The organism is Enterobacter sp. UNJFSC 003, assembly GCF_036903355.1.
Lineage (GTDB): Bacteria > Pseudomonadota > Gammaproteobacteria > Enterobacterales > Enterobacteriaceae > Enterobacter.
Window position 1 is genome coordinate 57672 of record NZ_JBAKHK010000013.1, and the last position, 45044, is coordinate 102715.

A 45044-nucleotide genomic window follows, 5' to 3' on the forward strand; every position below is an offset into this window, starting at 1 on the left:
GAGATAGTGATCGGGAATATTGGTCATCATCATTGAGATGCAGAGCAGGCCAAACAGCATGCTGATGGGGAAGCCCAGCGAGAAAAGATTCAGCGTGGGGGAGACGCGGTTTAACAGCCCAAAGCCGCCCTGCACGATCAGCATCACAAAGGTGGTCGGGAGGGCGATAAGCGTTGCCGAAGACATAATCCAGCCCAGACTTTGTGCAATGAGCAGCAGGGTGGGTTTATTGATTGCCTGCCCAATGGGCCACCAGACAAAGCCCTTGTAGAGGATGGTCACTATCAGCAGATGCCCGTCCATGACAAAAAACAGCAATCCGCAGAAGGTGTAGATCATTTGCGAAATAACGGTTGTCGAACTGCCGTTCACGGGGTCGTTCATCATTGCCATGCCCAGCCCCATATTCATCGAAAGAATGTGTCCGGCGGTTTGCAGCGCCACAAAGACCAGCTGCATCGCCATACCAAACAGCATTCCCCACAGCAGTTGTTCACCCGTGAGCATCAGGGTACGGAGGGAGAACAGTTCGCTTGGCAGCACATTGTCTGGCAGCATCGGCGTGATGATGACCGCCAGCGTCAGGGCCAGCACGGTTTTAATCCGTCGGCTAAAGGCGCGGTTATCCAGTACCGGACAAAAGTGCAGAAAGGCCAGAATGCGAAAAAAGGGGAAGACTAACGCCAGCAGGGGGTTAATCAGCGCATGAATATCAATACCCATAGCCCGCTAGCCCACCAGTGCCGCAGCCTGCTGAAAAATATTGACGGTAAAATCCACCAGTTGGGTGAGCATCCATTTGCCGCCAATAATTAACACTGCCAGCGTCACCAGAAGGCGGGGCAGGAAACTCAGCGTTTGCTCATTAATTTGTGTTGTCGCCTGAAAGATACTGACGCACAGGCCGACGACCAGGCTGGGTACAATTGCGACGGCGGAAATAATCAGAACCAGCTTAATGCCGGTGGCCATGATGTCCCCGGCGATATCCATCGTGACCATCGCTATATTCCCTGCACGCTGGAGGTCAAGGTACCCACGATCAATGTCCAGCCGTCACACAACACAAACAGCATCAGTTTGAACGGCAGCGAGACAATCAGAGGTGAGAGCATCATCATCCCCATAGCCATCAAAATGCTGGCGACAATCAGGTCGATAACCAGGAAGGGGATGTAAATCATAAAGCCAATCTGGAAGGCCGTTTTTAACTCACTCAGCAGATAGGCTGGTGTTACGACCGTTAAGTCCTGATCTTTTGGATCGCCGGTCACGCCGCCAATCGTCATCATCTGCGACATGGCTTTATTGCTGGTCTGTGCCAGCATAAAGTGCTTCAGCGGCACTTCTGCCTTACCAAACGCCTGCTTCAGGGTGATTTCGTCACTCTGAAACGGCACGATAGCGTCGTGATAAATGATGGTCCACACCGGGCGCATCACTAAAAGCGTGAGCGCCAGGGCAATCCCGGTCAGGATTTTGTTGGGCGGACTTTGTTGCAGGCCCAGCGCCTGGCGCAAAATGGCCAGCACGATAATGAATCGCGTAAAGCAGGTCATCATCATCAGCATCACCGGCAGCAGGCCCAGGAGCGTCATGAGGATCAGGATTTCAATTTTAACGTTGTAATCCTGACCGCCCTCGGTCGTGGCCGAGTTGAAGAGCGTGATGTCGCCATTGGCAGCCAGCAGCTGCGGAGAAAAGAGCAAACCGCCCAGCAGCAGCCAGGGCAGAGCAGGGCGAAGGCGGGCAATCATGGCGTCAGCTCGCCCAGCTCATTGCTGTTGAACTCCAGAATACGTAGCCCGTATTTATCGTTCAGCACGACGGCTTCGGCTTTGCCAAACAAAATGCCGTTTACCTTGATGTCCAGGGGCTCACCGGCCATTTTATCGAGCTCAATGACCGAGTCGTGGCCAACGGTGAGCAGATCGGCCAGGGTGACGTCAACCGAGGCGACTTCCAGCGTCAGCGTGACCGGAATACGGCTAAACAGCGCCATTTTACGCAGATCGTCAATACCGGAAGTCGATTCAGGTTCCGCCTGTAAATCCAGACGAATATTGCCCTCAACGGTCTCTTCTCGTGGCATCTCTCCGAGATTCAGGTCGCCAAAATCCAGGGACTGGCTCAGGTCTTGTTGCTGGTCACTCATAATGCTTCTCAATGGTTCTGTCATTAAATTCACAGAGTAATAACTTGCCGCGATCTTCAGCGATTTTGGCGTCAAAAATCTGTTCTTTACCGATATAGACCGGAATATTTTCGTTAATATTGGCCGGAATAATGTCGCCAGGTTTAATTTTTGCGAGCTGGGCAACGGTCAAATTCAGGCTAGTAACATGGCCACTGAACTTCAGGGGCATGCTGTAAAACAGACGTTCAATCTGCGACTGCGTGGGCGATGTTTGCCGACGGGTGTGTGGGTCATGGGCTGGCGAGCGCAGCGTTGCCAGCATCTGATCCACATGAGCATTATCAAAGAGCAGCGTAAAACTGCCTTCTTCATACCCTTCCAGCATGAAGGTGACGCACCATGACCATTGATTAATGACCGTGGTGTTATCACTTTTTATTTCAATGTCCTGGCCGAACATCGTCTCATCGATAAGAAGCCGGGTCAGATCCAAACCAATTTTATTTTTTAGTCGGTCTTCTGTTTTCGTCACAGGCTGATCAATGTCGAGCGATTTATGACGACTCTCTTTCCCCAGACCGTAATAATCGTGGAGGATCTGTAATAACAATGCCCGTTCAATACTGAATGCGATGGATCCGAAGGATGTCGAAAAGAGTTGTGTGTTTTTATAGTGCTGATCGATAGCAAAGCTCATTGATTTTAATGCAACGTTCACGCGCAATTTTTTAAGAAAATAAATGCTTAACCGTGAATCGAGTATATCGAAACTGTCATTCATTAACTTAGGAAGCTTATGCCATGGGCGTCCAAGTTTGCTCACGTCGAGCTTTACCATATCGGGGAGTGCCTGACGCTGGTAGATTTTTATTCTCTGTGGAGCTGCTGACATAGGGTCTTCCGCATAACAATTGCCATAATGAAATTTTGTATACAAGAAATTTGCTTATTGGCAGGAAATATTTAAGTTCTGTTTCACCGTGTCGCTTTAGTCAGTGAGTTAGTTACCGACTCATAAAGTCCTTTCCTGTGTGGGCTTTATAAGGGATATGAATTAGACGCTGTTTAAAGACGGTAATCAAGACGCTAAAGATTATTAATTAGTTATTTCAGGATGATTAATCGACATTAATTTCTTTACTAACCATATGAAAAATAAAGATTAAAGTTTTAATACCCAATAAAAACAAGACAATTCCTAACGCACCGTTATAATGCGCGAAAGTGATGAGTTTCCGTATTGAAAAGACATGCGGCTAATTCAATTAATCCATATCGAATACTTGCCTTGTTATGTACGTCAGAAACGGCGTATCGGGCCGTATACGCTTCAGCTAACAATTAGCTTAAATGTTGGTGAATTGTTATGAGTATTGTTGTTGAACATGAAGTCCGTAATGAAAATGGATTCGTTGCGAGTGCGCCTGAAAGTATAAATGTATTTTCATTAGCACGCCGCGTAGCAAAATATAATGTATCGGTACTTATTACTGGTGAGACGGGTACAGGCAAAGAGTGTGTGTCACGCTATATCCACGATAATGCTTTGGGCGCCGATGCGCCGTACGTGGGAGTAAACTGCGCAGCCATTCCAGAAAGTATGCTGGAGGCCATTTTATTTGGTTATGAAAAAGGTGCATTCACGGGAGCAGTAACGGGCGTCGCCGGTAAATTTGAGCAGGCTAATGGCGGAACGCTGTTATTGGATGAAATTGGTGATATGCCGTTGGCGCTACAGGCGAAATTACTGCGCGTGTTGCAGGAGCAGGAGGTTGAACGCCTGGGGAGCCATAAAAAAATCCCTCTGGATATTCGCCTGGTGGCCTCGACCAATAAAGATTTGCAGCAAGAAATTGCCGAAGGGCGTTTTCGTCAGGATCTTTTTTACCGTATTTCCGTTGTCCCTATTCATATTACCCCATTAAGAGAACGTCGCCCGGATATTATTCCACTGGCAATGCGGTTTATTGCAAAATATAAAGCCTTCCACAAAGGCAATATCCGCTTAAGCGATGACGCCCGCCATGCGCTGTTGGCCTATAACTGGCCGGGAAACGTGCGCGAGTTGGAGAATGTTATCCAGCGCGGCATGATCCTGAGCAACGGGGAAGAGATCGCCGCGAAAGACTTTGGCTTGCCTGTGCTCACCCCTGCGCCCTCCGTTTCGGCGGTCGATTTGATGCCTGCCTACCGAGAGCAGCAGCCAGCTTCCACTGCGCGGGGTAACGTCAAACTCCATGGCCGGATGGCGGAATATCAGTACATTATTGAATTACTGAAACGGCATAACGGCAATAAGTCCAAAACCGCTGCTTTTCTGGGTATTACACCGCGTGCTTTACGTTACCGACTCGCGTCGATGCGCGAAGAAGGTATCGATATCGAATCCTACTCATAATGCACGCCTGAGAATAACGCTATGGACAAAATTACCGCTATCGGTATGCCCGCCAGCCAGCAAGCATTGCTGGAAAGAATGCATCACACGGCTGCCATTGCCTCTTCGGGCGCGCTGAGCAATCCCACACGTATTGCGCCAGGTGATTCTTCTTCCGCCGTGGTGGGGACGGCTCAACCCTCTTTTTCGCAGGTTCTGAATAACGCTATCGACAATGTCGATGCGTTGCAGCATGCCGCTGGTGCGAGACAAAAAGCCATCGAACTGGGCCAGAGTGACGACCTTGCCGGGGCGATGATCGAATCGCAAAAAGCCAGCGTGGCGTTTTCCGCCATGATGCAGGTGCGTAACAAACTCACCACTGCGCTCGACGAAGTGATGAATACTCCGCTGTAAGGTTTCCCTCGTGCTAACAAAGTTAAAAGATAAGTTTTCCGCATTATCCCTGTCGGAAAGCCGCATTAAACCGCAATGGCTCATTGCGGCAGGCGCGGTGCTGCTGACGGGGGCGATCGTGTTTTCGCTCTGGCGCAGTAATCAGGGGTACGTTGCGCTATATGGTAGCCAGGAGAAACTGCCTGTGGCGCAGGTTGTTGAGGTATTGGGAGCCGAGTCGATCGCCTACCGTATCAATCCTGATAATGGTCAGATCCTGATCCCGGAAGATAAATTGCCGCGAGCGCGAATGGCGCTCGCGGCAAAAGGCATCACGGCCGTGATGCCGGATGGCTACGAGCTGATGGATAAAGACGAGATGCTCGGCAGTAGCCAGTTTGTCCAGAATGTTCGTTATAAGCGCAGCCTGGAGGGCGAGCTTGCCCGCAGCATTATGGCGCTGGATCCGGTTGAAAACGCGCGAATTCATCTTGGCTTAAGTGAATCCAGCTCTTTCGTTATGACGAACAAGCCGCAAAGCAGCGCCTCAGTGATGCTTCAGCTGCACTACGGCAAGCAGCTGGATGAGCAACAGGTTGCCGCTATTGTCCAGCTGGTGGCGGGAAGTGTACCGGGCATGCAGGCTGCCAGCGTGCGCGTTGTGGATCAGGCGGGGAATTTGCTGTCAGAAAACGGCGTGCAGAACGGAAGCAATATGGCGAGTATTCGCCAGGGCCGCGATGTTATCGAACGAATCAAAAATGAAACGATCAACAATATTGCTGGCTTGCTCACCCCGCTGTTTGGTAGCGATAACTTCCGCATCAGCGTGACGCCCAGCGTCGACATGAGCAGCGTCGAGGAGACGCAGGAGCGCCTGGGCAAAGAGCCGCAAATCAGTGATGAAAACATCTCGCGAGAAAACACCACCAATGAACTGGCCATCGGGATCCCCGGTTCACTGAGCAACCGCCCTGTTAATCAACCTGCATCGCCGGTAACACCGCCGACAGCAGCAAATCAGCAGACCGCGCAGACGCAAGCCAGCACTCCGTCCTCCCTCTCCAGCCGTAGCCAGGAACAGCGCAAGTACGCCTTCGATCGTGATATTCGCCATATCCGCCATCCGGGATACAAGCTAGAAAAGCTGCGCGTGGCGGTGGCTCTCAATCAGGCGGCAGCGCCGCTGAGCAGTATGACCCCTGAACAGCTTACCGCGCTGACCAGGCTCGTGGAGGATGCCGCCGGGATCGAAAAATCGCGCGGCGATTCATTGACGCTGGACAGGCTCACCTTCGTGGAGCGAACGGTTGACGGCTTGCCGGAGCTGAAATGGTGGCAAGATCCGAACATTCAGTACTGGGGGCAAAACGGTGGGATCGGCATGCTGATTCTGCTCACGCTGCTGTTTGGTCTGCGCCCGCTCATGCAGCGCTACGGCCGTCGTGAACAAAACGAACGTGTCGCCATTGAAGGTTCTGACACGATTGAGAACGATCTGGTGACCACTGAGGCGGGTCTGGCAGGGCTGCCGGGACCTGCATTCAACCAGGATACGGAATTGCCACCGCAAAGCTCTGGCCTGGAAACCAAGGTCGAATACCTGCAAATGCTGGCCGAAAACGAAACTGAACGTATGGCCGAAGTACTGAAACAATGGATCAACAGCAATGAGCGAACTGACAGCAAGTAATAGCAGTAAAGGTGGCGCAAAAACGGGGCGCAGCCGGCTGGAACAGGCGGCTATTCTGTTGCTCAGCGTCGGGGAAGAAGCCGCGGCCAAAGTGATGCAGAAAATGAACCGCGATGAGGTGATCCTGCTGAGCGATACCATGGCGCGTTTGCACGGCGTTAAGGTTGATCACGTCCGTTACGCAATGAATAACTTTTTCGACGATTATCGCGAACAGAGCGGAATCAACGGCGCGTCACGCAGCTATCTGCGCGGTATTCTCGAGAAAGCGCTGGGCGGGGAAATTGCTGGCAGCGTCATTAACGGTATCTACGGTGATGAAATTCGCCACCGTATGGCGCGGCTGCAGTGGGTTGATGTTCCGCAGCTGGCGGCCCTGATCGAGCAGGAGCATCTTCAGCTCCAGGCTGTTTTCCTGGCCTTCCTGCCACCGGAGGTGGCCGCAGGGGTGCTCAGCGCGTTATCGCCGGAACGGCAGGACGAAATCGTCTGGCGCATCGCGCGTCTGGATGACGTCAACCGCGACGTGATTGACGAACTGGACAGGCTGGTTGAACGGGGCGTGGCGGTACTTTCCGAACATGGCTCGAAAGTGGTCGGTATTAAGCATGCCGCGAACATTGTTAACCGTATTCCCGGCAATCAACAGCAGTTGCTTGAACAGCTGCGCGAGCGTGATGCCGACGTGGTGGATGAGCTTGAGCAAGAGATGTACGAGTTCTTCATTCTCAGTCGTCAGACGCCTGCCACCCTGCAGCGTCTGATGGACGAAATCTCTATTGAAGAGTGGGCAATAGCGCTGAAAGGCACCGAGCCGGTGTTGCGTCAGGCCATTTTCAACGTCATGCCAAAACGCCAGGTGACCTTGCTGCAATCTACCACGACGCGTCTGGGGCCTGTCCCGGTTAGCCGGGTTGATCATGTGCGTAAAGCGATCATGGCTACGGTGCGCCAGCTGGCCGAAGAGGGCGAAATTCAGGTACAGCTCTTTGCCGAGCAAACCATGGAGTAACCCATGTATAAAAAACAGAGCATACCCTTAAGTGCGTTGACCTCTAGCCGACAGGCGGTGATTAAGCCCCGTCTGCATAAGTTTCCGCCACTGCGTAAGCGCCGCACGGTACAGAGTCGGCCTGACGACGCGCAGGGCGTTATGGACGATGCCGCCCTTCAGACTCAGCTTCAGCAAGGCTTTCAGGATGGACTGAACAGCGGTTTTGCCCAAGGTCTGGAAGAGGGTAAAAGCGAAGGCTATCAGGAAGGGCTGCGGCTCGGATTTGACGAGGGCGTTCGCAAAGGACGCTCTGAGGGCAAAGTGCAGGCGCGTCAGCAATTTCTGGACGCAGCTCACCCGCTCGACAGCATTATTGCATCGATGGAAGCGTTCATAGCGAACTACGAACAGCGCCGCCGGGAAGAGCTTTTGCAATTGGTGGAAAAGGTCACCCGTCAGGTGATTCGCTGCGAGCTGTCCCTTCATCCAACCCAAATTCTCACTCTGGTGGAAGAGGCGCTGAGCGCGTTACCGCAACAGCCAGAGCAGGTCAAAGTGCTGTTGAACAGCGACGAGCATCGCCGCATCAGCGAAGCGGAGCCTGACAAGGTGGCGCAGTGGGGGCTGACGGCGGATCCCGATCTCCCTCCAGGCGAGTGTCGCGTCGTAACCAATACCACCGAAATGGACGTTGGATGTCAGCATCGCCTCGACCAGTGTATGGATGCCCTTAAAGCCAATCTGCTGCCGGAAGCGCATGATGAGTGATACCGATTTCGAACAGGTTTTACGATCGCTGGAAAACATTAACCTTGCGCGCGTGGCGGGCAGGCTGGTGCGCGTGACGGGGATCCTCCTTGAATGCGTAGGCTGTCGCCTGGCCGTTGGGCAGCTTTGTCAGATTGAAGGGGATGAAGGTGAGTTTATTGAGGCACAGGTGGTGGGCTTTGATCGCGATGTCACTTTTTTGATGCCCTTTAAGCAGCCAGCCGGACTTATGGCCGGCGCGCGCGTCTATCCGCTGGACAAGCAAGGCGGCGTGCTGATTGGCGATCAATGGCTGGGACGGGTGGTTAACGGCCTGGGCGAGCCGATTGACGAACGGGGCAAGCTGACCGGTGACACCATGCTGCCGCAGCAGTTGCCTCAGGTACATCCCCTGAAGCGACGGCCGGTAGAGGCACCGCTGGACGTAGGCGTCAGGGCGATTAATGGCTTGCTAACCATTGGCAAAGGGCAGCGCGTGGGGCTGATGGCGGGCAGCGGCGTGGGGAAAAGCGTGCTGCTCGGCATGATTACCCGCTACACCCAGGCAGACGTGGTGGTGGTGGGGTTGATCGGCGAGCGCGGGCGCGAGGTGAAAGAGTTTATCGACCATTCGCTGGGCGAGGCCGGACGTCAGAAATCGGTCATCGTCGCCGCGCCTGCGGATGAATCGCCGCTGATGCGCATTAAGGCGACTGAACTTTGCCACACCATCGCCAGCTATTACCGGGACAAAGGCAAAGACGTGCTGCTGCTGGTTGATTCCCTCACCCGCTATGCGATGGCGCAGCGCGAAATCGCGCTCTCGCTGGGGGAGCCGCCTGCGACGAAAGGCTATCCGCCCTCGGCATTCGGTTTGATCCCAAGGCTGGTTGAAAGCGCGGGAAATAGTGAAAGCAGCGGTTCAATGACCGCCATTTATACGGTGCTTGCAGAAGGTGATGACCAGCAGGATCCGATCGTGGACTGCGCGCGCGCGGTGCTGGACGGGCACATCGTGCTGTCGCGCCATCTGGCGGAAGCCGGACACTACCCGGCTATCGATATCGGGCAGTCTATCAGCCGCTGTATGAGCCAGGTAACGCAGCGCGATCATCAACGTTCCGCCCGTACACTTAAGCAGCTTTATGCTGAATATCAAAGTATTAAACCTCTTATCCCGCTGGGGGGCTATGTGGCGGGAGCCGACCCCATGGCGGATAAAGCGGTCAATCTCTCTCCGGCAATAACCCGTTTTCTGCAGCAGGAAGTGCAGGATGCGGCGCCGATCGACAAAACCATTGCCGACCTGAATGTACTGGCTCAGGCAGGATAATGAACGATGAAAAAAATCATTAACACGCTTGAACAGCTGCACCTGATGCGTAACCGCTCGGTGCAGGACCTCAGCGCGAAACTGGCGACCCAGCAGCAATTATGTCAGCGGCTGGACAAAAATATTCATGCGCTGACGACTCTGGTGACCAGCCAGGCGGAGGCATTATCCGGTGGGGCGACCATGCTCTGCAATCAGTCGGTGTACAAGCGCCATATTCAACGCGTGATCGACTGGCAAAAGCAGGAGCAAGCCCTGGCGAACGTGGAGGCTCAGAAACTGCAGAGCAACCTGCTGGCCGAATCTCGCAAGGAGAAAAGCCTGGAGTGGGTGCTGGCAGAGCGCCGCAGCGCGCAGCGCCTGGCGAATGAGCGTCGCGATCAAAAAACAACGGATGCGCTGTCGGCCCAGTGCTGGCTTCGGCGTCAGCAGGCGCAGCGGCAGCGATAACATGACAACCAACCTGATGCAGACGCTGCTCAAACGCCAGCAGCAAAAAAAAACGCACGCGACGCCGTTCGTCAGCGTGGTGTGCCCCACCTGGAATCGCCGGGCGTTTCTGCCTTATTTGCTCTACATCTTTCAGTATCAGGACTATCCGGCCGACAAACGCGAGCTGGTGATCCTCGATGACTCAGAACACAGTAACGAAGATCTGATCGCCATGATGGTCGACCCTGCGCTCTGCACGGTGCGCTATGTTCACAGTCCCGAGCGGCTCGATCTGGGTAAAAAGCGCAACATGCTTAACGAGATGGCGAAGGGCGATTACATCATTTGTTTCGATGACGATGATTACTATCCGCCGAATAAACTCAGCGCGCAGGTCGCGGCGATGCAGGAAAATAACGCCCTTTTTTCCGGTAGCGACACGATTTATATCTGGTACAGCCATCTGGATAAAATCTACCAGACGCATGCATTTGGTGAGCGTCATGCGCTCAACGGGACATTCGGCTATCACCGCAACTTCCTGAAAAATCATCGCTATGAAGACAACGCCGTGCTTGCGGAAGAACAGGCGTTTCTGAACAACTTTACGGCTCCCGTTCAGCAGATCGATCCGCGCCAGGCGATCCTTTGCATTTCACACAGCGCAAATACCTACGATAAAGATTTCGTTCTGGGCTCTTCAAAGCCTGTTGACCTGACGCTGGAAGATTTCGTTAGCGACCGGAACTTGCTGAACCACTATCGGCGGTTAAGTCAGGCTCCGCTGAGTGCGTCCGTTGAGTGGCGGGCCTTTGACAAGGTGGCGGTGATGTACGATCCGCAACATACCGAGGTGCTTGCCGCTCAGATGCAGGCGCTGGTCGCGCTGGGGCTGAAGGGCGACCAGCTGGTGCCCTGTGCGACTGACCCGCAACATGGCGAGCTTGAAACACACTGCAAGGTGCTTGAGCAGGCGCAGCGCGAGCAGTGGCGTAGCGTGCTTCTGCTGGATGCGTCGGTGAAGTTTGTACGTAAAGAGATGTCCCTGAAAACGGTCAACCAGCTGTTGACCCGCTTGCCGCACATCGACTGGCAGGTGGTCTTGCTGGGCGCTCGCTATCATCGCATTTCGCCGCTCAAGGCGCTGCCCGGCGTCGTGCGCGTGCTGGAGGGCGGTTGTGGCTGCGCCTATGCGGTAAACGGAAATTATATCCCCACGCTTCTAGACCACTATCGGCAGTCGAACAGCCTTGATGACTGCTGGCCTGCGCAAATGCAGTCGCACTGCTGGCTGGGGGTGCAGCCGAGTTTCGCATTTTTACCTGAGATAAACGATCCCGCGGGTGGGGGCGTTATCGACTGCACTCACTGGTTTTTCCGTAAGAATTTTCAATGACAAACGCCGCCATTGCCGCGGCTGGAGCTGTCCAAATGGAATTAATTGAACATTATCAACCTGAATTTGTTGTCCGTTTCCGGACTCGTGAAGAAGCTTGTCAGTGCCCTGCCTGCCGGACTGCAGCAGGAAACTGGCCGTACGTGAGCATGACGGTGGGCAAACAGCAGCGCGACAGCCTTAACGCGGCATGCGAAAGCGCCGCGCGCGCGATATTGCTCAATCCGGACGCCTTTATGCTCCACAGCGGCGAGATCGAGTCCGCAGATGAAAGCGATCTTAACCTGTGGGAAGAAACCTTAAACCAGCAGTGTATTAACATGGCGGTGCAACCGGCGCTGACGCTGGAAAGCAGTCTGTATGCCATAGGCGTGCTGCTGAGCAAAGCGCAACGCTATGTGGATGAAAAGCAATGTGATCCACAGCAGCTGGTGACGATGGGCGAACAGCTTTCCCAACTGGCTGAAGGCGGCATCCTTAACGATCAGCTTGCAATGCTGCCGCCCATTGAGGTGAACCGCATTGAGGCGCTGGGTGAAATGGGGGCGATGCGCCTCAACCTGAATCTCCCGCCGATGCAAAAAATGATGATGATGCTGAAGCTCAGCGAGCTTGCGGTGATGGAGCCTGCAAGACTGCAGGATCGTCTGCGTGAGCTGGACGCGACGCCAGTCACGCTGCTGGAGGAAAAATCATACATCCTGCGTAACCTGCTGATTTATAAGCTGTATGGTGAGTTCTTCCCGGGTCCGGACGCCACCAATTACGGTGAGTCCCTGATGTCGCTTACGCGTCAGTTCTTCCAGATTAAGATGCTGTGCGCGATGTGGATGGAAGATAATGACCAGATGACAGAGGATGAGTTTATTGCGCTTTTCAGCGCATGGTATGCCTGGCAAAAGCAGGCGATGCAGGGGGAGGATGTGGTGAATACGGCCGATTATACCTTGCTGTGTGGATTATCGTTGATATAACTCAAGGCGGCCTGTGCCGCCTTAATTCTGCTTGATCGTTTCGATAATTGACGTTGTGGATATCGTGGGGGTTCGCGTCAGATAAACAACGTCACATAGCGGGGAAAAGTGATCAAATCTCCCTCTCCAGTCATCTCCCATCACCAGCGCTTGTGCGTTGAAGCGCCTGATATAATCTGCTTTTAACTCAAGTGACTCCTCAAGGAAAACCTCATCGACACACTTTAACTCCTCAATAATGCGTATTCGCTGATCCTGAAGATAGACCGGAAGGCGTGCCTTTTTATGCAGATTAAGCGCGTCTGAGGACACGCCGACAACCAGCCGGTCTCCCAGCGCTCTGGCACGTCGCAAGATGTTGAGATGGCCGATATGGAAGACATCAAAAGTACCGAATGTAATAATCGTTTTCATGATTGTTTTCCGTAATCAGGATCGACAGGATTACGCTGAAGTCGCCTCATCAATAATTTCCGCCGCGCGTAAACCTGCGTTTCCATCATTAAAGGCATCGCAGTATTCCGTTCTGATGAAATTCAGGTCGGAGGCATTTTCATGCCAAGGATAGTCTTCAGAGAGGAAGTTTCGGAGATCGGCCATGTCACGAGCGTCAGGAAGGAGTTTTCGAATCTGTTGCTCGGGGCTTTCGCTCGTGCTGAAAGATTTATTTTTTGTCAGCAAGTCGCCCATTTTATCCCAGCTCAACAAAATCACCCGCTTTTCCGCATTTATAGCATCAAAAATAAAACCACTGTTGTCGCTGATGACATAGTCTGCGCAGTCAAGTAGTGCAAAAGTCGACGTATTATCCGTGACAATATTCTTTAAGAAGCGTCTGGCGGCTTTAAGGTTTTGTTGTTCTTCTTTTCTGTACAGCGTACCGTGGTGTAGCTTGCAGATAATGGTGTATTCGCTGCTCAGTCGACCTAATTTTTCTACCCAATGAGGTAAAGAACTTAATTCTCCATAAGTTGGGGCATAAAGCAATGTAGGTTTTTTGGGCGTTAACGAGATGTGAGAAGGTAACTCCTGCGAATATTTTTTGTTATGCCAGGCATCAAAGCGAGGGTTTCCAACTACTTTAACTTGAGCTGCAAGGTTCAGCGCTCTTGCCGTGTAGTGGCTGTAACATAAAATATAATCATATTTTGCATTCCACGCCGCATGATTCCATTCATTTTTAGCCAAGCCATAAACCGTACGGACATGTATCCGGGAAATTTTCTCAGCATAGGGAAGGTAATAAGGCGTAACAAGGCAACTGTAGACTTTTTGATGTTTTAATACTGAAGACAAAAGCATGAAGCGAAGACCCGGAACATTAACTGTTCCCAGGAAATTCACCATATTATTAACATATTCAGCTTCTATGATGTCGTTAATAATAATGTCACATAAAACACCTTTATTTATAAGGGCAGTGATAATATTGATATAGACGTCGTAGTGAAAAGAGGTCTCCATTAAAAAACCGACGCAGCGCGTTTTATTGCTAATTTTTAAAGGCATATTTCTTATTTCCCTCAATAGCACACCTACTCAACTTTGCTCGTAAAGCCAGTTTTCCGGCTCGCTAATATTCAGCAAGTTTTGCAGGATCTCCTGCTGCATCGACAGCACGGCAATATTACTGTCGTTGAGCGCGTTGCACTCCGCTGCCACCTTTTCAAGTGAATCCCAGAGCGTGTTGAGCTGCTTCTGATGATGGGCAGGAAGGCGGGAGAAAAGCGTGCGCAGGCCGGGCGTGCCGACAGGGATACCGAGCTGGGTGAGCAGCTGATAGCGCTGCTTGCTGTTGCGCGACAACGTCTCATAGTGTGAGATGAGCTGCGGGTTTAGCTCGTCCAGCTTTGCTGCATCGCGTGCGATTAGCCACTGACGCTGGTCGGCAAGGAGCGTCTTAAGGCTAGTGTAGGTTTCACGATCCTCTACCATACCCTGAACCAGCTGTTTTACGCACTGTGCGGCGTTACTCATTGTTACCTCTGATAATATTTCTCAATCGCGATGGCCAGCGAGTCGACATCAACGCTGATTTTGCCGTTCGCAATCGCTTCTTTCATACTGGCAACGCGCGCCATATCAACCTCTGGCAACGCTGCCAGCTGGGTCTGGGCATCGCCAAGAACGGGGTCGATGGCTGCGGTTCGTGTGGTTTTCATCTCTTCAGTGCCTGCGGTGCGCGTCGGGGTCGTGGAGCTGGCCTGATTGACTGCGCTTGTCATTGCGTACTGGGTAGAGGTCACTTTCATCGCGGTACTCCATCTTCGGAATTTTTATTGGTCGTTTTCGCCTGGGGATGTCAAACGGAAAAAAGCTTTCCTGGCGCCTTGTCAGGATAAAGCGACGCATCAGCGCAAAAACTTAAACAGGGCGTCATTTTTTTATCGACCGGATGTAAAGCCGGTTCTGACGATGCCCATATCCACCACCATGGCGGTGACTTCACGCTCGCTGCTTTCATTTTTCACTTTAATCATCTCGCCTTTTCGCCCCTTTTTACTGGCGATCCCCATCGTGCGGGCTTCGACGCCATCCTGGATGGCGACCATCATCACCCGCTGGCCGCGCTCCACCATTACCGGTGAATCAAGCTGGCTCTGACTTATGGGTTGCAGCTCTCGGACCCGGCGCTTCAGGGTCAAGCCCACCGCGTCGTCCGGGCGAGTGAGGTAGCCGCTACGCAGGTTGCTGATATTGAATTTTCGGCGTGTGAGATCGGAAGCGGAAAGCACATGGCCGCGCTCCAGCGTCTCTTTTGCCATCAATACCTTGAGATAAATATCCGGCTTAACCGTCACCGCTACTTCCCAGCCGTTTCCGGCCTCGCAGCGCACCTCAAAACGCAGTCGGCGTAAATCAAGATGTTCACCGCCCGGCATGCTCAGGCTCAGCGGCGCGGGACATGGGGCGTACTGCGAAATCTCAGAAGGAATAAACAGGTTCAGTTTTGCCTGGTAGTCCTCCCAGCGATGTCGTTCCGCTTCCTGTCGGATGGCGTCAGCAGCCTGCTGCTGAACGCGGACATAAACCTGTTTGCGCGCGGTAGAAGGCTCTGGCTGGGCGTGTGCCGGTAGAGCAAGCACAGCGATGAATATCGCTGAAACCTTCAGGCGGAAAAGCCCTTTCCTTTTCAGGATGGGTTTTGATGAAAATCTTATTAAATTCATGGTGTTGTAAACCTGGCACGATAGTTGCTTTGAATGCTGTAGCAACACGGACTATCGCAGGTGTCCATCATCAGAAAGGAGTGAGTGGTGAGTATTACTTTTGATAAGGCATTGGGCGTTCATCCGCAGGCTGTAGCACTTCGACTTTCCAGGGCGGAACTGCTTTCAGCAAATCTGGCTAACGTCGATACCCCCAATTTCCAGGCTAAAGATATTGATTTTGCCGCGGAGATGCAACGTTCGCAGCGGGATTTCTTTCCCGGGTCTACGCCGCAGGAGATGTATCGCGTGCCTTACCAACCCTCCTCGGACGGCAACACCGTTGCGCTGGATGTGGAGCAGGCTGAGTTCTCAAAAAACGTGCAGGACTACCAGATGAGCCTGGCGTTTTTGAATATGAAATTCACCGGGCTGAAAAAAGCAATTGAAGGTAAGTAATTGAATCAGGTGATTAAAAATGGCATTTAGCGATATTTACCGCGTCTCGGGTTCGGCAATGACGGCGCAAACTGTCCGGCTGAATACCATCGCCAGTAACCTCGCCAACGCCGAAACCCCGGCGGTGGATGAGGGAAATGTGTACAAAGCACGCCGCCCGGTTTTTGCCGCCGTTTATCAAAACGACTCGCTGATGAGCGACAAAGCGCTGACCGGCGCGCGCGTACAGGTGCTGGATGTGGTCTCGTCGGGCAATGCAGTGCAGCGCTATGAACCCCATCACCCAATGGCAAATGCGGACGGTTACGTCTGGTATCCGGACGTCAACGTGGTGGAAGAGATGGCAGACATGATGTCAGCGTCGCGTAACTTCGAAACCAACGTCGACGTTCTTAACAATGTAAAAAGCATGCAGCAGAGCCTGCTGCGTCTTGGCGAGGCGTAATTGATGAGCGTGCAGGGAGTATCCACTCAATCCGGTAACACCACCTACGACAGCGGTGTGACGGCGAATGACAACACCGCGGCGGGCATGAACAACCTGTTTATGCAGCTGCTGGTGGCGCAGATCCAAAACCAGGATCCCTTAAATCCAACAGACGGTACGGAGTATGTCGGCCAGCTCGCACAGCTGACCCAGGTGCAGTCCATGGAGACGATGTCGAAGCTGATGGCGAATAACGCGGTGTTGATGGACAACCTCCAGACCCTTTCAACAGGCAATCTGGTGGGGCAAAAAGTGATGGTTCAGACCGACACGGTTGAAACGGATGGCAGCACCAACATTGATGGCCGCCTGACGCTGGAGCACGCCGCCAACACCGTGACCGTGATTGTGAAAGATGAAAGCGGCAACGAAACCAAAATCGAGCTGGGCAAGCAGGAAAAAGGGACGGTGGATTTCACTATTGACCCTGAGAAGCTGGGCTTGAAAGAGGGGAAATACACTCTGTCCGTGGTAACGGACACCGAGGAAACCACGGTACCGGTTGAGGTCGGCGGGGTGGTGAATAACGTGCGCATTCCGCTCGACGGCAGCCCGACGGTGCTGAATATCACCGGCGTTGGTGAAGTGGCTTACAACAATATTACGCAATTTGGGCAGTCGAGTGACAAAAACCCAAAAGGATTAATGAGTTAATCAGGAATAACTATGAGCTTTGATATTGCAATCTCGGGCTTGAATGCCATTAACCAACAGCTGGGGGCGATCTCCAACAACATCGCCAACTCTGGCACCGTAGGCTTTAAGTCAGGTCGCGCGGAATTTGCCTCGCTGTATGCGGAAGGTCAGCCATTGGGCGTCGGCGTGACCGGTGTTGCCCAGAGCATTTCCAAAAGCGGAAGCATTTTTTCCTCTGCCAGCAGCCTCGATCTGGCGATCAATGGCGATGGTTTTTTCGTGATGCGCGACAGTGCGGGCACCACGGCGTATTCCCGTGCGGGCTATATGCAGACCGACAGCCTCGGCAATCTGATCAACAACCAGGGCATGTACCTGCAAGGGTATCCTGTTGACGCTAACGGTACGATCCAGACCGGTACGGTAGGCAATCTGACCATCAGCAGCGGCTCGATTCCCGCAAAAGCCACCAGCACGCTCGACTTCACGGCTAACCTCAACGCTAACGAAAAGCTGCCGGAAACCACCACCTTTGATCCGACCGACGAAACCTCTTATAACCACACCTACGCCACCCAGGTGTACGACTCGCTGGGGCGTGAACATACCCTCAAGCAGTACTTCGTCAAAACCAGCGATAACGAATGGGAAGTGCACTACTACATGGATGACCAGGATATGGGCACCACGCAGAAGATGACCTTCACCGAGCAGGGCGTGCTGGAAACACCGAACGGTGCGGTCAACATTACGGCGGACATTCCGGGAGCAGAAGGTATCGAGCTGGCGCTCAGCTACAACGGCACCACGCAGTTTGGCTCTGATTTCTCCGTCAGCAAAAACAACGGGAATGGCTATGCTTCCGGCGAACGTACCGGGCAAACCATTGATAAAGATGGCAGCGTCTACGCCACCTTCTCGAACGGTGAGCGTCTGCTGCAGGGACAGGTGATCCTGGCGACCTTCTCAAACCCGAACGGTTTGTCGTCGCAAAATGGTACGACCTGGACGCAAACCGCCAGCTCCGGGGCGCCGCTGACCGGCACGCCGGGTACTGGTCTGCTGGGCGCGCTGACCTCCAACACGCTGGAAGGATCGAACGTCGATTTGACGGCGGAACTGGTTGGTCTGATGACCGCCCAGCGTAACTACCAGGCCAACACCAAGGTGATCAGCACCAACGACAGCATGATGACGGCGCTGTTCCAGGCGGTGTAATGGACCATTTAATTTATACCGCGGTCAGCGGCGCCACCCGCAGCCTTACGCAGCAGCAGATCCACGCCAATAACCTGGCGAACGTGAACACGCAGGGGTTCCGCCACGATCTGGAAAGCGCAATATCGCAGCAGATCCCGGGGGAGGGTTACGCCTCCCGTTTTCTGGTGCAGCAGCAGCAGGGCGGTGTGGACTTAACGCCGGGCGCAACGCGTGATACCGGACGTGAGCTGGATGTGGCGATCAAAGGCAGCGGTTTGATCGCGCTGGTGAGCGGCAACCGTGAGGTTTACACCCGTAACGGGCAGATCCAGGTCGGGCCGGAAGGCGATCTGACCATCGACGGTTTACCGGTGTCCGGCGATAACGGCCCGATTGTGCTACCGCCGTTTTCGTCCATCAGCATTGCCGACGACGGGGTGATTTCCATCGTGCCGGACGACGGCAATGTGGCTGCACCAATGGACGTCGATCGGATCAAGCTGGTGGATATCCCCGCCGCGCAGCTGAGCAAGAACAGTGCCGGTTTTATGATCACCAACGTTAACGTCAACCCGCGCACGGAAGAGGTCGAGCTGGTTTCAGGTCATCTTGAAAGCTCCAACGTTTCGGCCATCAACGAGATGGTGTCGAGCATTGCGCTTAACCGCCAGTTTGAGGCGCAGATCAAAATGATGAAGGCTGCCGAAGACCTGGCCACGGCGGGTAATCGCCTGCTGCGTAATACCTGATTGAGTAAGGAATAACGATGAATCCCGCTTTATGGATCAGTAAAACCGGCCTTGCCGCGCAAGACGCGAAGATGAGCGCCATTTCTAACAACCTGGCCAACGTCAATACCACCGGGTTTAAGCGCGATCGCGTGATGTTTGCCGATCTGTTTTATCAGAATCAGCGCACGCCAGGCGGTCAGTTGGATCAGAACAACATCTCGCCGACCGGCATTCAGTTTGGGACCGGGGTCAAAATCGTCGGCACCCAGAAAGAGTTCTCCACCGGCAATATTCAGAACACCGGGCAGAAGCTGGATGTGGCGATTACTGGTCAGGGCTTTTTCCAGGTGGAAACCAGCGATGGCGATATTGCTTATACCCGCGCAGGTAATTTCCAGAAGAACCCAGATGGCCTGTTGACCAACGCTCAGGGGCTACCGCTGATACCACAAATCGAGCTGCCGGATAACGTGAAGGATATCCAGATCGGCAAAGATGGCACCGTCACCGCGACGGTGGCGGGCGAAACTGAGCCGGTCGAGCTGGGGCAGATCACGCTGGTGAACTTTGTGAATCCGGCCGGGCTTGAAGCCATTGGCGGTAACCTGTACCGCGAAACGGCAGCCAGTGGTGAAGCGGTGGAAGGCGTCGCGGGGGAAGATGCTTTCGGTCAACTTGAGCAAGGGTCGCTTGAGGGTTCCAACGTTCAGGTGGTTGAAGAGATGGTCGATATGATCACCGTCCAACGCGCCTATGAAATGAACGCCAAAATGGTGTCTGCCGCTGACGACATGATGAAGTTTGTCACGCAGTCGATGTAATGCGTGAAGTGAAGTGAATAAAAAATGAAAAAGCAGTGTGTTATCGGCTTTTTTGTACTTCTGCTGGCCGGGTGTGAAAGCCCGGCGCTGCTGGTACATAAAGACGACGCGGCCTATGCGCCACCGGAAGATTTTGCCATGCCGCCTGCGCAGGTTCAGGGCGGGGGTCTCTACAACGCCAATTACAACTGGTCTCTTACGCAAGATCGCCGCGCCTATCGCGTGGGCGACATTCTCACCGTGAAGCTGGATGAGTCTACCCAGGCCAGCAAACAGGCGCGGACCAATTTCGGCAAGAAAAACGATGTTTCCATCGGTATCCCCGAGGCGTTTGGCCATTCGGTCGACAAACTTGCCGGTTCGATAGACGGCAATCGTAATTTCAATGGTAATGCCACCTCACAGCAGCAAAACAGCCTGCGCGGTGCCATCACCGTTGCGGTCTATAAAGTGCTGCCTAACGGCGTGCTGGCGGTGCGCGGTGAAAAATGGCTGACCCTCAACCAGGGCGATGAGTACATGCGCGTGACCGGGCTGGTCCGGGCAGAGGACATTGAGCGTGACAACTCGGTCTCGTCCCAGCGAATTGCCAACGCGCGTATCTCTTACGCGGGTCGCGGTGCGCTGAGCGACGCCAACTCCGCCGGATGGCTGACCCGCTTCTTTAACCATCCTCTGTTCCCGATTTAATGGAGTCTGCCATGCAAAAAGCCATGCTATTTCTGCTGCTGATGTGGACCACCTGCGCGACCGCGGAGCGTCTGGGTAACGTTGTCGATATCCAGGGCGTAAGGGGTAACCAGCTGGTGGGCTACAGCCTGGTGGTGGGTCTTGACGGGACGGGCGATAAGAATCAGGTGAAATTCACCAGCCAGTCGGTGACCAATATGCTGCGCCAGTTTGGCGTTCAGCTGCCGACAAAAATCGATCCCAAAGTGAAAAACGTCGCTGCCGTGGCGATCAGCGCGACGCTGCCGCCGGGGTACGCGCGCGGTCAGGCCATTGACGTCACCGTCTCGTCTATTGGCGATGCCAAAAGCCTGCGCGGCGGAACCTTACTGCTGACGCAGCTGCGTGGGGCGGATGGCGAAGTCTATGCCCTGGCGCAGGGAAACGTGGTGGTGGGCGGTGTTAAAGCGGAAGGTAACAGCGGTTCCAGCGTCACCATTAATACGCCAACCGTAGGACGTGTGCCCAATGGCGGGTCTGTTGAACGTGAAATCCCGTCTGATTTTCAGCAGAACAGTCAGGTGATTTTGAACCTCAAGCGCCCCAGCTTTAAAACGGCAAACAGCGTCGCCGTTGCCCTGAACAGCGCGTTTGGTTCGGGAACCGCCACCGCGCAAAGCGCCACCAATGTGGTGGTCAACGCCCCGCAGTCTGCGGGTGAGCGCGTGGCGTTTATGTCGATGCTGGAAGATGTACAGATCAGCGCGGGCAAACAGCCGCCACGCGTGGTCTTTAATGCGCGAACCGGCACGGTGGTGATTGGTGATGGCGTTGTCGTGCGCGCGGCGGCGGTGTCCCACGGAAACCTCACCGTCACCATTCGTGAGTCATCTAACGTCAGCCAACCGGGTGCATTCAGCCAGGGGCAAACGGTGGTTACGCCAGAGAGCGACGTGTCGGTCGATCGCGGTCGTGGGCAGATGGTGACGGTTGCCGCCGGTACCAGCTTGCGCAGCATCGTTAATACGCTCAACAGCCTCGGCGCATCGCCGGATGACACCATGGCCATTTTGCAGGCCCTGCACGAGGCGGGTGCGCTGGATGCTGAGCTGGTGGTGATCTAAGGAGTCGCGATGTTAAACGCTATTACCCCGCACGTTACCACCCTGCCCGGCGACATGACCGGGCAGGTCAAACCGCAAAATCTGGAGCAGGCCGCCGAGCAGTTTGAAGCCCTGTTCTTGCGGTCGCTGATGAAAGAGATGCGTAAAGCGTCGCAGGCGCTGGTGGACGACAATCCGTTCGACAGCAAGCAGCAGCGCATGATGCAAGAATTCTACGACGACAAGCTCACCTCTCAACTGGCGTCGCAGCGCAGCACCGGTATTGCACAAATGATCGTGGCCCAGCTTGGCCCTCAGGAGAGTGCACCGCTTAAGAACGCGCAGCGTTCGGTCGCTTTACAAGAACATCCTCAGCAATTAACGCCCCCCGTCATACCGGTGATGCACCGTGGGCAGGAGTAACCGATGAACATGATCAACATCGCCTGGAGTGGCCTGCAGGCGGCCCAGTTTGGAATGAGCGTGACCTCCATGAACATTTCGAATGTCCTGACGCCAGGCTACAGCCGTCAGGGAATTATTCAGAGTTCGGTGGTCACGATGGGCCAGGGCGGGATGTCTGCCGGCGCTGGCGTTCAGGTCGACAGCATTCGTCGTGTATCCGATCAATACCTGACGAATCAGGTCTGGCAGAGCAACAGCAAAGCCAATTACTACGGCATCAATAATCAATACCTCGGTTCGCTGGAAAAAGTGATCGGCACGGATTCAACCAGCCTCGGGACAGGGCTGGATGATTTCTTTTCGGCGCTGAGCGCCATGACCGAAAAGCCGGAAAGCGAGGCGAACCGTCAGCAGCTGCTGAATCAGGCCGATTCGCTGGCGACGCGGTTCAACAACATGAACGACTTCATCACTAGTCAGAAAAGCGCGATCACCAGCCAGCGCGACACTATGGTTGGGCAAATCAACAGCCTGACCACGGGTATTGCTGATTACAATAAAAAAATCATGGAGATGGACTCCACGGGGGGCAACAGTAACGTGCTTCGCGACCAGCGTGATGAGCTGGTGAAGCAGCTGAGCACCTACGCCGACGTCAAGGTGACGGAGGACAGCAGCGGCAGCTTCTCTGTTTCAATGAAAAACGGTCAGCCGCTGGTGAGCGGCAAAGTGGCCGGCGAGCTTAGCAGCAGCCTGGACAGCAGCGGTAATCCGGTGCTGAGCCTGAGCTTTTCCAATACAACGTTCTCATTAAATCCCTCAACGGGCGGGCAGCTGGGCGCGCTCTACGACTATGAAACGGGCGATTTGGCGCAGATGCAGGCCTCCGTGCAGGGAATGGCAGAAGCCGTCGCCACGCTGTTTAACGATCAGCTGGCACAGGGGTTTGATAAGAACGGTAACCCGGGCAAGCCCCTGTTTACCTTCGATCTGACGAATCCTACGGGGATCTTGCAGGTCAACGACCTCAAGCCGGACGAACTCGCGCTCTCAGGCTCTCCCGATGAGCAGGGCAACGGCGACAACCTGAAGCTGCTGATTGAGCTGAAAAATAAAAAGGTCGATATCGGCGGCATGGGCAACATGAGCCTCAACGAAGGGGCGGCGGCAATCATCTCCAACGTAGGTATTGCCAGCAAAAAATCCCAGAGCGAGCTGGAAGCCGCGCAGGGGGTATACGACCAGGCTCAGCTTCAGCGCAATAACCTCAGCGCGGTAAACCAGGATGAAGAGGCGATTAACCTGCAGGTTTACATGCAGGCATACCAGTCAAACGTCAAGGTGATCGCCACCGGCAACCAGATTTTCAACGACCTGTTAGGCCTGTTTTAACCGGCGTTAAGGAACACACTTATGCGAATCAGCAGTCTTTATAATTCCGATGCCATGATGGCGCAGCTTGGCGTGAACGGCACGCGCATCAGCAAGCTGATGGAGCAGATGGCCACCCAGAAGCGAATCAACGTCCCGTCTGACGATCCGGTTGCGGCAACGCGTCTGGTGCAGTTGAACCGCGAACAATCCGCCATCAAGCAATACCAAAGCAATATCACCGGGCTGAGCGGCGCGCTTTCCGGTCAGGAAGCGCATGTAACGGCGATGAGCAATCAGCTGCTGGCCCTGAACGACAAACTGCTGTCTGCGGCAAACGGCGGTTCGCTGAGCAATGAAGATATGGCCAGCTACGGGGCCGAGCTATCATCGATGCTCGATTCGCTGGTTGCTTCGCTGAATGCCCAGAACGAGAGCGGCGGCTATCTCTTCTCGGGGACCAAAACCGACACCAAGCCTGTTGTCTGGGACGAAGCACAGGGAAAATATGTCTTTCAGGGCAACAACGGCACGCGTGAAACCACGGTAGCAAACGGTGTCAATGTGACCGAAAATACGAACGTCGTTGGGGCATTTTCCGGCAGCGGTGACGATCTGGAGATGCTGAACAAGCTGAAGGCGCTGAGCGATAAAATGCAGGACCCGGCGCTTTCGATGAATGATTATCAGGGCGATATTGACGAGATGCTGACGCTTTCTGGTCAGTCCCGCGATAAAGTTGCAGGCCTGCTGACCGATTTGGGGGGGCGCCAGAATCGCCTGACGATGCTGGGTGATGCCCATACGGATGTCAGCATGGCGAACGATCAGGTTGTTCGCGACCTGTCCGATACGGACTGGGCGACGACCAGTATTAACCTGCAGCTGTACACCAACTCGGTGCAAATCACCAACAAGGCGTACAGCATGATCAGCCAGCTTTCGCTCTTCAGCATGTTGTAATCGTATGCAAGTCGGTTTAAAAGCGTCATCGCTAACCACGACGCCCTCCCCGGTCAAAACCACGCCGGGGGCGGCTTCGCCCATCATCCGCACGGAGCGGGTGGACACAGCTCGTCGCGGCACCCCGGCATTTCCGGAATCGGCGCTGCTCTCTCGACGTCCGTTGCGTTACAACGTTCAATTGAACCAGCAGCTGACGGCGGTGCAGAAAGCCGAGAATTTTCTGTCAGAAACAGAAAACCAGCTTCTGGTATTGCGTCATCAGGCCATGCGCGGCAACGGTGAAGAACAGACCGCTACGGTGAAAAGCCTGCTGCAACAGCGCAGCAGGCTGTCTGGCGGCACGGTCGACCGTAACTTCAACGTGACGCTACAGCAAAAGAGTAAGGTGAGTTTTTCGCTGCCGGGCATGGAAAAGCTGCTCGAACAGGCGCCGGGCGAAACCCTGGTATTTGCGCTTGGCGGCAGCAAGCGGGAGCTGACGGCCGTCGCGATACCGGCACAATCCACCCCGCGGCAGGCGCTGGTACATCTTAACGTAGGGTTGGGGCGTCTGGGCATTCACGCATCGATAGGCGGTGACGGAAGCGCCGTTTTTCAGGTTGATGAATCCCGCTGGGCGCGTGTCAGCCAGCATTTAAGCGTGCGTGGAGAAGGGCAGCAGTTTCCGTCCGAGGCTTTTACGCTGCTCGCGCCGCGCGCGCTGGACAGCCGCGAGGATGATATCCGCCAGATCGGCAGCCAGTGGGATCGCGGGGCAAGCGGTAAACTTCAGCAGACGCTGGAACAAATCACCCGTGAACGTGGGAAATTGCATCAGCACCAGGAGCGGGTCTCTGCACGTATTCAGGATATGGCAACGACCTACGGTTCACGTGACGCGCTTGAAACCGCGCGCGCGCTCGGGGACGTGCTGGCAAACAGCGGTAAGCAGTACGGCGTGCTTTCGCAGGCCCTTGCGGCGCAAGGGAATATTTCGCTGTCGACGGTAAAAAACCTGCTGGAATGACGTTTTGCCCGCGTTATCAGCGCGGGCGAGACGCGCGTTATTTGCGCAGCGGATAGAGAAAAATGGCGCCGCTTTGTCCGACTACCAGCGATTTTTGGCCCACGTAAACCGGCTGCATCCAGAAGTCGACATGCATCAGCATATCCACCAGACCGTCGATCATCAGCCCTTTTTGCGCGGTGCTGTAGTAGATCGGCGTATAGGAGTAAAAGCGTTTGCCGTTTTGCTCGTTAATCTCCGAAAATTTTCCTTTAAGCACAAACCGGTTATCGTTCGGGTTGGTGATTGTCGTCAAAATGACGTCATTCGCGCTCTTCATGTGCGAGTCGTAAATCTCTTTCCGCCTGGACATCAGATCGTAAAAGCCCAGCTGGAGAAAGCCTTCTACGTTAGCCTGCGCTGAGACCTTGGGCGTAAGCAGGCGAACACCCGTAAACGTGGCAGCAGCGATAAGCAGGTATGACAGCAGCCATTTCCAGTTAAGAACAGACGTCCATCTCATTGATTTTCCTCCTCGTCTCTCGCAGCAGCAGGTTGTTTAATTGTGTCGGGTCAATTCGCCAGTGATAGATCGCCATAACCAGCTGTTTGCTGTCGCATCGGCTTTGCAGCGCAAACGTATAGTTAAGCGTCTGGTCGACGCTCTGGTAGTAGACCGTCATGGTGACGGACTGGGATTTTATCTGCTGATTGATGACATACAGCGTATCTTTGATTTTGCTGTAAAAGTCCTCTTTGTTCATCGCCAGGCGGCTTGCTTCCGAGATTTCATAGATGCGTATATTGCTGTAAACCCCCGCTTCCTGCTCGGTCGCAATCAGCCGGGCGCCTTTCGAATTCGCGTAATGCCACCCTGCTGCCGCGCTGCCCAGGACCAGGACAATCAGAGCCAGAAACGCCGCCAGTCGCTGATGAAAACGCCCGCCAGCCTTTAGCGGAGGCGATGGTATCTCTTCTCGCTGAGCGTCAGAATCGGACTCGGGCTCCGGGTCGGGTTGACCGGTCGGTGCCAGTTCCGCAGGAAGCGTCTCGTCTTCAGGCTCCTCATCCGTGACGGGTGCGGCGGGGCGAACGGCTTTATCGATTTCGTCGCTTTCCTGCTCAACCGAACGGCACCAGGCGTGCTCCAGTAAATACCCCTTTTTAGGGATCGTTTTTATAATTTTTTGTGTTTTACCGTCGTCTTCCAACGCGGTTCGCAATGCATGTATCGCATTGGGAAGACTATTATTTCCTATCACCCTGCGTTCCCAGACGAGCGTGGTCAATTCCTCACGGGTCAGTATTTTACCCGCGTTCGTTGCCAGCACATCGAGCAGCTTTAATTGATACTCACCGAGTCGTTTACGTTCACCAGAAATCAGGCTGACGATCGAGCCTGAGGGTAAATCAATTAACCAGTTATTTACCGCGTAATACGTTTTATTCATGGCAAGTGATGGTGGCTTTCCACTCCTGAAGAATTTGATTTTCCCGGGATCGAGCATTTATCACGCCAAATGCTTAATGTAAATTAATGATTAAATCCGTTTAAAATTCATTGTGAATTGCCGCTTGCCTGCGGAAAGGGTGCAAAGAAAAGGTTAAGTCAGGGGATGAAACACGAAAACCTGCTGAGTGCAGCGGAAGTATTACCCGGCTGATTAGGCCTTTTCTTAGGCGTGCTTAGGAAGTTTCGCTTCCGAGGCACATTTTTACGCGATAAAAGTGTGATGCGCAACCAATTATTAATCGAATAATTTGCCAGCATATTAATGGGCCTGATTAAACGTTAACTGGCATGGTGTATTGATCTTTTTGTTACTGCCCAATGCTGTCATGTAAATAAAATGTTTTTTGGCATAAGCGTGAGAATGCGTTTCTTTCACGAGTAAAAGAAAAACGTAAGAAAATGTAATGTGCGCTTAAGTCTCGCGTTGGGTGTGTCGCTTTATATCCCTTCTTTTTTTATTGTTATTTCAGCTGCCGCTTTGTTTATTGCCAAATACGCCATTAACCCTGCCGGGTAAAAAAATAGATTTTTTTTCATCTGCGATTTAATTCTCCATTGAGGTGTGTCGTTTTACTTGAGTACCAGAGAGAAGAACCTGACAGACAGGTTCAAAAGGAGAATTCTAAAATGGCACTTTCTATTTTTACTAACGCATCTTCAATGGCTTCCGTTAACGCCCTGAATAAATCTAATAGCATGCTGTCTACTGCAATGGAGCGTCTGGGTACGGGTAAACGCATTAACTCTGCAGCGGATGATGCTGCTGGCCTGCAGATTGCAACCCGCCTGCAGGGGCAGACCAACGGTATGGCCGTGGCGCAGCGCAACATCTCTGACGCGACTGCACTGCTGCAGACCGCGGAAGGCGCGTTCGATGAAGTGAGCAACATCATGTACCGCATGAAAGACCTCGCCACACAGGCCGCGAACGACACGAACGGCCCGGAAGATCGTCAGGCGCTGCAGTCTGAAATGGACGAGCTGAACAGCGAACTGAACAACATCATGGGTAACACCAAATATGCGGGTGAGAGCCTGTTCGCAAGCGGCGGTAAGTTTACTCAGGCGATGAACTTCCAGATCGGTGCATCTGAAGGTGAAAGCCTGACCGTTAACGTGAGTGCGGATCTGACCGCAGTAAAAGGCGCAAGCGGCCTGGGTGCCCTGACTGCATCAGGCGGTATCACGACCGTGTCTGGCGCACAGAGCATGATCACCAACATCGAAGGCGCAATTTCCCAGGTGGGTACCCTGCGTTCCAAGCTCGGTGCGAACATCAACCGTCTGGGCCACACCGCGGCTAACCTGGCGAACATGAAAGACAATACCGACCTGGCGCTGGGCAACATCCGTGATGCGGACTTTGCCTCTGAGGCCTCCAGCATGGCCCGTAACCAGATGCTGGCGCAAACCAGTATGTCGATGCTGAAACAGTCCAACAGCATGTCCGGTATGGTGATGTCCCTGCTGGGCTAATCAACAATATCGTTAAAAAAAACACCGCTGTAAGGCGGTGTTTTTGTATCCGGCGCTTCCCTTCCGGATATTTCCTCGCTGGGGAAGATCACTTTCCCCTAAAGATATAACTTATTGAAAATTAATCAGTTAAAAACTGGCACGATGTTTGCTTAATACAGTTATGGTTTAGCAACAGGTGTGAATGGAGAAAACAACATGGCAGATTTCAGCAGCATTGATCCTTCGACGCTTGCCAAACAGCTGGCGACGTACGACATCGCATCGTTGCAAAACCAGATCACGAACAAAACCTCAACGATGAATGCGCAGAAAAAGGCGCTTGATGCGTTAAAAACTGCGCTGACCGACTTCCGCACGGCAATGAGTGGGTTGAATAAAACCGGCGAGGGGATGCTGAAAAACGCCGTCAGCATGAACCGCGAAGGTATCGCCAACGTAACCGCAGGCTCTGGTGCCCTGAAAGGGACCTACAACATCGAAGTGGATGCGCTGGCGTCTGCCCACCAGATCGGCTTCGACAAAATGAGCGACCAGTCCATTAAAGACGCCTCCGGCACGATGGATATCACGCTCGGAGAGGGGTCTGCGGCCAAAACCATTACCGTTGATCTGACGGACATGGAGAGCCTGAGCGATCTGACAAAAGCCATTAACGGTCATGAAGATAATCCGGGCGTCACCGCCTCGCTCATTCGTACCGATGGCGAAGTCACCCTGATGCTGAGCAGCGATGAGAGTGGCGCCAAAAACAAGATTGCGGTGACCAGCCCAACGGGACTGGATTTGTCGCAGCCGAAAGAGATTTCTAAAGCCGCCGATTCTGTCATCAGAATGGGGGAGATGACCTTTACCAACAGCTCGAACACGCTGGATAAGCTGATCGATGGCGTCACCATTGAGCTGACCTCGGTGACCGAGAAAGACAAGCCGCTGACCCTTTCCGTGAGCACCGACAGCACCGGGACAAAAGAGCAGCTCCAGACGTTCGTTGATGCATACAACACGCTTCAGGACACCCTGACCAAGCTGACGAAAAGCGGAAACGGGGATGATGAAACCCGCGGTGCGTTTGCCGGTGACTCCACCATGTCGTCGCTCGACCGTGAGTTGAACGACGTTATGCGTCAGGTTTTTGGCGATAAACGAATGTCTGATTTTGGCATTACCGCCGATCGCGAAGGCAAGCTGCAGATCGACAGCAAAAAACTCGATGAGGCCATCAAGGCGGACCCGCAAAAGCTGAACGATCTGTTTAACGGTAAAGAGGGCATGCTGACGGCGATGGATAAGTCACTCGATCGGTATCTCAACTCCACCACGGGCTTACTGAAAGGCCGTCAGGAGGTGTTGGATCGTCAGCAGAAGGATATTGATACCAAAACGGAGGCCATGAACGCCCGCTTTGACTCTTCTCAGGCGCGTTATCTGAAGCAGTTTACCCAGCTGCAAAAAGCGATGGCGCAGATGAACAACACCATGGGCATGTTTGGTTTAGCGTAAGGAAATTATCGCGTTTATGTACGGGAATGAACCGCAGGGCTACGGCAACTATCAACAATCCGATCTGGCTATCCAGGCCGCCGCCGCCAATCCGCACCAGCTGGTGTTGATGTTGTTTAACGGCCTGATGGACGAACTGGTGCGCGCAAAAAGTCATATTGCCGCGCGTCGTTACGATCGCAAGGTGCAGAGCATTAATAAATGTATCGACATTCTGAACGCGTTGACCAGCTCGCTGAACTTTGAAAAGGGCGGGGAACTGGCGCTGAGTCTGGCGAATCTTTACGACTACTGCGTTTATCGTCTCTACGATGCCAGCCACAAGCTCTCCGTCACCAGCGTGGAAGAGGTCGAGGCGATCCTCCGCAATCTGCAGGACGGCTGGGAAAAAATGGGGCAGCAGAATGGATGATATTCAGGTTATGCGTTTTCTGGCGCGTTCCCTGGAGCATGCGGCCAGTCAACACGACTGGCCGAAAATGCAAGACGTGGATGCTCAGATTGCTGCGCTGCTGTCCTCGTTGAAAGAGCAGCCGCTGAACCCAGAAAAACGTGAAGCGTTGGCGGCGCTGCAGCAGGCGCATTTAGCGGTAAGCCGCTACTGCCAGCTGCAACATGATGACCTGGAAAAGCAGATCGCGCGCATGCGGCGTAATCGGGAAGGGGCCACGGCCTACGCGCAGTTCTCCGCGACAGAGGATATGGGCCTATGAACCTGATGCTTTCTCAGCTGACGCAACTCCCTGTGGCTGCCGAGCAGACCGAGACATCTGCCCCCCTCCCCGCGGCGAACTCTCCAGACGAGACGCCAGCGGAGATCGACGTGTCAGCGCAGACTCCGCCGGCGTTCAATGATGCTCTGCTTAACATCATCAACTCGCTGATGGGCGGCGAGCAGCAGCGCGACACGGCCATGGTGTTGGCGGATGTGCAAGCCACGGACGATGACGCCCGGGAAGAGAATCAGACCCACGTCAGCCCGCGCGTTGAGGATCTGATTGGTTCTCCACAGCAGCTGTTGGACGCGCTGCTGATGGCGAGCCAGATGCCGGTGAAAACGCTCAATGCCACGACAACCCGCATGCCGCTGACGGGCGATGCCCTAAAGATGCAGAACATGACGCTTGGACAACCGGCAAAAGCGCCGGTGCTTATCGGGCAGCCGCAGCCAACGCTGGCCGCTGTAACCCCTGAGCCAGCAGCGGCAGACGCGGTAAAGCCAGCCGCGACGGATACCGCTAAGCCGCTGATGACGTTAGTGCCGACACCCGGGCAACCGGCTGTTACGCAGACGTTCACCAGCATGATGGATAAACAGACGGTCAATTTGCCGCCTGTCAAGATGGACGCCGACGAGGCGAAGTGGGCGCAGCAGCTTCATAGCGCGCTCAACGATCGCCTGCAGCTACAGGTCAGAAATCAGGTTCAGCATGCCACTATCCGCCTTGATCCGCCGGAGATGGGAAAAGTGGATATCTCCCTGCAGATCGAAAATGGACGCATGCAGGTGCATATCAGCGCCAGTAACGGCGAAACCTATCGCGCGCTTCAGCAAATAAGCGCTGAGCTGCGCCAGAGCCTGACGGAACAGAATACCGTTCAGGTGAATGTGCACGTCTCTTCGCAGTCCGGGCAATCGCATCAGGGACGCGGACAGCAGCATACGTCTGCACCGCAAGAGAGCCCTGTCGCGGGAGCCGTCATTGTTGAAGATGACGCGCGTGCGGCAGTCAATAAAGACGATTCAGTACTACTTACGGTGTAAACAGACCCACTATGACCATTAAGACATTTTCATTAGGGCTGGTGATTGCACTTATCGCCGCCATTTTTGCTGCCATTTTTACCATTCTTGGCACCCACTTGCTGAGCCAGGACGAGAGCAAGCACTCCATTATCTCCAGTCTGTTCTCTTCTTCTGAAGAGAGCACGGTGGAGTTCGTGGAGATCAAGAACGTTGTTATCACGCTGAAAAGCCACAGTGAGTCAGAACGATACCTGCTTCTGGAGCTGGCATTGACGACGCATTCATCAGCAGATGCTCGCCGTGCGGAAGAGCTATCGCCTGCTATTCGCGGAGCGACGGTCAATTTGCTTTCTTCCCTGGATTACGACGCGGTGCGCGGAATGAATGTGGAACTGCTGCGCGACAAGCTCATGCAAGCATACACCGAACGCTTCATGAGCCTCAAAACGCGGATGCCGTTTAAAGACGTCATCATCAGCAAAATGGTTTTCCAGTAATCCACGGCTATTGACGGAAATGATGGATTTTATTGCTGATGACGCGCTGACCCCTGCGGATGAAGCGCGCTACGTTAACGCCTATTTACCGCTGGTGCATCGGGTGGTGAAACAGCTTGCCTGGCAGACAAGCAGCGTGATGGATAAAGAGGACATGGAGCAAATTGCTTTGATGGGGCTTTTGACATCGCTGCGGCGTTACGGCCATCCCGATGAGCAGTTTGGTGCCTATGCGGCACAGCGCATTCGTGGCGCCGTGCTCGACGAACTGCGTGAGCTTGACTGGCGTCCACGCCGTTTGCGCCAGAAAAGCCACAAAATCAATGATGCCATTCGGGAAATGACCCGCGTGCTTGGCAGAACGCCGAGCTTTGACGATCTGCGTGAGCCTCTTTCCATTACCGCAGAGGAGTACCACGAGTATCTCCTGCTGGACTGTGCCAAAACGCTGGAAAGCCTGGATGATTTATTGGGTGAAGATGCCCTGAACGGCACGCTGAATACACGTTCGCTGGAAGATCAAATGGTCACCAGCGGTACGTTACGGGCTGCGCTGGCAAGCCTTGATGAGCGGGAGCAGTTAATTCTCACCCTCTATTACCAGCAGGAAATGAGCTTAAAGGAGATTGCGTTAGTCCTCGATCTTACCGAGGCGCGCGTCTGTCAGCTCAACAAAAAGATCGCTCATAAGATCCAGTGTTTTTTCATGAAGTGAAAGGTATATGCAAAAGTTGCTCGGTATTTTCATTATTTTCGCCTGTGTGGTAGGCGGTTTTCTTATGTCTGGCGGGCGTCTGGCTTCATTCTGGCAGCCCGGCGAAATTATTATTATTCTCGGGGCGGGTATGGGGGCGATGGTACTCGCGAACCCCAAGCCGGTTCTGGCAGAAATGTACCGTCAGTTTCGCGGCATTATGCGTAAAAATGAATACACCGATGAGTATCAGCGTCAGCTGCTGATGCTGTTGTTTGAACTGCTCGAACTCGTTCAGGACGGTGGCCTGAAGGTGCTGGATGAGCACATTGAAGTGCCAGAGAGTAGTCCACTCTTCCAGAAGTACCCGCTCATTTTGCAGAACAAAGCGATCATCACCTTTATTGCGGATAACTTCCGCCTGATGGCGATGGGCAAAATTAACGAGCACGAGCTGGAAGGGATCCTGGAGCAGGAGCTGGTGGCTATGGAAGAGAACCTCCTTCAGCCGTCCCGATCGCTACAGCGTACGGCGGAGGCGATGCCGGGCTTTGGGATCTGTGCGGCGGTACTCGGTATCATCATTACCATGCAGTCCATCGACGGATCGATTGCCGTGATTGGCGTGAAAGTTGCCGCTGCGCTGGTGGGAACGTTCCTCGGCGTCTTCTTCTGTTACTGCCTGATGGACCCGGTGGCGAATGCGATGGAACAGCGCACCAAAAAGCTGATGGCGGTTATCGAATGTGTCCGTACCGTACTGGTTAACCATGTCGCCGGTAAACCGACGCTGCTGGCCGTAGACGCCGGGCGCAAAATGCTGCCGCTGGATTCGAAGCCAACCTTTGCGACGCTCGATGGCTGGGTTAACCAGATGACGGGTGGATCCTGATGCGGGGCAGTCGCGGAAAAGAACACACCACGATCATCAAACGCTCCTCACGCAAAAGTCACGATACGTTTCATGGGGGCGCGTGGAAAGTGGCATTTGCTGACTTCACGCTGGCGATGATGGCGCTGTTTATGGTGTTGTGGATCATGGGCTCCGTCACCGAAGAAGAACGCAAAGAGATTGTCTCCCAGCTCAACGGGCAGTCAATTTTTGACGGGAATTCGCTGTCACCGATTACCCAACCGCACGGGGCAGGCGGCAAGGTTGCCGTCACGGAAAAACGCGATCCGGGCAAACAACCTCAGAAAACGGCGTCGGCTTCGGCGATGGCTAAAAGTGAAAGCCTGGATGACGTGACGTCACGATCGCAGAACGAAATCGAAGATCTTGCCCGCATCATCATGAAGATCACCTCAGCCTATGATGCCCAGTCAAACCTGAAAATTGAGATTGTGCCGCAAGGGTTGCGCATTTTGATCACTGACGATCGGAAACGTGAAATGTTCCAGCGCAGCAGTGCAATCCTGACTCCCTTCTTCAAAAGGCTATTAACCGAGTTCGCTCCCGAGCTGAATAAGATCGACAACAAGATCATCATTACTGGCCACACGGATGCGACGCGTTTTCGCGATCAGGATCTGTATAACAACTGGAACCTGTCGGGGGAGCGTGCCATGCAGGCCCGCAAGGTGTTAACCCGCGCCGGGCTGGACCAGAACAAAGTGCTGCAAGTCAGCGGAATGGCCGACCAGATGCTGATCGATCCCGATAACCCGCTTAGCTCATCGAATCGACGCATCGAGATCATGGTTCTCACCCAGTCAGCCAGCGAGTCGCTGTATCAATTCTTTGGTCAGCACGGTGAAAAGGTCATTAAGCCGATCGTCGACAGACTCTCGCAGCAGCAGTAAACGGTTTTACGATGTTCACCTTACTTCATATCCAGAAACTGACGTGTCTGTCCCTGCTGATGGGGCTGACGGTGGCCTTTAGCGCATCCGTTGAGGCTGCGCCTCAGCGGCCGATAAAGACCGCGGCAGAAAAGGAGAGCGCCGCAAAGGCCAGAATGCGTAATAAGGCGTTGCTGCTCAAAAAAACGCAGTTGCGCGTGAGCGTGGTGCCTTTGACGCCAGAGCAGAAGCGCCGTGAACGTGAAAAACGTCGTCTGGAACGGGCGGAAAACCGTGAATGGCTGACCCTGCACAAACGCTGGCAGCCGGGAAGATTGTCCACCGATATGATCTGGGAACCGTTGCCGGGAGAGAAGATGAGTCCTCGGCTTCAGGCCTCTTTGAAGCAGGTAATTGTCGAGCTACAAAACCAGATTGGCAAACCTTATGTGTGGGGAGGACAAACCCCTGAGCAAGGGTTTGACTGCAGTGGACTGGTCTTTTATGCGTTTAATCCGGTGCTAAGCCGCAGCCTGCCGCGCACTGCGAACGGCATGTTCCAGGACAGAACGTTGCGCCCGATACGTCAGGAAAAATTACGCCGTGGCGATTTGGTCTTTTTCAATATTAACCAGCGTCCTGGTGCCGATCATGTCGGCGTATATCTCGGCGATGGGCAGTTTATCGAAGCCCCCCGAACCGGGCTGAGCATCCGCGTTAGCCAGCTTTCTGACGTCTTCTGGCAGGACCACTATCTGGGGGCCCGCCGAATACTCACTGAAGAGGCCGTACTGTAACGGCCTGACGCCAACTATCCTCTCAAGGTATGCGCCGCCAGGGATGGCCCCCTTATTTAACGTTTGACTGAGATAATTTTCATGAATCAGATGCGTAAAAAATTTGCTATTGATGATGGCTCTACCAATGTAAAAATCAGCTGGATCGACAACGGAACCCTGAAAACCGTCGTTTCCCCGAACTCTTTTCGCAAAGACTGGAAGAGTGCGGCGCTGCTGCGTGGACAGTCGGTGCATAACTACACCATCGGAACCACCAAGTACACCTACGATGCCACGTCTGATAAGGCGCTCTCTACGACCCATATTGACTACCAGTATGATGATTTAAACCTGCTGGCGGTACACCACGCGCTGCTGCAAACGGGCGTAGCGCCCTGTGATGTGGACATCATCGTAACGCTACCCATTACGCAGTTTTATAACCCGGATGACTGTCAGCGCAACGAAGCGCGTATTGAAGCTAAACGTAAGAATTTGATGAGGGATATCTCGCTGAACAAAGGCGAGTTGTTCCGTATTGTGGACGTTCAGGTGATGCCAGAAAGCCTTCCGGCGGCGCTTTCGCACCTGCTTAATTCTCACGTCAACGAGTTTACCAAATCGTTGGTGATTGACTGCGGCGGCACGACGCTGGACATGGGCGTGATTGTTGGGGAATTTGACGACGTTTCCGCGATTTACGGTAATAACGAAATCGGCGTGGCGATCGTCACCGACGCGACGCGTAAGCTGCTGGCCGCGGCAGACAGTGATTCGAGCTACCTGGTGGCGAATGAGCTGATTAAGCGTCGACACGATATGGAATTTGTGAAGAGCGTCATCAACGATGAATCCCGCATTGATGAGATCCTCGAAAAGATTGAAATCAAAATCCAGGAGCTGGGTGACCAGGTGGCATATGAAGCGAAAAAATTCGCTAAAAATCCAAACCGTGTTTATCTGGCGGGTGGCGGTGCGCATCTGATTGAGAATGCCATTCGTGAGGCTTACGCGACGCTGGGTGAACGCGTCATCAGCATCGATAACCCGCAGATCGCGCTATCCCGTGAAATCTGCCTTTATCATTCCGAGACGGGTGCCCAGAGCGTTGAAGCGCCGTTAATGGCTGAGGTGGGCGAGGATGCGTAACGGGCAGATCCGTCGCGTTAATCTGTCTTTGCACCTGACGCCGGAGCAATCGCGCGCGGATTTGCGTGCGATGCAGCAGCTACAGCTTTGGCATCAGTCAGTGAACCAGTCGGACAGCATTGACGACGCCAATATGGAAATCCGCGCCTTTCATCGCGATGTCTATCTGGCAGGGCTACAGCTATTTCTGATGGATCCCGCGTTTTGCCATCATGTTGCAGAGTCGCTGGGGCGCGATAACCTCACGCTTAGGGGGCTGTTAGCTGAGATTCAGCCCCAGGCGCAGCAGGATGAACTGTCGGTTGAACGGGTAGAGCTGCAGAAAATTCGCCAGGAGCTGGCAGCGCTCAAGCCGCTGATGGAACAGCAAACGCTCGCACTGCAACAGCTACGCTTAAGCGCGAAAAGTGCCAGCGCGGCAGCGCCGGAGCACGATAATATTGACGTGAGCAAGGTGGATGCGCCGGTCGAAAAAATGCAAAAAATCCGCCAGAAAGGGATCTTTTGACGGCGTTTTTGTGGACTAACGCAACGCTTACCCGACCAATGCTTACGGCTAATCGCTGGTCGGGTAAGACGGAGCCACTGCCTGACCGTCAGGTAATGACCATTGGCCAGTCTGGTGGGGTGTGGCTCATCGCTTCTACCATGACGACTTTGACATTTTCCCAGATGGTGGCGATATCTAACAGCGTGATGCCAAGCAGGCCTGTTGCGAACCAGCACGCCGCGCCCACGCCCAGCAGGGTGCTGATCACCGCAAGGCCAGCGTAGTCGGATTTACGAAATTGTATGTTTAGCGTGCTGGCTAAGAACATCAAGACCGCACTCAGTAGTGGCCAGCGCAGGAGAACCATGCTGGTGGTAATGGTTGCCATAAAACCCATCCTCAACAGAACAGACGAATCGAAATGAAACAGCATTTCTCGTTACATAATTTATGTGAACTATATCACACATGCTGTTTTATTCGCCAGTGTCTGCGAGGGGTTTCATCCGTCATTTTGTTTGGCGGGGCAGATTTTCTTGCCAACGTCAGGCTGTCGCAACACTCGCGCGCCTGGCCGGTAACTCAACTGCACATCGATAAAGCATTATAAGATGTCGGTCGAGTGGTGAGGGGGAAAACAGTCGTGGCTTCTGATTATTAATAAATCAGCGCTGAAAATAGCCGCGAGTAAATAGCCGCAAAATTCATGTTCATGTTGTACTTTTTTCATGCTGTCAGAAGTATGACGTAATCAATCATCCTCTATGGTGTTATCTTAAAAGCACCTGTCCATGCTGGATAATTATTTTCCTTAATTGAAATGGAACGGATACTTTTAGTTTGGCTTACGGAAAAATATTATCGTCATAACCAAATTTAAGATTTTTAATACTAAAAGTCAGTTGCTAACTTCGCATGATTCATGCAACGTAATCACCTGTTTATCAAAGCATCCGGCCTTCATTACTACAGGCGTATAAAATGCAGGGATATAGGGCGGGAAATGAATCGTAGCGCGCGGCGCAACATGCTCAGAGTGGTAGGGGTCATCATGGTAGTTTCACTGCCGGTGATGCTTGCGCTATGGTTTGCCCAGCTAAGAGCCGTGACGGAAACAAGCGCCCAGTTAAGTACTTTTGCTGAACTGGCGTTAGACAAAACTGAACTGGTTATTCAACAGGTTGATCTCGCTCGGGACGATGCCAGAAAATATCAAGGCCAACGCTGTACGCCTGAGCATCGTCAATATATGTTGAACGTTGTTCGTGGTCGCCTTTTCGTCGCCGATTTAATTTACGCAGAAGGTCAGAATTTTCTCTGCTCGACTGTTTTTACACCTGACCAGCCTTACCTAATCCCTATCCCAAATTACACACGTAAACCTGACATCGCAATCTATTATTACCGTGATACGCCATTTTTTACCGGTTATAAAATGACATATATGCAACGCGGGAATTATGTAGCGGTCGTCAATCCACTTTCGTACAGCGAAGTGATGTCGGCGGATCATTCTCTTTCATGGGGAGTGTATGACACCGTCACTAACGCTTTTTTTTCCGCCAGTGCGAAGGCTAACGTTTCGTTATTAAATGCGATGATTCGACATAAGGAATCGACATTTCAACAGGATGACCGTTTCTACACGATCCTTAAATCGGATAAGCGTCCTATTGCCGCTATTGTCTCGACGTCGAATAAACGATTTTATGAAATGCTCTATCATCAGGCCACTCTGACGCTCCCACTGGGGATGATTTGTAGCATCATTATTTTGCTGGTCTGGTCGCGCACGCACCGTGAACTCAACTCTCCCGGCCGCATGCTGCATCGGGCGCTGAACAAGCGTCAGCTGCGCGTCCATTATCAGCCTATTATCGATATCAAGAATAACCAGTGCGTGGGGGCTGAAGCCTTGCTGCGCTGGCCTGGCTTCAACGGACAGGTGATGAGCCCGGCAGATTTTATCCCGCTGGCGGAAAAAGAGGGCATGATTGAGCGCATTACGGATTATGTGGTCGAGGAAGTGTTCAGCGATCTGGGCCATTTCCTGGCGACCCATCCGCATCTCTATATCTCTATTAACCTGTCGGCATCGGATTTCCACTCTTCGCGCCTGATCGCCATGATATCCGACAAGGCCCGCTATTATTCTGTTCGCGCGCAGCAGATTAAAATCGAAGTAACGGAACGTGGATTTATTGATGTGCCGAAAACGACACCCGTTATTCAGGCGTTCCGCCAGGCAGGCTATGAGGTGGCTATCGACGATTTTGGAACAGGGTACTCTAACCTGCACAACCTCTACTCGCTGAACGTCGATATTCTGAAAATCGATAAATCCTTCATCGATACGCTGACGACCAACAGTACCAGCCATCTGATCGCCGAGCATATCATTGAGATGGCGCAGAGCCTGCGGCTCAAAACCATTGCGGAAGGGGTAGAAACGGCAGAGCAGGTCAGCTGGTTGCTGAAGCGTGGGGTACAATACTGTCAGGGATGGCATTTCGCGAAAGCGATGCCGCCGCAGGAATTTATGACCTGGCAGCAGCAACCTTTGCACTGATTCACGTTAGTTCAGCTGATGGCGGTAATCGCTGGGCGTACGGTCAAACTCGCGGCGAAACACGCGGGAAAAGGTTTGTTGCGACACATACCCCAGATCCATCGCAATATCAAAAATAGGCCGCTGCGTCGATCGTAACGCCTGTGCCGCCAGCAGAAGTCTGCGCTGGCGGATATACTCACCCAGCGTCTGGTGCATGACGGTGCGGAACATTCTCTGTAAATACCATTTCGAATATCCCGACTTTTTAGCGACCACATCAATATTTAACGGTTGGTCGATATGTTCATCAATCCATTCAATAAGTGTCTGAATAATCTGCTGATGTGACATAAGGTTACCCCTCTGTGGTTACAACTGTCTCGGTTGATTCGTCGTTTTCTCTGCGGGGGAGTATAATTCCTCAAGTTAACTTGAGGTAAAGAGGTTTTATGGAAAAGAGATTGCCGCGAATAAAAGCGTTGTTAACCCCTGGCGAAGTGGCAAAGCGAAGCGGCGTGGCGGTATCCGCGCTCCACTTCTATGAAAGCAAAGGGCTAATTAAGAGTATTCGTAACGGCGGAAACCAGCGGCGCTACACGCGCGATGTCCTGCGCTACGTGGCGATTATCAAAATTGCGCAACGAATCGGCATTCCCCTGGCCACCATCGGCGATGCGTTCGGCGTTCTGCCGGAAGGGCATACGCTCAGCCCGAAAGAGTGGAAGGAACTTTCGTCACAGTGGCGAGAAGAACTCGACCGGCGCATTCATACCCTTGTTGCGCTACGTGATGAGCTGGACGGGTGTATCGGCTGCGGCTGTTTATCACGCAGCGATTGCCCGTTGCGTAACCCGGGTGACAAGCTGGGCGAGCAGGGGACAGGCGCGCGTTTGCTGGAAGAGGATTAAAAAACTAAAGCGCCACAAGAGGGCGCTTTAGTTTATTCCCGGTCTTTGTCTTTCTCTCTATCCCGCTGTCTCACGGGAGGGTTTCCCCCGACATCAGCATCCCTCGTGTCGAGCTAGTGGATGAGGTTCCGGTTTGTGCTGACACTTTAATTGTATGCAGAGCCGCGTATTTCGCCAGTCAAAGAGGCCGCTATTTCAGCAAATTTTTTTCGTGGTGTTGTTCAATTTTCTATAGTTAATAAGTATGAATCACAGGAGAAAACCATGCTAACGGTCCACCACCTTAACCAGTCCCGATCGCACCGTGTGATCTGGGCGCTGGAAGAACTTTCTCTGCCCTATGAGATCGTTCGCTATCAGCGAGAAAAAAACATGCTCGCGCCGGAGTCCCTCAAAAGAGTCCACCCTCTGGGGAAATCTCCGGTGGTTGAAGATAACGGGCTGATCCTGGCCGAGTCGGGGGCCATTCTGGAATACCTGCAAGAAACTTACGATCCTGAATCTGCGCTTAAGCCACTGGATTCTGCTCATAAAGTGCAGTATCGCTTCTGGCTGCACTATGCAGAAGGTTCGCTTATGCCGCTGCTGCTCATGAAGCTGGTGTTTAACAGCCTGGGCAAGCCTCCCGTACCCTTCGGCATGAGAACGCTGGGTAAAGCCCTCGGTCAAGGGGTGCAAAAAGCGTATATCAACCGCCAGCTGGAAACCCACGCGCGTTTTATCGAATCACATCTTGCACAAAACAGCTGGTTTGCCGGTGAGACGCTCAGCATGGCGGATATCCAGATGAGCTTTCCGATCTTTGCGCTGCTGGCACGTGGAGGTATCGACAATCTGCCGCATACCGAGGCATGGAAGACGAAAGTGGAAAAACGACCAGGTTGGCAGAGAACTCTTGAGCAAGGTGGCCCCTTAAGTATTCCTGGCGAAGGGTGAATTGTTACTAAATTGCGCACAGACGATAACGTTTGCGCATCCTCTGCTTATTTCTTCAGCGTCATAAGGGAATTTTAGCGAAAAACGAGAAAGTTCAGTTGAAAAGGGCGGGTATTAGGCTAGATAATCGTTTGCCTACATTTCGTAACCCGTTTTGTAAGCGCGGAGCTAAACGTTTGCTTTTTTTTGTGACGCCCCTATTCGTTACAAACGCAGCACAGGGATTTGACGTTTTGCTGGCAGTGGAGTCTCCACCACGCTTACGGACTTTCTATAAAAACTCTCAGGGGATGTTTTCTATGTCTACGCCATCTGCGCGTACTGGCGGTTCACTTGACGCCATGTTTAAAATTTCTGCTCGCGGCAGCACCGTGCGTCAGGAAGTCGTTGCCGGTCTGACAACGTTTCTGGCTATGGTTTATTCGGTCATCGTTGTACCGGGTATGCTGGGGAAAGCGGGCTTCCCGCCGGCTGCCGTCTTTGTTGCCACCTGCCTCGTGGCGGGTGTGGGGTCAATCGTGATGGGCCTGTGGGCGAACCTGCCGCTGGCCATCGGTTGTGCTATCTCTCTGACGGCTTTTACCGCGTTCAGCCTCGTGCTGGGTCAGCACATCAGCGTACCGGTTGCCCTCGGCGCCGTGTTCCTGATGGGCGTGCTGTTTACCATCATTTCCGCGACCGGCATCCGTAGCTGGATTTTGCGCAACCTGCCGCAGGGCGTGGCGCACGGTACCGGCATTGGTATCGGTCTGTTCCTGCTATTGATTGCGGCGAACGGCGTGGGTCTGGTGATCAAGAACCCGCTGGACGGGCTGCCGGTGGCGCTGGGTCACTTTGCCAGCTTCCCGGTGATCATGTCCCTGATTGGTCTGGCAGTGATTATCGGTCTGGAAAAGCTGAAAGTCCCTGGCGGTATTCTGCTGACCATTATCGGCGTTTCCATTGTCGGCCTGATTTTCGATCCCACCGTCCACTTCTCCGGTATCTTCGCGATGCCGTCGCTGAGCGATGATAAAGGTAACTCCCTGATTGGCAGCCTGGATATCGTCGGCGCGCTGAATCCGGTGATCCTGCCAAGCGTTTTGGCGCTGGTGATGACCGCCGTGTTTGATGCGACCGGCACCATTCGTGCGGTGGCGGGTCAGGCAAACCTGCTGGATAAAGACGGCCAGATTATCGATGGCGGCAAAGCCCTGACCACCGACTCCCTGAGCAGCGTCTTCTCTGGCCTGGTGGGCGCGGCACCTGCAGCGGTATATATCGAGTCCGCAGCGGGCACGGCGGCAGGCGGCAAAACCGGCCTGACGGCGATCACCGTTGGCGTGTTGTTCCTGCTGATCCTGTTCCTCTCTCCGCTTTCCTATCTGGTGCCTGCATACGCAACCGCGCCTGCGCTGATGTACGTCGGCCTGCTCATGCTGAGCAACGTAGCAAAAATCGACTTTGCTGACTTTGTGGATGCGATGTCTGGCCTCATCACGGCGGTATTTATCGTGCTGACCTGTAACATCGTGACCGGCATCATGATCGGCTTCGCGTCGCTGGTGATTGGCCGCCTGGTTTCCGGGGAGTGGCGCAAGCTGAACATCGGTACCGTTGTTATCGCCGTTGCGCTGGTGGCGTTCTACGCTGGCGGCTGGGCGATTTAAATTATCCATTGATGCGAAAACGGGTGGCTCAGGCCGCCCGTTTTTATTTTCAGGACTCATCCCCTTGCCTTTTGCGTTACTCTGGAGAAGATAGAATAAAAGGCACGACGCCTTCCGTAGTACCGTAGTACATAAGCAACACAGCAAACAGGGAACGCATGGAAATCTTCTTCACAATACTCATCATGACCCTTGTGGTCTCGCTATCCGGGGTAGTCACGCGCGTACTGCCCTTTCAATTACCCCTTCCATTAATGCAAATCGCCATCGGCGCGCTTCTCGCGTGGCCGACGTTTGGCCTGCACGTTGAGTTCGACCCCGAACTGTTCCTCGTGCTGTTTATTCCGCCGCTGCTGTTTGCCGATGGCTGGAAAACGCCCACGCGTGAATTTCTGGAGCACGGGCGAGAGATCTTCGGCCTGGCGCTGGCGCTAGTGGTCGTGACGGTGGTCGGGATTGGCTTCCTGATCTACTGGGCGGTACCGGGTATTCCGCTGATACCTGCCTTTGCGCTGGCCGCGGTGCTGTCGCCAACCGATGCCGTGGCGCTTTCCGGTATTGTGGGTGAAGGCCGAATTCCGAAAAAAATCATGGGGATCTTGCAGGGTGAGGCGCTAATGAATGACGCCTCTGGCCTGGTTGCCCTGAAGTTTGCCGTCGCGGTTGCGATGGGAACGATGGTCTTTACCGTCGGTGGCGCGACCCTGGAGTTCTTCAAGGTGGCGATTGGCGGTATCCTGGCAGGCTTCGTCGTGAGCTGGCTGTATGGCCGTTCTCTCGGTTTCTTGAGCCGCTGGGGCGGAGATGAACCGGCGACGCAGATTGTCCTGCTGTTCCTGCTGCCGTTTGCCTCTTACCTGATCGCCGAACACATCGGCGTGTCGGGTATTTTGGCAGCGGTCGCCGCCGGGATGACCATCACCCGCGCGGGCGTGATGCGCCGTGCACCGCTGGCGATGCGTCTGCGTGCGAACAGTACCTGGGCGATGCTCGAATTCGTGTTTAACGGCATGGTCTTCCTGCTGCTGGGTCTGCAGCTGCCGGGTATTCTCGAATCTTCTCTGGTGGCGGCTGAAGCCGATCCGAACGTTGAAACCTGGATGCTGTTCACCGACATCGTGTTGATCTACGTGGCGCTGATGCTGGTGCGTTTCGGCTGGCTGTGGACCATGAAAAGGTTCAGCGTGCGCTTCCTGACCAAAAAGCCCATGGAATTTGGCTCGTGGACCACGCGCGAACTGCTTATTGCCTCATTTGCCGGGGTTCGCGGGGCGATCACCCTTGCCGGGGTGCTCTCTATCCCCCTGCTGCTGCCGACGGGGGATGTCTTCCCCGCGCGTTACGAGCTGGTGTTCCTGGCGGCGGGCGTGATTCTGTTCTCACTGTTTGTGGGCGTGATTATGCTGCCGATTTTGCTGCAGCATATTGATGCGGGGGATTCGACCCAACAGCATAAAGAAGAGCGTATTGCGCGAGCGGCCACCGCCGAAGTGGCGATTGTCGCTATCCAAAAAATGGAGGAGCGCCTTGCCGCAGACGCAGAAGAGAACATCGATAATCAGCTGCTGACCGAAGTCAGTTCGCGTGTGATTGGTAACCTGCGTCGCCGCGCCGATGGGCGTAACGATGTGGAAAGCTCGCTGCAGGAGGAGAACCTGGAACGCCGGTTCCGCCTGGCGGCGCTGCGCTCCGAGCGTGCCGAACTGTATCACCTGCGCGCCACGCGCCAAATCAGCAATGAGACGCTGCAAAAGCTGCTGCACGATTTGGATCTGCTGGAAGCGTTGTTGATCGAGAATCAATAGTCTCTCGGGCTGATGCCCTCAGACCAGCCCTTATGTCTTGATCTTCTCCGCTCAGGCGGAGAAGATCCCCGACTGATCATCGGGAGGTTACCGGTGAGCATCAC

At 53.7% G+C, this 45044-nt stretch carries 52 protein-coding genes (1 of these 52 only partly in view); 38 read left to right on the top strand and 14 right to left on the bottom strand.

Annotation, left to right across the window (positions count from 1 at the left end; genetic code table 11):
• The 5 genes in view from fliR to V5P19_RS20295 are tightly spaced (at most 6 nt apart) and all read right to left on the bottom strand, a layout consistent with a single transcriptional unit that may run on beyond the window.
• Positions 1 to 723 carry the 5' portion of a flagellar biosynthetic protein FliR gene (gene fliR, locus V5P19_RS20275; RefSeq protein ID WP_334406880.1) on the bottom strand. 51 nt of this gene lie to the left of the window's left edge, so 723 of the gene's 774 nt are visible here — the first part of the coding sequence; the start codon lies at positions 721 to 723; its stop codon lies beyond the left edge, outside the window.
• Between the two features lie 6 nt (positions 724 to 729).
• Entirely contained in the window at positions 730 to 1002 is a 273-nt protein-coding gene (gene fliQ / locus V5P19_RS20280) for a flagellar biosynthesis protein FliQ (protein WP_334406882.1), read from the bottom strand.
• Positions 1003 to 1004: 2 nt separating this feature from the next.
• Complete coding sequence (fliP, locus tag V5P19_RS20285; protein WP_334406884.1) at positions 1005 to 1757, bottom strand: flagellar type III secretion system pore protein FliP; 753 nt, start codon at positions 1755 to 1757, stop codon at positions 1005 to 1007.
• Positions 1754 to 2155 (bottom strand): FliM/FliN family flagellar motor switch protein, encoded by a 402-nt coding sequence (locus tag V5P19_RS20290; RefSeq protein WP_334406886.1) that lies wholly within the window; start codon positions 2153 to 2155, stop codon positions 1754 to 1756. Before V5P19_RS20290 ends, fliP begins: the two co-directional genes overlap by 4 nt.
• Positions 2148 to 3029, bottom strand: a complete 882-nt coding sequence (locus tag V5P19_RS20295) for a FliM/FliN family flagellar motor C-terminal domain-containing protein (protein ID WP_334406888.1) — start codon at positions 3027 to 3029, stop codon at positions 2148 to 2150. The genes V5P19_RS20290 and V5P19_RS20295 overlap by 8 nt, the downstream gene beginning before the upstream one ends.
• Before the next feature lie 474 nt (positions 3030 to 3503).
• On the opposite strand from V5P19_RS20295, the gene V5P19_RS20300 reads away from it, so the two are divergent.
• From V5P19_RS20300 to V5P19_RS20340, 9 genes are read left to right on the top strand one after another with little or no spacing between them, the layout of a single operon-like run.
• Positions 3504 to 4535, top strand: a complete 1032-nt coding sequence (locus V5P19_RS20300; protein ID WP_334406890.1) for a sigma-54 dependent transcriptional regulator — start codon at positions 3504 to 3506, stop codon at positions 4533 to 4535.
• 21 nt (positions 4536 to 4556) lie between these two features.
• On the top strand, positions 4557 to 4931 hold the full coding sequence (gene fliE / locus V5P19_RS20305) for a flagellar hook-basal body complex protein FliE (protein ID WP_334406892.1): 375 nt from the start codon (positions 4557 to 4559) through the stop codon (positions 4929 to 4931).
• Between the two features lie 10 nt (positions 4932 to 4941).
• The gene (gene fliF / locus V5P19_RS20310; RefSeq protein WP_334406894.1) at positions 4942 to 6603 is read left to right on the top strand and encodes a flagellar basal-body MS-ring/collar protein FliF; all 1662 of its coding nucleotides are present in this window, start codon (positions 4942 to 4944) and stop codon (positions 6601 to 6603) included.
• A complete protein-coding gene (locus tag V5P19_RS20315; RefSeq protein ID WP_334406897.1) occupies positions 6581 to 7615 on the top strand; it encodes a flagellar motor switch protein FliG in 1035 nt (344 codons plus the stop codon). The genes fliF and V5P19_RS20315 overlap by 23 nt, the downstream gene beginning before the upstream one ends.
• A gap of 3 nt (positions 7616 to 7618) precedes the next feature.
• On the top strand, positions 7619 to 8365 hold the full coding sequence (fliH, locus tag V5P19_RS20320; protein ID WP_334406899.1) for a flagellar assembly protein FliH: 747 nt from the start codon (positions 7619 to 7621) through the stop codon (positions 8363 to 8365).
• Positions 8358 to 9677, top strand: a complete 1320-nt coding sequence (gene fliI, locus V5P19_RS20325; RefSeq protein ID WP_334406985.1) for a flagellar protein export ATPase FliI — start codon at positions 8358 to 8360, stop codon at positions 9675 to 9677. Before fliH ends, fliI begins: the two co-directional genes overlap by 8 nt.
• Positions 9678 to 9683: 6 nt before the next feature.
• Positions 9684 to 10127 carry a flagellar export protein FliJ gene (gene fliJ / locus V5P19_RS20330; RefSeq protein WP_334406901.1) on the top strand — a complete coding sequence of 148 codons (444 nt, stop codon included), beginning with the start codon at positions 9684 to 9686 and terminating at the stop codon, positions 10125 to 10127.
• Position 10128: 1 nt separating this feature from the next.
• Entirely contained in the window at positions 10129 to 11505 is a 1377-nt protein-coding gene (locus V5P19_RS20335) for a glycosyltransferase family 2 protein (RefSeq protein ID WP_334406903.1), read from the top strand.
• A 35-nt stretch (positions 11506 to 11540) separates the two neighbouring features.
• Positions 11541 to 12479, top strand: coding sequence for a hypothetical protein (locus tag V5P19_RS20340; protein ID WP_334406905.1), 939 nt, complete (start codon positions 11541 to 11543; stop codon positions 12477 to 12479).
• A 21-nt stretch (positions 12480 to 12500) separates the two neighbouring features.
• On the opposite strand, the gene V5P19_RS20345 is transcribed toward V5P19_RS20340, so the two are convergent.
• The 5 genes from V5P19_RS20345 to flgA form a co-directional block, all read right to left on the bottom strand.
• Positions 12501 to 12893 carry an adenylyltransferase/cytidyltransferase family protein gene (locus V5P19_RS20345; RefSeq protein ID WP_334406907.1) on the bottom strand — a complete coding sequence of 131 codons (393 nt, stop codon included), beginning with the start codon at positions 12891 to 12893 and terminating at the stop codon, positions 12501 to 12503.
• Positions 12894 to 12923: 30 nt separating this feature from the next.
• Complete coding sequence (locus V5P19_RS20350; RefSeq protein ID WP_334406909.1) at positions 12924 to 13988, bottom strand: CDP-glycerol glycerophosphotransferase family protein; 1065 nt, start codon at positions 13986 to 13988, stop codon at positions 12924 to 12926.
• A gap of 30 nt (positions 13989 to 14018) precedes the next feature.
• Entirely contained in the window at positions 14019 to 14456 is a 438-nt protein-coding gene (locus V5P19_RS20355; protein WP_334406912.1) for a flagellar protein FlgN, read from the bottom strand.
• Positions 14457 to 14458: 2 nt separating this feature from the next.
• Positions 14459 to 14731 (bottom strand): flagellar biosynthesis anti-sigma factor FlgM, encoded by a 273-nt coding sequence (gene flgM / locus V5P19_RS20360; RefSeq protein WP_334406914.1) that lies wholly within the window; start codon positions 14729 to 14731, stop codon positions 14459 to 14461.
• A gap of 132 nt (positions 14732 to 14863) precedes the next feature.
• Complete coding sequence (gene flgA / locus V5P19_RS20365; protein ID WP_334406916.1) at positions 14864 to 15649, bottom strand: flagellar basal body P-ring formation chaperone FlgA; 786 nt, start codon at positions 15647 to 15649, stop codon at positions 14864 to 14866.
• Between the two features lie 87 nt (positions 15650 to 15736).
• Here flgA and flgB point away from each other — a divergent pair, with 87 nt between their 5' ends.
• Genes flgB through V5P19_RS20425 form a run of 12 tightly spaced genes read left to right on the top strand, consistent with a single transcriptional unit; the run spans position 15737 to position 25482 of the window.
• Positions 15737 to 16087, top strand: coding sequence for a flagellar basal body rod protein FlgB (gene flgB / locus V5P19_RS20370; RefSeq protein ID WP_194515436.1), 351 nt, complete (start codon positions 15737 to 15739; stop codon positions 16085 to 16087).
• Between the two features lie 19 nt (positions 16088 to 16106).
• On the top strand, positions 16107 to 16532 hold the full coding sequence (gene flgC, locus V5P19_RS20375; protein WP_334406920.1) for a flagellar basal body rod protein FlgC: 426 nt from the start codon (positions 16107 to 16109) through the stop codon (positions 16530 to 16532).
• A 3-nt stretch (positions 16533 to 16535) separates the two neighbouring features.
• Entirely contained in the window at positions 16536 to 17228 is a 693-nt protein-coding gene (gene flgD / locus V5P19_RS20380) for a flagellar hook assembly protein FlgD (RefSeq protein WP_334406922.1), read from the top strand.
• A 12-nt stretch (positions 17229 to 17240) separates the two neighbouring features.
• On the top strand, positions 17241 to 18428 hold the full coding sequence (gene flgE, locus V5P19_RS20385) for a flagellar hook protein FlgE (RefSeq protein ID WP_334406924.1): 1188 nt from the start codon (positions 17241 to 17243) through the stop codon (positions 18426 to 18428).
• On the top strand, positions 18428 to 19159 hold the full coding sequence (locus V5P19_RS20390) for a flagellar basal body rod protein FlgF (RefSeq protein WP_334406926.1): 732 nt from the start codon (positions 18428 to 18430) through the stop codon (positions 19157 to 19159). Before flgE ends, V5P19_RS20390 begins: the two co-directional genes overlap by 1 nt.
• Before the next feature lie 17 nt (positions 19160 to 19176).
• On the top strand, positions 19177 to 19962 hold the full coding sequence (gene flgG, locus V5P19_RS20395; protein WP_334406928.1) for a flagellar basal-body rod protein FlgG: 786 nt from the start codon (positions 19177 to 19179) through the stop codon (positions 19960 to 19962).
• Positions 19963 to 19986: 24 nt separating this feature from the next.
• Positions 19987 to 20652, top strand: coding sequence for a flagellar basal body L-ring protein FlgH (gene flgH, locus V5P19_RS20400; RefSeq protein ID WP_334406929.1), 666 nt, complete (start codon positions 19987 to 19989; stop codon positions 20650 to 20652).
• A gap of 11 nt (positions 20653 to 20663) precedes the next feature.
• Positions 20664 to 21755, top strand: coding sequence for a flagellar basal body P-ring protein FlgI (locus tag V5P19_RS20405; RefSeq protein ID WP_334406931.1), 1092 nt, complete (start codon positions 20664 to 20666; stop codon positions 21753 to 21755).
• A 9-nt stretch (positions 21756 to 21764) separates the two neighbouring features.
• Entirely contained in the window at positions 21765 to 22157 is a 393-nt protein-coding gene (locus tag V5P19_RS20410; protein ID WP_334406932.1) for a rod-binding protein, read from the top strand.
• A 3-nt stretch (positions 22158 to 22160) separates the two neighbouring features.
• Positions 22161 to 23531 (top strand): flagellar hook-associated protein FlgK, encoded by a 1371-nt coding sequence (flgK, locus tag V5P19_RS20415; RefSeq protein WP_334406934.1) that lies wholly within the window; start codon positions 22161 to 22163, stop codon positions 23529 to 23531.
• A 21-nt stretch (positions 23532 to 23552) separates the two neighbouring features.
• Entirely contained in the window at positions 23553 to 24473 is a 921-nt protein-coding gene (flgL, locus tag V5P19_RS20420) for a flagellar hook-associated protein FlgL (protein ID WP_334406936.1), read from the top strand.
• 4 nt (positions 24474 to 24477) lie between these two features.
• A complete protein-coding gene (locus tag V5P19_RS20425; RefSeq protein ID WP_334406938.1) occupies positions 24478 to 25482 on the top strand; it encodes a hypothetical protein in 1005 nt (334 codons plus the stop codon).
• A gap of 37 nt (positions 25483 to 25519) precedes the next feature.
• Here the strand turns inward: V5P19_RS20425 and V5P19_RS20430 are convergent, their stop codons facing one another.
• Together V5P19_RS20430 and V5P19_RS20435 are read right to left on the bottom strand one after the other, a co-directional pair.
• Positions 25520 to 25984, bottom strand: coding sequence for a hypothetical protein (locus V5P19_RS20430; protein WP_334406940.1), 465 nt, complete (start codon positions 25982 to 25984; stop codon positions 25520 to 25522).
• On the bottom strand, positions 25962 to 26912 hold the full coding sequence (locus tag V5P19_RS20435; protein WP_334406942.1) for a transcriptional regulator: 951 nt from the start codon (positions 26910 to 26912) through the stop codon (positions 25962 to 25964). The genes V5P19_RS20430 and V5P19_RS20435 overlap by 23 nt, the downstream gene beginning before the upstream one ends.
• 689 nt (positions 26913 to 27601) lie before the next feature.
• Here V5P19_RS20435 and V5P19_RS20440 point away from each other — a divergent pair.
• The 12 genes from V5P19_RS20440 to V5P19_RS20495 all read left to right on the top strand — a co-directional run bounded on the left by V5P19_RS20440 (position 27602) and on the right by V5P19_RS20495 (position 37109).
• Positions 27602 to 28450 (top strand): flagellin, encoded by an 849-nt coding sequence (locus V5P19_RS20440; RefSeq protein WP_334406944.1) that lies wholly within the window; start codon positions 27602 to 27604, stop codon positions 28448 to 28450.
• A gap of 198 nt (positions 28451 to 28648) precedes the next feature.
• Positions 28649 to 29953, top strand: coding sequence for a flagellar filament capping protein FliD (fliD, locus tag V5P19_RS20445; RefSeq protein ID WP_334406946.1), 1305 nt, complete (start codon positions 28649 to 28651; stop codon positions 29951 to 29953).
• 16 nt (positions 29954 to 29969) lie between these two features.
• The gene (gene fliS, locus V5P19_RS20450) at positions 29970 to 30365 is read left to right on the top strand and encodes a flagellar export chaperone FliS (protein ID WP_334406948.1); all 396 of its coding nucleotides are present in this window, start codon (positions 29970 to 29972) and stop codon (positions 30363 to 30365) included.
• Positions 30358 to 30666, top strand: a complete 309-nt coding sequence (locus V5P19_RS20455; RefSeq protein WP_334406950.1) for a hypothetical protein — start codon at positions 30358 to 30360, stop codon at positions 30664 to 30666. The genes fliS and V5P19_RS20455 overlap by 8 nt, the downstream gene beginning before the upstream one ends.
• On the top strand, positions 30663 to 31718 hold the full coding sequence (locus V5P19_RS20460; RefSeq protein ID WP_334406952.1) for a flagellar hook-length control protein FliK: 1056 nt from the start codon (positions 30663 to 30665) through the stop codon (positions 31716 to 31718). The genes V5P19_RS20455 and V5P19_RS20460 overlap by 4 nt, the downstream gene beginning before the upstream one ends.
• Positions 31719 to 31729: 11 nt before the next feature.
• Positions 31730 to 32197 (top strand): flagellar basal body-associated FliL family protein, encoded by a 468-nt coding sequence (locus V5P19_RS20465; protein ID WP_334406954.1) that lies wholly within the window; start codon positions 31730 to 31732, stop codon positions 32195 to 32197.
• A 22-nt stretch (positions 32198 to 32219) separates the two neighbouring features.
• Complete coding sequence (locus V5P19_RS20470; RefSeq protein WP_334406986.1) at positions 32220 to 32912, top strand: FliA/WhiG family RNA polymerase sigma factor; 693 nt, start codon at positions 32220 to 32222, stop codon at positions 32910 to 32912.
• 7 nt (positions 32913 to 32919) lie between these two features.
• Complete coding sequence (gene motA, locus V5P19_RS20475) at positions 32920 to 33783, top strand: flagellar motor stator protein MotA (protein ID WP_334406956.1); 864 nt, start codon at positions 32920 to 32922, stop codon at positions 33781 to 33783.
• Positions 33783 to 34694 carry a putative lateral flagellar export/assembly protein LafU gene (lafU, locus tag V5P19_RS20480; RefSeq protein WP_334406958.1) on the top strand — a complete coding sequence of 304 codons (912 nt, stop codon included), beginning with the start codon at positions 33783 to 33785 and terminating at the stop codon, positions 34692 to 34694. Before motA ends, lafU begins: the two co-directional genes overlap by 1 nt.
• Before the next feature lie 11 nt (positions 34695 to 34705).
• Complete coding sequence (locus V5P19_RS20485) at positions 34706 to 35470, top strand: C40 family peptidase (RefSeq protein WP_334406960.1); 765 nt, start codon at positions 34706 to 34708, stop codon at positions 35468 to 35470.
• Between the two features lie 81 nt (positions 35471 to 35551).
• On the top strand, positions 35552 to 36601 hold the full coding sequence (parM, locus tag V5P19_RS20490) for a plasmid segregation protein ParM domain-containing protein (protein ID WP_334406961.1): 1050 nt from the start codon (positions 35552 to 35554) through the stop codon (positions 36599 to 36601).
• Positions 36594 to 37109, top strand: a complete 516-nt coding sequence (locus V5P19_RS20495; RefSeq protein WP_334406963.1) for a hypothetical protein — start codon at positions 36594 to 36596, stop codon at positions 37107 to 37109. Before parM ends, V5P19_RS20495 begins: the two co-directional genes overlap by 8 nt.
• An 88-nt stretch (positions 37110 to 37197) precedes the next feature.
• On the opposite strand, the gene V5P19_RS20500 is transcribed toward V5P19_RS20495, so the two are convergent.
• A complete protein-coding gene (locus V5P19_RS20500) occupies positions 37198 to 37479 on the bottom strand; it encodes a YjcB family protein (RefSeq protein WP_334406965.1) in 282 nt (93 codons plus the stop codon).
• A 615-nt stretch (positions 37480 to 38094) separates the two neighbouring features.
• Between V5P19_RS20500 and V5P19_RS20505 the strand changes: the two genes are divergently transcribed.
• Complete coding sequence (locus V5P19_RS20505) at positions 38095 to 39660, top strand: EAL domain-containing protein (RefSeq protein ID WP_334406967.1); 1566 nt, start codon at positions 38095 to 38097, stop codon at positions 39658 to 39660.
• A 6-nt stretch (positions 39661 to 39666) separates the two neighbouring features.
• Here V5P19_RS20505 and soxS read toward each other — a convergent pair whose 3' ends face one another.
• Entirely contained in the window at positions 39667 to 39993 is a 327-nt protein-coding gene (gene soxS, locus V5P19_RS20510; protein WP_013095071.1) for a superoxide response transcriptional regulator SoxS, read from the bottom strand.
• A 98-nt stretch (positions 39994 to 40091) separates the two neighbouring features.
• On the opposite strand from soxS, the gene soxR reads away from it, so the two are divergent.
• The 4 genes from soxR to V5P19_RS20530 all read left to right on the top strand — a co-directional run bounded on the left by soxR (position 40092) and on the right by V5P19_RS20530 (position 44940).
• Positions 40092 to 40550 carry a redox-sensitive transcriptional activator SoxR gene (soxR, locus tag V5P19_RS20515; protein WP_334406970.1) on the top strand — a complete coding sequence of 153 codons (459 nt, stop codon included), beginning with the start codon at positions 40092 to 40094 and terminating at the stop codon, positions 40548 to 40550.
• Positions 40551 to 40814: 264 nt separating this feature from the next.
• Positions 40815 to 41486 (top strand): glutathione S-transferase, encoded by a 672-nt coding sequence (locus V5P19_RS20520; RefSeq protein WP_334406972.1) that lies wholly within the window; start codon positions 40815 to 40817, stop codon positions 41484 to 41486.
• A gap of 299 nt (positions 41487 to 41785) precedes the next feature.
• On the top strand, positions 41786 to 43135 hold the full coding sequence (ghxP, locus tag V5P19_RS20525) for a guanine/hypoxanthine transporter GhxP (protein WP_334406974.1): 1350 nt from the start codon (positions 41786 to 41788) through the stop codon (positions 43133 to 43135).
• 158 nt (positions 43136 to 43293) lie between these two features.
• Positions 43294 to 44940 (top strand): Na+/H+ antiporter, encoded by a 1647-nt coding sequence (locus V5P19_RS20530; RefSeq protein ID WP_334406976.1) that lies wholly within the window; start codon positions 43294 to 43296, stop codon positions 44938 to 44940.
• Positions 44941 to 45044: the final 104 nt, after the last annotated feature.

Coding starts and splice junctions, on each gene's coding strand:
- V5P19_RS20300 (WP_334406890.1), top strand. CDS start 3,504: ATGAGTATTGTTGTTGAACATGAAGTCCGTAATGAAAATGGATTCGTT.
- lafU (WP_334406958.1), top strand. CDS start 33,783: ATGCGGGGCAGTCGCGGAAAAGAACACACCACGATCATCAAACGCTCC.
- V5P19_RS20355 (WP_334406912.1), bottom strand. CDS start 14,456: ATGAGTAACGCCGCACAGTGCGTAAAACAGCTGGTTCAGGGTATGGTA.
- V5P19_RS20315 (WP_334406897.1), top strand. CDS start 6,581: ATGAGCGAACTGACAGCAAGTAATAGCAGTAAAGGTGGCGCAAAAACG.
- V5P19_RS20470 (WP_334406986.1), top strand. CDS start 32,220: ATGGATTTTATTGCTGATGACGCGCTGACCCCTGCGGATGAAGCGCGC.
- flgM (WP_334406914.1), bottom strand. CDS start 14,731: ATGAAAGTGACCTCTACCCAGTACGCAATGACAAGCGCAGTCAATCAG.
- flgE (WP_334406924.1), top strand. CDS start 17,241: ATGAGCTTTGATATTGCAATCTCGGGCTTGAATGCCATTAACCAACAG.
- V5P19_RS20425 (WP_334406938.1), top strand. CDS start 24,478: ATGCAAGTCGGTTTAAAAGCGTCATCGCTAACCACGACGCCCTCCCCG.
- V5P19_RS20435 (WP_334406942.1), bottom strand. CDS start 26,912: ATGAATAAAACGTATTACGCGGTAAATAACTGGTTAATTGATTTACCC.
- parM (WP_334406961.1), top strand. CDS start 35,552: ATGAATCAGATGCGTAAAAAATTTGCTATTGATGATGGCTCTACCAAT.
- V5P19_RS20520 (WP_334406972.1), top strand. CDS start 40,815: ATGCTAACGGTCCACCACCTTAACCAGTCCCGATCGCACCGTGTGATC.
- V5P19_RS20465 (WP_334406954.1), top strand. CDS start 31,730: ATGACCATTAAGACATTTTCATTAGGGCTGGTGATTGCACTTATCGCC.
- V5P19_RS20430 (WP_334406940.1), bottom strand. CDS start 25,984: ATGAGATGGACGTCTGTTCTTAACTGGAAATGGCTGCTGTCATACCTG.
- V5P19_RS20440 (WP_334406944.1), top strand. CDS start 27,602: ATGGCACTTTCTATTTTTACTAACGCATCTTCAATGGCTTCCGTTAAC.
- V5P19_RS20485 (WP_334406960.1), top strand. CDS start 34,706: ATGTTCACCTTACTTCATATCCAGAAACTGACGTGTCTGTCCCTGCTG.
- V5P19_RS20495 (WP_334406963.1), top strand. CDS start 36,594: ATGCGTAACGGGCAGATCCGTCGCGTTAATCTGTCTTTGCACCTGACG.
- V5P19_RS20340 (WP_334406905.1), top strand. CDS start 11,541: ATGGAATTAATTGAACATTATCAACCTGAATTTGTTGTCCGTTTCCGG.
- V5P19_RS20350 (WP_334406909.1), bottom strand. CDS start 13,988: ATGCCTTTAAAAATTAGCAATAAAACGCGCTGCGTCGGTTTTTTAATG.
- fliJ (WP_334406901.1), top strand. CDS start 9,684: ATGAAAAAAATCATTAACACGCTTGAACAGCTGCACCTGATGCGTAAC.
- flgC (WP_334406920.1), top strand. CDS start 16,107: ATGGCATTTAGCGATATTTACCGCGTCTCGGGTTCGGCAATGACGGCG.
- flgL (WP_334406936.1), top strand. CDS start 23,553: ATGCGAATCAGCAGTCTTTATAATTCCGATGCCATGATGGCGCAGCTT.
- ghxP (WP_334406974.1), top strand. CDS start 41,786: ATGTCTACGCCATCTGCGCGTACTGGCGGTTCACTTGACGCCATGTTT.
- fliS (WP_334406948.1), top strand. CDS start 29,970: ATGTACGGGAATGAACCGCAGGGCTACGGCAACTATCAACAATCCGAT.
- motA (WP_334406956.1), top strand. CDS start 32,920: ATGCAAAAGTTGCTCGGTATTTTCATTATTTTCGCCTGTGTGGTAGGC.
- V5P19_RS20460 (WP_334406952.1), top strand. CDS start 30,663: ATGAACCTGATGCTTTCTCAGCTGACGCAACTCCCTGTGGCTGCCGAG.
- V5P19_RS20290 (WP_334406886.1), bottom strand. CDS start 2,155: ATGAGTGACCAGCAACAAGACCTGAGCCAGTCCCTGGATTTTGGCGAC.
- fliD (WP_334406946.1), top strand. CDS start 28,649: ATGGCAGATTTCAGCAGCATTGATCCTTCGACGCTTGCCAAACAGCTG.
- V5P19_RS20410 (WP_334406932.1), top strand. CDS start 21,765: ATGTTAAACGCTATTACCCCGCACGTTACCACCCTGCCCGGCGACATG.
- V5P19_RS20295 (WP_334406888.1), bottom strand. CDS start 3,029: ATGTCAGCAGCTCCACAGAGAATAAAAATCTACCAGCGTCAGGCACTC.
- fliE (WP_334406892.1), top strand. CDS start 4,557: ATGGACAAAATTACCGCTATCGGTATGCCCGCCAGCCAGCAAGCATTG.
- V5P19_RS20405 (WP_334406931.1), top strand. CDS start 20,664: ATGCAAAAAGCCATGCTATTTCTGCTGCTGATGTGGACCACCTGCGCG.
- soxS (WP_013095071.1), bottom strand. CDS start 39,993: ATGTCACATCAGCAGATTATTCAGACACTTATTGAATGGATTGATGAA.
- flgA (WP_334406916.1), bottom strand. CDS start 15,649: ATGAATTTAATAAGATTTTCATCAAAACCCATCCTGAAAAGGAAAGGG.
- V5P19_RS20455 (WP_334406950.1), top strand. CDS start 30,358: ATGGATGATATTCAGGTTATGCGTTTTCTGGCGCGTTCCCTGGAGCAT.
- V5P19_RS20390 (WP_334406926.1), top strand. CDS start 18,428: ATGGACCATTTAATTTATACCGCGGTCAGCGGCGCCACCCGCAGCCTT.
- fliP (WP_334406884.1), bottom strand. CDS start 1,757: ATGATTGCCCGCCTTCGCCCTGCTCTGCCCTGGCTGCTGCTGGGCGGT.
- fliH (WP_334406899.1), top strand. CDS start 7,619: ATGTATAAAAAACAGAGCATACCCTTAAGTGCGTTGACCTCTAGCCGA.
- fliI (WP_334406985.1), top strand. CDS start 8,358: ATGAGTGATACCGATTTCGAACAGGTTTTACGATCGCTGGAAAACATT.
- soxR (WP_334406970.1), top strand. CDS start 40,092: ATGGAAAAGAGATTGCCGCGAATAAAAGCGTTGTTAACCCCTGGCGAA.
- fliQ (WP_334406882.1), bottom strand. CDS start 1,002: ATGGTCACGATGGATATCGCCGGGGACATCATGGCCACCGGCATTAAG.
- V5P19_RS20505 (WP_334406967.1), top strand. CDS start 38,095: ATGAATCGTAGCGCGCGGCGCAACATGCTCAGAGTGGTAGGGGTCATC.
- flgK (WP_334406934.1), top strand. CDS start 22,161: ATGAACATGATCAACATCGCCTGGAGTGGCCTGCAGGCGGCCCAGTTT.
- flgG (WP_334406928.1), top strand. CDS start 19,177: ATGAATCCCGCTTTATGGATCAGTAAAACCGGCCTTGCCGCGCAAGAC.
- V5P19_RS20530 (WP_334406976.1), top strand. CDS start 43,294: ATGGAAATCTTCTTCACAATACTCATCATGACCCTTGTGGTCTCGCTA.
- flgD (WP_334406922.1), top strand. CDS start 16,536: ATGAGCGTGCAGGGAGTATCCACTCAATCCGGTAACACCACCTACGAC.
- V5P19_RS20500 (WP_334406965.1), bottom strand. CDS start 37,479: ATGGCAACCATTACCACCAGCATGGTTCTCCTGCGCTGGCCACTACTG.
- V5P19_RS20345 (WP_334406907.1), bottom strand. CDS start 12,893: ATGAAAACGATTATTACATTCGGTACTTTTGATGTCTTCCATATCGGC.
- flgH (WP_334406929.1), top strand. CDS start 19,987: ATGAAAAAGCAGTGTGTTATCGGCTTTTTTGTACTTCTGCTGGCCGGG.
- V5P19_RS20335 (WP_334406903.1), top strand. CDS start 10,129: ATGACAACCAACCTGATGCAGACGCTGCTCAAACGCCAGCAGCAAAAA.